We start from the raw sequence: 56,502 nt of genomic DNA on the forward strand, positions 1-56,502 counted from the left end.
GAACCGAGGCTCGACGCTGTCGGACCGCAGGTACTTGCGGACCGTGTTCCTCGAAAGCCCGGTGCGCCGGGAAATCTCTCGGATCGAGAAATGATCCCGATAGTGCCAGCGCCGGATGACGCTCAATAACTCCATGTCGATCACTCCGCTGTCCCCCGCACCAGTGGCGAGGGAGGAGGTTCAAACATGGGTCAATTCTCGATGGAAAAATCCCTGCCGCCTGGGTCAGTTCTCCGCGGAAATCAACAACAAGGGATTTGCGCGGCTGTCGTTGCCTCGCTGGTGAGTGTTAGCCCACGTCCCACAGCGACCATCGACAGCAAGACGTCCCGCCCGACATAATGCGCATGAACCGCTGGGTGGTGGCCGAGTCCGGCGAGCCTCTGCACAAGATAATCGTGGATCTCCGGGCCGGGTGCAGCGTCGCTGACGATGAAACTCTCGCCGGAAAGATCGTGCCAGCTAACCTCGTCTTTCGCGACGAGCCGATGAGCGCATGGCAAAACCACGAAGACTCGTTCCGACCAAAGATGTTCGGTCTCACAATCGTCCCACGTCGCCGTTCCCGTGATGAAGGCGACATCCAATCGAAGCTGACGCACAGCCAAGACGTGCTCTGCTGGATTGCCGTCGACCAGTTCGACGAGAACGCCCGAATGCTCTTTGTCGTATGCTCGCAGCAACTCGAACAGGAAGCCCGACGCCAGCGATGAGAAGATCCCGACCTTGATACCGCCTTCCTGGGCACGACCGATTGCGGCTACGTCTTTCGCACCATCGCTGATCTGTTGTAGGGCTACGCGCACCCTGCGCAGGAACCGTTGCCCTGCGAGAGTGAGGCAAACTCCGCCAGCATGGCGCTGGAACAAGGATGCGCCGAGTTGATCCTCAAGATCGCGAACTCGGCGGCTGACGGCCGACACTCGAACATTGAGCACACACGCAGCTTTTCGGAAACTGCCGTGTTCCGCTGCGGCGACAAAATAGCGGAGGTAGCGAATCTCAACCGTCACGTCGTTCGAGCCAAAACCAGTGAGATGCGGCAAAACGGCGTCTGCTTTTGTTGGCTTTGATCAGGCAAAAATGTTCTTCAAAAACTGATTTGACGAGGCTGGGTAAAAGCACCAAGCCGCTTGGTGCCGCATCCATTGTCCATAGGAGAAGTGTGGCTCCCGGCCGCATGTGACATGCCAATCCAGACACATAAGCCGTCTGATCCTCGCTGTTGAGGCAGTGGAAGCAGCCGATATCAAACGCGATATCGAAAGGCCTGTCTGGAAGGTCGAGCTTGGTGACATCCGCGACCAAATAGGAGGCCCGGAGCGGCTTTTGCGCGGTACGCGCTCGTGCCTTCATTATGGCCACGGGTGAAAAATCGACGCCAAGCGCGGTTAAGCCCTGTTCAGCCATATACTGCGAGAATCGACCGATTCCACATCCAAGTTCGAGTACTTTCGCAGCCGGGTGCTGTGCAGCGAAACCCTTTACTTCCTTCGGGACGCGAATATCCCCCCAAAAGGTCAAGGGGGCACGATATGCGGCATCGAATTTCAGGCTGTTATTAGGGGCTGTCATATTGAGGCGTCCTTCTCCGGCTCGCGAAAAGTGAGCCGCGAGGGCTCCGGTAAATCCAAAGATCAGAAGGGCAGAATCCCATCTTCTTGATCATAATTTTGTACGTTCATCGCCAATCGTTCAGCGAACTCATTGGTCATTCCGGCGCTGTTGCAAGTGTTCGAGGATCGCCCGAGGCGCGTCGCGGCCATACATCTCCAGAAATCCCTCTTGCGCTTCACGCGCATGAGCATTTGCTCGATCCTGCATCGCGGTCTCGAAAGCCTGGAGGTCTTGATCCCATTCCTCTCCGAACTTAAGCTTGGTCGCGAGTTCAGCGGCATCGAACATGGCCAGATTCACACCCAGACCGACGGGAGGCATGACATGTGCTGCATCGCCGATCAGAGTCAGGCCCGGCTTGTGCGTCCACCGGAAATCAGTCGGCAGGGCAACGATCGGGCGGACAAACGCAACATCGCGGGACTCGTCGATGAGCGCGGCCAACGAGGGGGCCAATTCAGGGAGCAGCGTCTTGAGGGACCGCTTAAGAAGATGCGGTTCGGAAGCATCGATTTGGCTGGCGGCCAGCCAGTCTTCCGCAGCATGAAGCACGGCATAAACACGCAAATGGCCATGGGCGTTACGCTGGGCGACGATGCCCTTACTCTCATGGATAGCCATGATCGTTCCATGCCCAACCAGTCGGGCCAGATCGGGATGTCGTTGATCCGCGTCGTCGATCCAAAATTCGATAAATGTGATTCCGGTATAAGCGGGCTTGACAGAGGACAAAGCGAGGCGAACCTTTGACCATGCCCCGTCAGCACCAATAACGAGGTCGAACGGGCCGATGGTTTGATCAGCAAAGCGCAGGAGGTGTCGCCCGCCGCTATCGCTTATGACGTCTTTGAGTTTTGTCGCCCACGTTACCGTGCCAGTTTCAAGCGAGGACAAAAGCAAGTCGCGCAAGGCCTTTCGATCAATTTCTGGTCTTCCGCCAGTTTGTTTGTCTGGCCTGTCGTCGATCAGCAGATTTGCTGTCTTATAGTCCAGGACCTTGAGTTCTTGGTCTTCATGACGGGCTTGAAGGCGAAAGACTCCGAGCAACCCAGCGCGATCGAGAGCAACTTGGCCGGAATCGGCATGAAGATCGAGCGTCCCTCCTTGATCGCGAGCATCCGTCGATACGTCCGCTTCGAACACGCGGACCGCTATTCCGTGCATCTGCAATATCCGCGCGGCGGTAAGCCCTGCGGGGCCAGCACCTATGATCGCCACCTCGGGGATCGCTTGAGTCGACATCGCCAAGCCTCTATATAGATATCAATGCAATATACATAGATATCTATGCGAAAGGATGCAAGGCCCTATGACGGCAAAATCGGCTTCCCCGATCGGCTATCTTGCCAACAAGGCTGCGCGCGCCTTCAACCGAACAATGGAGCGCCGGTTGCGGGAGTTAGGAGTACTTCCTGCTCAATTCCCGGTGCTGCTGGCGTTGGAGGACGGCTGCGCGCGCTCGCAAAAGTCTTTGGTGGAAATTGTAGGCACCGAGCAGCCAACGATGGTCGTGAATCTCGCGCGTATGGAACGGGATGGGCTGATCAGCCGTGAAACCGATCCCGCAGACCGCCGTAGCACTCTGATCCGGCTCACCCCCGACGCCATCGCAAAGGCCAAATCGGTCGCTGCGATACGCGATGAAATAAATGCTTCCGCATCCCAGGGGCTTTCAATAGACGAAGTCGCTTCTTTGCGGTTATTTCTTCTATATATTATCGATAACCTCAACAAATATCAGTAGAAGCGGTCCGCGAAGAGAATGGCGAACTGGCTCTTGGCCATGGCCCATTCTCTCGGGGCATCTTCCTCACCGATCAAGCGCCGAGGCGAGCGCCAGTTTCGCTGTCTTCGGGTCGTAGACGTAGCCGGTGATCGTGCCGTCCCTGATTCGGCTGACGGCCTCATCGACGGCGAACAGGGGAGCTAGAAACCATTCCTTGGGCACAATCGGTTGGCCGAAGCGATCCTTGATTTCAACATCGAGGCGCGCGGCGCCAAAGACCTTGTGGATCAAGGTTTCGAGCTTTGCCCGATTGACATTGTAGAGTTCATAAGTGGCGACGATCTCGACATCGGCCATGAGATAGGTGGGGTCTAGGCGGGCATTTGCGATGCGGCGCTCCACGCTTCCACCTGTCACGCCGATTTTGTGGAGAATTTCCCGGTTGGCGACCACCAACGGATGATCAGATTTGCTACGCAACACGTAGATCGTGCCGCTGGCCTGATCGCCGTCACCGGTCTGGTCGTCGAAAAGCGGCCCGGCGCTGGGCTCTGTGATCCGCCGACCGGCCTCATCCTTGTAAAGGGCACGCTGGAGCGACCGCAGCAGCAGATCGCTCTCGGTGCCATTGGAATAGATCACCCGGAGCCGCGCGTCGGTTTCCCCATTCGGCGCCTTTATGGGTTCGCCGACCTCGGCGACATAGGCAGTCTGGCCGCCAAGGATGAAAAACTGGCCGATTTGAATGTCGGCTTTGAGGAAGCCCGCATCTTTTACGAAACGCCTGGTCGTGCGCAGCCCATTTTCAAGGTCGCTTTGCACCTGTTGGAACAGGGGCTTAAACGTCTCGAAATCGAGGCATTTTTCCCGACTGGCGATTTCCTCGGCTTCGCGCTTTTCGGCGCTGGTGCGCACGTGGCGCAGTTGGGTGATGTCAGACGAACCCGCCGCACCTTCCAGTTCGGCGAGCAGTTCATCCTCGTCCATCGAGTCCGCAGGCGCGACGGACGCCGCAGGCGCGCCCGCCAGCAGTCCCTGGTGATCGAACGGCGTCAGAAGGGACTGGCAATCCCCCAGTGCGCGCAGTCGGTCAAGCCGCACAGCATACAGCCGTTCGAATATGTCGCCGTCCTCGCCGTGGCGCGGAGCGTGGCCGCTTTTCTCGACGAAGCGCTGAATTTCCTCGAAGCCCGCAATGATGCGTTCCTCGCGGGGCGAACGTCCGCCCTTCTTTCCCGGCTGCGCGAAATCCGCCAGTTCGTCGCGTAGTTGGTCAAGATCGAAGTCACTCATAGCGGCCCTCATCCTTGAAGCGGACGAATGCTGCGGCGCCCTCAGCCAAGTGCTTCTCCCAAGCGTCGGCCGAGCTGATCGACGGCAGACGCCCGCGTTCCCGCTTGAACTCAACGGCGCGCTTGGCAATCACCTTCGCCTCTTCCGGCGTCAAGCTGGTGCGCTTAGCGGCAATCGCCGCGGCGATCTGCTTCAGGCTCTCCTCACTCATCGTCTTGGCGAGAATGGCGTAGGCTTCGCCGAACGGATTCACCCGATCGATCAGGTCGATGTCCAACTCCCGCACATCCATCGCAAACTTGCGGACGCCATCGACAAAGGCGGTATTCGCGCTCTCCTCGCCGAGCGAGCTGGCGGATGCAACCTCCTTCGCCTTCTGGGTCAGATTCAGCGCCGCCACGGCGTGCTGCCGCACGGCTTCCTGATCCTCGGCGTCGAGCTGCGGGAACTTGTCCTTGATGATCTTGCCCATGCGCACCTGGGTCAGTTCCTCGGGAACCAGTTCCTCGTCGAACAGGCCCCGTTCGATCGTCGTCTTGTCCTGCACGAAGGCTGCGATCACCTCGTTCAGATCCTCCTGACAGATGCGCGTCGCTTCCTCGCTCTTGGGCGTGGCCAGGCCCTTGATCTCGATCTGGAACTTGCCGGATTCCTCGTTGAAGCCGACGTTGCACTTATTCGGATCGTAGCCGCCCTCGCCATAGTCAAAGCCCGGCGTCGGCTCGTTTTGCGGTTTCTTCGGCTTGAACTCGAAGCGAGGGGCCAACACCTGCTCCATCAGCAGGCTCGCCGCGATCGCTTTCAGCGTGTCGTTCACTGCTTCGGTCACGATGTCGTCGGCGGCGGCAGGCTCGGCAATCAGGTTTGAGAAGCGGGCGCGGGTCTTACCCGGAGCATCACGGGTGGCGCGACCGATGATCTGCACGATCTCGGTCAGGCTGGAGCGGTAGCCAACCGTCAGGGCGTGTTCGCACCAGATCCAGTCGAAGCCTTCCTTTGCCATGCCCAGCGCGATGATGATGTCGACGTGATCGCGATTGTTCTTCTGCGTAGGGTCTTTCAGCGCGGCGGACACGCGATCCCGCTTGGTTGGATCGTCATCGACCAGATCGGCAATACGCAGGATCTGGCCTTCCGGCGTCTTGACCAGTTGGAACCCGGTGGCCGGATCGGTCCCCTGCCAGGCGCCCAGCTCCTCGATGATGTGCTCCACCTCCTTGATCTTGTCCTTCGTGCTCTCGCGCGAATTGACGTTCGGGATGTGGATGATCGTCTTCTCGGCTGGGTTTAGCACCTTCAGAATGTCGTCGGCATACGAGTCCGAATAGAAGAAATAGCCGATGTCGAGCTGCTTCAGATATTGATAGCCGTTGAGCTGCTCATAATAGGTGTAGGTGACACTCTCGAACTTGCCTTCGTCCTGCGGCGCCAGCACTGCCTCGGCGTCGCCCCGGAAATAGGATCCGGTCATCGCCACGATATGCACGCGGTCGCGCGTGATGAAATCGCCCAGATGGATACCGAGTTTGTTGTCGGGATTGGCCGAGACGTGATGGAATTCGTCCACCGCGATCAGTCGGTCATCGAAAGCCGCGACCCCGAATTTGTCTATGGCAAAGCGGAACGTCGCATGGGTGCAGACCAGCACCTTGTCGCCGCTTTCGAGGAACGCGCCGAGCGAATTGACCTTCCCGCCATTGTCATTGCCGGGAGCATCGCAGAGATTCCATTTCGGCTCGACGTGCCAGTCGGCCCAGAATCCGTGCTTGCTCAGCGGCTCGTCATGGAAGCTGGAGCCGATGGATTTCTCCGGTACGACGATGATGGCCTGCTTCACGCCCTGATTGGTCAGCTTATCGAGCGCGATGAACATCAGCGCGCGGCTTTTGCCCGAGGCTGGCGGCGATTTGATCAGCAAATATTGCTCGCCGCGCTTCTCGAACGCGCGCTCCTGCATTGGCCGCATGCCGAACTCGTTCGCCTTGGTCGAGCTGCCGTTGGAGGCGTACCGAACCGAAACGGAGGGCACTGACTTGATGGGATCGGTCATGCGCGTGCCTCCGCTTTCTTTTTGGTTGTCGCCTTCTTGGAGGATTCCGGGCTAGCGGACATTTTTGTATAGAGCTCGAACAACTTTTCGAGTCGTTCAGTGTCATTCTTGAAGCGGCGGCCTATGTAAATACGCTCAAGCACCTCATCATTGCGGTCATGCGCAGCGCGAAGATCGTCGGGCATGGTCTCAGGCTCATAAAGGTCTGCGACCGTCGCCGGAAAATGCGCCTCCCGGGCAAGAAGAATATCTTCCGCACAACGAGTAAGGTCTGCCTTGTTTTTCATCGTGAGCATTGGAAAGGGAAATGTGTTCCACCCCAAGGTATTTGAATACGAATAGTCGTTCCGCATCCGCACGCAGACAGTTGCTACCCACTGAGCATGCAGAGTGCTGGCCACAATAGCTAAAAGCCAGATATCAGCATTGTACACCACGGCGCACTTATTCGAAGCTATAGTGTCGTCCTCTACGAATCCGCATGGTAGATAATCTCTGTTCGAAGACGTGATTGACGGAACAATAAGCGCCCGTCCAGAAGTGTGAGGTGCGTAGACAAATCGGTGTGGTGATCCAGCGTTCCCGTTAGACTGCAACCCTTTGCTACTTGAGCGAACCGCAGCCACCGCCTCAAGACGTTGACGAATCGGTTCAATATTTCTCGCTTCTGCCAACCCGCTGTCTTCAATCCATAGACAATACCGAAATGTTGATTTGGTGAATTCTTGCGCACCAACATATTTACGAACAAATTGCGCAGATGCGGGATGGCTTTCAAGAAGTCTATCAACTTCCGCCTTATCCAATATCAGATGTCCGCCGTCGGATGGCTTGTTGCCGTAGTCCATAACGGGCAGGCCATTTTGAGGGCTAGATGATTTATGAATAATAACATTAGACATCGGAATCAAATATGGACCGATGTTTTTGGTCCTTATCTCAACGTCTCCGTCAAAGAGCCGTCTATCACTGCCAACTTCGCTAGAAATTCCTACGATCACGCAAGTTACGCCCGCGTTTGACTTTGCGAGATTTTGCCACTGAAACGGTCTGTACGCGAAAAATATATGCATCCCGCGTGAAAATACTAGCGGCCATAGCATCGCCACCTGTATTCCTTGGCAGACAGACTTTGTAGCGACGAAAGCTGCTTTTGAATTCACGGTTTGGTTATACTGTGCAGCCTTCATGAACCAGCAGGCAACATAGTCGAGGTCCCTGTAGGATTTTGTCAGAGGACTGAAAATGCGATCCATGTCCTCTTGCTGCTCACTATTGCGCCACTGGCTTCCCAAATAAGGCGGGTTGCCACAGATGTAGGTCTCGCCGCCCTCATTCTCAAAATCGATCTCCGCCTGGTTGAGCGGCGCATGAAACAGGTCATCGGCCTGGTGCTTCACGCCAGTTCCCGTGGGCGGGCAGATGCTCAGCCAATCAAGGCGCAGAGCATTCTCGCAGGTGATCCAGTTGTGCGCGTCGAGCGGCAGGAAATCGCGCAGGGCCTCCTTCTGGCCGCGATAGAGCACATCACACTGGTATTCCGCGATGATGAGCGCCAGACGCGCAATCTCGGCCGGGAAGTCCCGCAGCTCGATCCCGCGAAAGTTCGTCAACGGGATTTCCGAGCGCCGGTCGGGTTGGTCCCGGCGGCGATTAATCTCCGCCTCAATGGCCCGCATTTCCTTGTAGGCGATGACGAGGAAATTGCCCGAGCCGCAGGCCGGATCGAACACGCGGATCTTCGACATGCGCTTGCGCAGGTTGAGCAACATGCGCGCATTATCGCCAGCCTCGTCCAGCTTCTCGCGCAGATCGTCGAGGAAGAGCGGGTTCAGCACCTTCAGGATGTTCGGCACGCTGGTGTAATGCATTCCGAGCGCGCCGCGTTCGTCATCATCGGCCACCGCCTGGATCATCGACCCGAAGATGTCCGGGTTGATCTTCTTCCAATCGAGGCTGCCAATATGCAGCAGATAGGATCGGGCAATGCGGCTGAACCGGGGCACATCCGTGCTGCCGGAAAACAGCCCGCCGTTCACATAGGGAAGGCCCTCGGCCCAGCGCGGAACGCCAGCGGCGCGCTCTTCGGACTTGGTGTTCATCGCGCGAAATAGCGTGCTGATCACCTCGTGCGTGTTGGCCGAATCCTTCGTGCTCATCGTCTCGACGGCCGATGTGAAGGCACGCGTGCCGTTGAAGATATCGGTATCCTCCGCGAAGAAGCAGAAGATCAGCCGCGCCATGAAGTGGTTCATGGCATGTCGGCGCTGCGCGGTGCCCCACTCCGGATTGTCCTTCAGCAGCTCGACGTAGAGCCGGTTCAGACGGCTCGTCGCACGAATGTCGAACGAACTTTCGCGGACCTGCTTGACCGTGGTTATCCCGGCCAGAGGCAGGAAGAAACCGAAGTGGTTCGGGAAATCGGCATAGGTGCAGGAAATCAGCGCGTCGTCAGTCGTGAGGTCTTCGGCCTCGAACAGGTCGCCGTCCGTCGCCAGCACAAAGCGTGCCTTCGCCCGGGCCGTGGCCGGGCTCGCCTTCAACGCCTCAAGCGTGCGCGTCACATCACCCAGTCTGCAGGTGGCGATGTGGATGTTGTTCGTCTGAAGCACGCCGCCGAGATCCGACTTGTTGGACTCGCCTTTGCGCAAGCGTTTGAGGGTCGTCTCCTTGTTCCCGAAGGCCTCGAGAAACGCGTAGGGGAACTCGTCGGCGTCGAAAGGCTGCTCCGCCAGCGCCGATATGGCCTCTTCGATTTCGACCGCGTTCATTCGCTTCCACCACTTTCCGTTGTCGACGCACGGAAAGGCTCGACCTTGATTTTGTTGGCTCGCCGCATGACTTCGGCCAACTCATAATCGAGCTGCCGGAGCAGCCATTCGCGCGCTGAAGTGCCGAACGCCTTCTCCAGCCGAACAGCCATCTCAGGCGAAATGCCCGACCGGGCGTTCAGCAGATTGCTGAGCGTCTGTCGATCAACGCCAAGGATTCGCGCCGCGTCGGTGACGCTTAGCCCGTTCCTTTCAACGCAGTCCTGGCGGACGGTCGTTCCTGGGTGCATCGTCCATCGATTCCTCGTGGCTTCGTCACCTCAAGCGTAGAGTGACAATCGACGCTCGACAAGTGAAACGTCATGTTCCTTCTGCCACCTGTCAGCCGCATGGGAGCTTGTGACGGTAGGGAGCGAGCGCCGGAAGGGACGGCGGGCTACTGACGAAAATGCCGGGGCTGTATGAGTGGGACGGGCGCGCAACTGGTTTGCTAAACGCTCCAGACCTTCTGGGATGCAGGTCGAGCAGGGCAGAAACCGAGTGCCGCTATAAGTCTTGGAAGAAGTGGCGCACCCGACACGATTCGAACGTGTGGCCTCCACCTTCGGAGGGTGGCGCTCTATCCAGCTGAGCTACGGGTGCATCTTGGAACTCGATAGTGCCTGAGCCTGAACGGGGTCAACCTCAAACACAAAACTCTCAACGTCGATTCGACTGACACAAGGGCATGGCTTTCACCCCAGCTTTTTGTCGCCGACAGCTCTCCACAACCTCCTTCCAATTTGCTTCCGCAGTGCTTCCGCAGCCACGGATCAGAGAAACTCACATTTTGAAGCGTCATCAAAACATTGATTTTGCTTCGTTTATCAAACTCATCACCCGGTAGGCTTGACTTACCTCTGCCTTCGGAGGGCAGCACTCTATCCAGCTGAGCTACGGGTGCTCTCCTGGCGCGGCCGGAGCCGTGACCGTCAGGCGTTCGTTCCCGGCCGAAGCCGACCCGGTGCGAACCGGGTCTACATAGCCGATCACCGCAGCACGGGCAACGGGAATTCCGGTCGATCCCCGGTCCGGTGGACGCGCGTCGCGCGGGCCGGCGGGCGGCACGCGCGCGGCATCTCGATCGGCGAGGCCGAGCGGCAGACGCGCATCGCGCCGCGGGACACGTGCGCCGCCGATCGGCCCGGGGGGCGTGGGGCGAGGTCGGTCGGCGGGCGGGGGCCGCGGCACTCCAGCGCGCCGGCAGCCGGCGGGGCGGGGGCGGCGGATGGGCCGGCCTACCCCCGACGCTCGTCGGGTGGCGGCAGGTGCGCGGCCCCCGGACGTGTCGCTGGGCGCTCTGCGGCGATATTTCTGCGGGGCGAGACGAGAAAATTTCGATGTTCCGCCAAAAAAGTCGCCGAGGGCGTCCGGAGGGGCTCCGTGAGGCGAGTCGAGGCGTCGGCCAAGCCTCTGATCGGACTTGAAAAATTCGAGTTGGAAAAATGGTGCGGCGGGATCGCTTGACAAACAGGATTATGATGGTAATCCTGTTTGTGGATGACGACGGTAATCTCCGTCGCCGCCGCCACCGAGACCAGAGATAGGGACTCGGACCCTTCGGGAAAACCCCATCGTCGAAGAATTTTCGATGATCGCGCCGTGCGCCGCCGGAAACCCCGGTTTCGCCGACAGGGGAGGTGTGTGCCGCGGCCCCTCGGGGCGCGGCGGCGCCGTTCCGAAGGATCCGCAACCGAACCAGCGGTCGGCCCGGCTCCACCCCAGGGTGGCCGTCCCGCTCGCCCGACCAGAGGAGTGAAGTCCATGAAGATCCAATCCCCGGCCATCGTCGCGATCGGCTTCGTCGCTTCGCTCGGGACGGCGCTCGCCGGCCCGCTGGCTCCGGCGGTTGCCCTGATGCCGATCGCCCAGACGACCCGTATCGCCCCGCCGATCGTCGAGAGCCGCCCGACGGTGACCCTCGTCCCGGCCGCGAGCCCGACCGACGCGGCGCGTGCGGTCGTCGAACGCACTCTCTTCCGCTGATCCCCCGGGGCCGGCCGCGGCGGAACCGCGGCGCCCCTCCAGACAAGGACCATTCCCCATGAAGACCCTCTCCACCGTACTCGCCGTCGCCGTCCTCGGTGCCTCGCTCGGTTCGGCTCTCGCCGACACCGTCAACCCGAACAGCGCCCTGGTGTCGATCACGGAAGCGACCCGCGTGTCGCAGCCGATCGTCGAAGGCCGTCAGGCCGCCACCGTCGCCCCGTCGGTCGGTCTCACCGACGCCGAGCGTGCCGTCGTCGAGCGCAATTTCCCGCGCTGATCCGCGGCCGCACCGCGGCCTCGACCCAACATCCCGCCGCACCGCGGCCTGATCGAAACATCGCGCCGCGCTGCGGCGATCTCAGCCAAGGACCATTCCCCATGAAGACCCTCTCCACCGTTCTCGCCGTCGCCGTCCTCGGTGCCTCGCTCGGTTCGGCCTTCGCCGACACCCCGAACGCCAATTCGGCCCTGGTGTCGATCACGGAAGCGACCCGCGTGTCGCAGCCGATCGTCGAAGGCCGTCAGGCCGCCACCGTCGCCCCGTCGGTCGGTCTCACCGACGCCGAGCGCGCCGTCGTCGAGCGCAATTTCCCGCGCTGAACTCCGGGCCGCCCCGCGGCCTGAACAAAATATCGGCCGCCCCGCGGCCGGAATCGAACATCGCGCCGCGCAGCCGCGAACCCAGACAAGGACATTCCCCATGAAGACCCTCTCCACCGTACTCGCCGTCGCCGTCCTCGGTGCCTCGCTCGGTTCGGCTCTCGCCGACACCCCGAACGCCAACTCGGCCCTGGTGTCGATCACGGAAGCGACCCGCGTGTCGCAGCCGATCGTCGAAGGCCGTCAGGCCGCCACCGTCGCCCCGTCGGCCGGTCTCTCCGATGCCGAGCGTGCCGTGGTCGAGCGCAACTTCCCGCGCTGAACTCCGGGCCGCACCGCGGCCCGATCAAAAGTCGGCCGCCCAGCGGCCGGAACCGAACATCGCGCCGCGCTGCGGCGATCTCAGACAAGGACCATTCCCCATGAAGACCCTCTCCACCGTTCTCGCCGTCGCCGTCCTCGGTGCCTCGCTCGGTTCGGCTCTCGCCGACACCGTCAACCCGAACAGCGCCGTGGTGTCGATCACGGAAGCGACCCGGGTGTCGCAGCCGATCGTCGAAGGCCGCCAGGCCGCGACCGTCGCCCCCTCGGTCGGTCTCACCGACGCCGAGCGCGCCGTCGTCGAGCGCAACTTCCCGCGCTGATCCCCCGGTCCGCATCCGTCGATCTCCCGCCCCCCCGGACGGTCGGCGGATGGCTCCCCCCGATCTCCGCGGTGCCTGAACCGGCGCGGAGATCCGACTTCGGGTGCGGCGACGGCTTCGGCCGCCGCCGCACCCTTTCCGTCAACCGCCGGCTCCGCCGCCCGCCGATCGAGGACATCGCCATGACCCCATCGCCCGCGTCCCTGTCTCCGCCAAATCCGCCCGCCGCTCGCCGGTCTCGTACCCGCTGGTTCCTCGGGGCCGGGGTGGCGATCGTCGCCGCCCTCGGCGGCGCCGTGCCCCTGTTCGATCTCTCCGCTTCGGGGGCGACGCCCAAGCCGGCGGCGCCGGTCGCCGCCGCCCTCCCGCCGGCGGTGCCGGTCTCGGTCGCGGTGGTCGAACGCCGCGACGCGGCGATCTGGAGCGACTTCTCCGGCCGACTCGAAGCGGTCGAGCGGGTCGAAGTGCGGCCGCGGGTCGCCGGGGCGATCGTACGGGCGAATTTCCGCGAGGGCGCGCTGGTCAAGGCCGGCGATCCCTTGTTCGCGATCGACCGGGCGCCCTATGTCGCGGCGGTCGAGGGCGCCGAGGCCCAGGTCGCGGCGGCCCGCTCGCGGCTCGATCTCGCGACCAAGGAGCAGCAGCGCAGCCGCATCCTGGTCGGCAGCAACGCCGTGTCGCAGCGCGAGCTCGACCAGCGGGTCGCCGAATTCCAGGCGGCCGAAGCCAATCTCCGGGTCGCCACGGCGGCGCTCGACACCGCCCGGCTCGATCTCGACTGGACGGAAGTGCGCGCGCCGATCGGCGGGCGGGTCGGCCGGATCGAAGTGAGCGCCGGCAATCTGGTCGGGGCCGGTGCCGCGGCGCCGGTACTCGCCACCCTGGTGTCGGTCGATCCGATCCGCGCGGTGTTCGACGCCGACGAAGGCGCGCTCGCCGCGGCGTTGGCCGGTCTGCCGGCCGGCGTCGACTTCTCGACCGAGATCGGTCGCATCCCGGTCGAGATGACCACCCAGGCGGCCGGCGCGCCGGTGCGGCGCGGCCGGCTGCAACTGGTCGACAACGTCGTCGATCTGCGCTCCGGCACGGTGCGGCTGCGGGCGGTGTTCGACAATCCCGACGGGCGCCTGATGCCCGGTCAGTTCGCCCGTCTGCGCCTCGGCCGGGCGGCGCCCGAACCGGTGATCGCCATCGACGAGAAGGCGGTCGGCACCGATCAGGACCGCCGCTTCGTGATGGTGGTCGGCGACGACGACACCGTCGCCTATCGCCGCGTGCGCCTCGGCGCCACCGTCGAGGGCCGCACGCTGGTCACCGACGGGCTGACGCCCGGCGAGCGGATCGTCGTCGACGGGCTGCAGCGCATTCGACCGGGCGCCAAGGTCGCACCGCGGGCGGTGGCGGTCGCCACCTCCGACACCACCACCCGCTGAACCCGACCCGGGAGGGACGCCATGAACATCTCGAGATTCTTCATCGATCGCCCGGTGTTCGCCGGTGTCCTGTCCGTGCTGATCTTCGTCTTCGGGCTGATCGCCCTGACGCAGCTGCCGGTGTCGGAATATCCCGAAGTGGTGCCGCCGCAGATCATCGTGCGGGCGGTCTATCCCGGTGCCAATCCCAAGGTGATCGCCGCCACGGTGGCGACGCCGATCGAGGAGCAGATCAACGGTATCGACGGCATGATCTATATGGCGAGCCAGGCGACCACCGACGGGTCGATGACCCTGACCGTCACCTTCAAGCTCGGCACCGATCCCGACAAGGCGCAGCAACTGGTGCAGAACCGGGTGTCGCAGGCCGAGCCGCGTCTGCCCGACGCGGTGCGGGCGCTGGGCGTGACCACGGTCAAGAGCTCGCCCAACCTGATGATGGTGGTGCATCTGGTCTCGCCGGACGATCGCTACGATTCCACCTATCTGCGCAACTGGGCGGTGCTCAACGTCAAGGACCGGCTGGCCCGCGTTCCCGGCATCGGCGACGTGCAGCTGTTCGGCGCCGGCGACTACGCCATGCGGGTGTGGCTCGATCCGCAGAAGATGGCGGCGCACGGATTGTCGGCGAGCGCCGTGGTCACGGCGATCCGCGGCCAGAACGTCCAGGCGGCGGCCGGCGTGGTCGGCGCCTCGCCGAGCGTGCCCGGGCTCGGATTGCAGCTGTCGGTCAACGCCCGCGGTCGGCTCGAGAGCCCCGAAGACTTCGCCGGAATCGTCGTGGCGACCGGGGCCGACGGGGCGATCACCCGGCTCGGCGACGTGGCGCGGATCGAACTCGGGGCCTCCGACTACGCCCTGCGGTCGCTGCTCGACAGCCGCGCGGCGGTGGCCACGGCGATCTTCCAGGCGCCGGGGTCCAACGCCATCAGCGTCTCCGATCAGGTCCACAAGACCATGGCCGAGATCAAGGAGACCATGCCCGACGGCATCGACTACCGCATCGTCTACGACACCACCGACTTCGTCCGCGCCTCGATCGAGGCGGTGGTCCACACCCTGATCGAGGCGATCGCCCTGGTCGTGGTGGTGGTGGTGCTGTTCCTGCAGACCTGGCGGGCGTCGATCATCCCGCTGGTGGCGGTGCCGGTGTCGGTGGTCGGCACCTTCGCGGTGATGCATCTGTTCGGCTTCTCGATCAACGCCCTGAGCCTGTTCGGCTTGGTGCTGGCGATCGGCATCGTCGTCGACGACGCGATCGTCGTGGTCGAGAATGTCGAGCGCAACATCGAGCGGGGACACGCACCGCTCGCCGCGGCCCATCATGCGATGGCCGAGGTTTCGGGACCGATCGTCGCCATCGCTCTGGTGCTGGTGGCGGTGTTCGTGCCGCTGGCCTTCATCAGCGGCCTGACCGGCCAGTTCTACCGCCAGTTCGCCCTGACCATCGCCATCTCGACGGTGATCTCGGCGATCAATTCCCTGACCCTGTCGCCGGCGCTGGCCGCACTCCTGCTGCGCGGTCACGATGCGCCCAAGGACCGGCTGACGCGGATCCTCGACGCCGGCCTCGGCTGGCTGTTCCGCGGCTTCAACTTCGTGTTCAACGGCGGCGCGCGGGCCTATGGCGGCGGCGTCGGCCGGGTGATCGGCCGCAAGTCGGCGATGATGGTGGTCTATCTCGGTCTGGCCGGGGCGGCGGTCGCCCTGTTCCAGATCGTGCCCGGCGGCTTCGTGCCGCTCCAGGACAAGCAGTATCTGGTCGGCTTCGCGCAGTTGCCCGACGGCGCCAGCCTCGATCGCTCGGATGCGGTGGTGCGGAAGATGGGCGAGGTGGCGCAGACCACGCCCGGGGTGGATCACACCCTGGCCTTCCCCGGCCTGTCGATCAACGGCTTCACCAACAGTTCCAACGCCGGCATCGTGTTCGTGCCGCTGAAGCCCTTCGAGGAGCGCACCACCCCCGATCTGTCGGGAGGGGCGATCGCCGGGCGGCTCAACGGGGCCTTCGCCGGCATCGAAGGCGCCTTCACCGCGGTGTTCCCGCCGCCGCCGGTGCAGGGGCTCGGGACGATCGGCGGCTTCAAGCTGCAGATCGAGGACCGCGCCGGTCTCGGCTACGAGGCGCTCGACACCGTCACCAAGGCCTTCCTCGCCGAGGCCGCCAAGGCGCCGGAACTCGGGCGGCTGTTCTCGGGCTACCAGATCGACGTGCCGCAGCTCTTCGCCGACGTCGACCGGGTGCGGGCGCAGCAGCTCGGGGTCTCGGTGACCGACGTGTTCGAGACGCTGCAGATCTATCTCGGCTCGCTCTACGTCAACGACTTCAACGCCTTCGGCCGTACCTATTCGGTGCGCGTCCAGGCCGATGCGCCGTGGCGGGCTCATGCCGAGGACATCGGCAAGCTCGAGGTCAAGTCCAACGCCGGCGTGATGGTGCCGCTCGACGCGGTGCTGCGGATCACGCCGAGCGCCGGGCCGGAACGGGCGATGCGCTACAACGGCTTCCTCTCGGCCGACGTCAACGGCGGCCCGGCGCCCGGCTATTCGTCGACCCAGGCGCAGGACGCGGTCACCCGGATCGCGGCGAAGGTGCTGCCCAAGGGCTTCGCCTTCGAATGGACCGATCTGACCTATCAGCAGATCCTCGCCGGCAATTCGTCGGTGGTGGTGTTCCCGCTGGCGCTGCTCCTGGTGTTCCTGGTGCTCGCCGCGCAATACGAGAGCCTGACCCTGCCGATCGCCATCATCCTGATCGTGCCGATGGGGCTGTTGGCGGCGATGACCGGGGTGTGGTTGACCGGGGGCGACAACAACGTCTTCACCCAGATCGGCCTCGTCGTGCTGGTCGGATTGTCGGCGAAGAACGCCATCCTGATCGTCGAGTTCGCCCGCGAACTGGAGTTCTCGGGGCGGACGCCGATCGCCGCGGCGATCGAGTCGAGCCGGCTGCGGCTCCGGCCGATCCTGATGACCTCGATGGCCTTCGTGATGGGCGTGGTGCCGCTGGTGACCTCGACCGGGGCGGGCGCCGAGATGCGCCATGCGATGGGCGTGGCGGTGTTCTTCGGGATGATCGGGGTGACCGCCTTCGGATTGTTCCTGACGCCGGTGTTCTACGTCGTGCTGCGGCGGCTGACCGGCAACCGGCCGCTGATCAAGCACCCCGGTCAGGTCGACATCGACGAGGCGCCGGTCCACGAGGCCCCGGTCGCGGCGGAGTGAACGCCGCGCCGGAGACGATGGAAAACGAAGACGGCGGCGACGGGGAAAATCCCGTCGCCGCCGTCGGCGCATGTGGGGGAGGGGGGCGGCATCTCAGAGTGCACCCGACGAATGGGGCTCGCTACGAACCGGTGGAGCCGCCGTTGCCGGCGATCAGGCCGGTCAGTTGCTCGGCGACGGCGGCCAGGACCTCGTCCGACAGGGCGGGGTCGCAGACGGCGCGCGACAGGCCGAGGGCGCCGAGACAGGCGGAGAGCAGCAGCAGCGCGCGGCTGCGCTGATGGGTACCGCCTTCGCCGCCGAGCAGTTTCTCGAAGAAGGCGACGTTCATCTTGACCCGCTCGGTATAGACCTCGCGGGCGGCCGGCGCGGCGCGGCCGACGTCGGCGACCAGCGCCCCCATCGGGCAGCCGCAGCCGGGCTCGTCGCGATGGGCGGCGGTCAGGTAGGAATTGACGAAATGGGCGGCGCACTCCGGCTTGATCTCGGCGGCGTCGTATTCCTTGAACGCCTCGGTCAAGGCCTCGATGACCAGATCGTCGCGGGAGCCGAAGTGTTTGTAGAAGCCACCGACCGTCAGGCCGGCTTCCTTCATGACATCGGCGACGCCGATCCCGTCCAGACCGACCTCGCGAAATCGCTTGGCGGCGACCTCGACGATCTTCTGGTGGGTGGTCGCCTTTTCGGCGCGCGAATGGCCCATGGCCGCAACGTCCTTTCGTCGGTCGGGTGTGAAGTCCTGTTGTTCAGGAGTTCAGATATAATCCTGTTGGGGCGGAACACAAGATCCGACCTTCGGACCTACGAACACGAAACCGCGAAGGTTCCTGCCGAGTTCCAGCCGAATGTTCGCGCAGGCCGAAGGGATCGGCGACGCGAGACATCAGACGCGGAGATTGGCGAGCAGGGTCGCCAGGCTCGGCTCGTCGACCATCAGGGCGGCATCGGCGAGGGAGAACCAGGCGACCTGGCGTTCGGCCTGTTCCTTCCAGGTCGGCAGGGTCGCGGCGACCGGCAGCAGGTAGACCGCCACCGAGACCAGATCGAACCGACTCTCGCGGCGCTTCCAATAGAGGAAGGAGCCGGCCGGGGTCTTCTTCGGCTTGCCGATCAGCCCGGCTTCCTGCTCGGCCTCGATGCGGGCGACGTCGCGGCTCTTGCGGCCCTTCATCGGCCAGCCCTTGGGCAGGGTCCAACGGCGCGTCTCGCGGGTGGTGATCAGGCAGACTTCGATCACGCCGTCGCGTTTACGCAGCGGCAATGCGGCGACCTGGCGAAGGGTGGGCGGGGTCTCGGCAATGCGCGGCATCGTGTTCGACGGCTCTCCGGGCGAGGACTCGATGGCAAGTCTATCGCGTTCTTGCCGTAGGTCGTGCGAATTCTTCGTCCATCCGTAGTCTTCGTGGGGAGCGACGTCGAATCCTCCCCCGCGCGTTCAGGTCTGCGTTTCGTCGCCAGCCGCGCCGGCATCGGGCGATGCGGGGAGGGGATCGCCGTGTAGTGCCTCGGCGATCGACCGCGACAGGTCGCCCAGGGAATAGGGTTTGCGCAGCACGCGGAATTCGAGCGCGGCGGCGCGATGGTCGCCGCGGGCGATCTCCTCGGCGAAGCCGGTGGTCAGCAGGATCCGGCGGTGCGGGGCGGTTTTGCGGATGCGGCGGGCGAGATCGATCCCGGAGAGGCCGCCGGGCATCATGATGTCGGAGAAGATCAGGTCGATCGTTCCGCCAGCCGCGAGGGCGGTCAATGCGGAGGGGCCGTCGACCGCTTCGATCACGTGGTAGCCGAGCGCGATCAGGCGCTCGCGGGTGACCCGGCCGACACCGGCATTGTCCTCGACCACCAGGATGGTCTCGCCGTCGCCGCGGATCGGCGCGCCGCCCCGGAGCGTGGCGGTGGTCGCGTCGTCGAGATCGGCGCAGGGCAGGTGGATGTGGACCGTGGTGCCGTGGCCGGGCTCGCTGTAGAGCGTGACGAAGCCGCCCGACTGGCGCACGAAACCGTGCAGGGTGGCGAGGCCGAGGCCGGTGCCCTGGCCGAAGTCCTTGGTGGTGAAGAAGGGCTCGAAGGCGCGCGCCTTGACCTCGTCGGACATGCCGGCGCCGGTGTCGGACACCGAGAGACGGACGTAGGGACCGGCATGGGCGCCCTGATCGGCGCGGATCGGCGTCTCGTCGACGACGACGTTGCGCGTCTCGATCACGATGCGGCCGCCGTGGGGCATGGCGTCGCGGGCGTTGAAGGCGAGATTGAGGACGGCGTTCTCGATCTCCGACGGATCGACCCGGACCTTGGCGAGATCGGGGGCGAGATAGGCCGACACCACGATGTCGCTGCCGACGGTGCGGTTGAGCAGGTCGATCATCGCGCCGATCCGGTCGTTGAGGTCGGTGGTGACCGGCTCCAGGCGGCGCTGACGGGCGAAGGTGGTCAGGCGGTTGTTGAGCTGGGCGCCGGTCTCGGTGGCGCGCAGCGCCTCGGCGACGTAGCGCGCCGCCGCCTCCTTCTCCGGCGCCATGTCGAGCAGTTGCAGATTGCCGGAGATGACGGTGAGAAGGTTGTTGAAGTCGTGGGCGATGCCGCCGGTCATCCGCCCCAGCGCCTCGAGGCGGCGGGAGCTCTCGAATTGTTTGAGCGCCTGTTCGGCGGTGCGCCGCTCGGTGACGTCGCGGACCGTGCCCCAGATTTCGACGCCGCCGTGATCGGCGGTGCGCAGCCGGGCGGTCAGCGACAGCCAGGCGTTCGTGCCGTCGAGGTTGTGGGCCTTGAGTTCGAGACCGTTGCGCAGGACGGGATCGATGGTGCCGGCCATCAACTCGATGAAGGCGGTGCGGTCGGCGCCTTCGAACCGTTCGGCGACCTGGCCGAGCGGCAGCACCTCGGCGGCGGCGAACAGCACCCGGCTGCGCGAATCGCAATGGAGCAGGCCGCTCGCGACGTCGACCCACCACACGCCGAGGCCGGCGGCGTCGAGGGTCTGGCGCAGCTCGCGCTCGCGTTCGCGCAGCAGGCGTTCGTTGCGCTTGCGCTCGCCGATGTCGCTCATCACCGCGGCGGCACCCACCACCCGACCGGCGGGATCGAGGATCGGCGCGACCGAGATCCAGACCTCGACGACGCTGCCGTCGGCGTGGCGGCGCACGGTCTCGGCCTTGAACATTTCGCCGGCGAGGACGCGCTGGAAGATCGTGCGGACCTCGGTGGCGTCGTCGCTGACGGCGAGCATGGTGACCGGCCGCCCGATCGCCTCGTCCGCGCCGTAGCCGAACAGGGCGGTGGCGGCGTCGTTCCAGGTCTCGATGATGCCGTCCGCGGATGTGGCGATGATCGCCGCCGGCGACGAGCGGACCAGGGCGGCGAGGCGGGCGTCGGTGCGCTCCGCGGCGAGGCGGGCGGTGATGTCGCGGTGGATCACCGTGAACAGCGGACGGCCGCCGACGTCGACTCGCGAAATCGAAGCCTCGATCGGAAATTCCGTGCCGTCGAGGCGGCGGGCCATGACGGTCATGTTGCGGCGCATGTCGCGCACGGAAGCGGGCATCTTCGCGAAGGCGCGGAAATGGGCGCCGTGGCGCTCGCGGTCGCGGATCGGCACGAAGGTTTCGAGCGGCCGGCCGCGGATCTCTTCGGCGGTGCAGCCGAACATGCGCTCGGCGGCGGCGTTGAACAGGAGGATGCGCTGGTCCTCGTCGACCGAGATGATCGCGTCCATGGCGCTCGACACGATCGATTCGATGCGGGCGCGGCTCTCGGCCAGTTCGTTCTCGCGTCTGCGGCGATTGGTGATGTCGGTGAAGGAGGCGACCGCGGCGCGGACCTCGCCGGTCTGTGCATCGACGATCGGCTCGGCGTTGACCAGCACCCAGATGATGCCGGCGACGTCGACGATGCCGGCGATCACGTCGCGCTGGGGCAGGCCGGTGCGCAGGGCGCGACGGATCGGCCGTTCGTCGACCGGGAAGGGCGACCCGTCCTCGCGCACCGTGGCGCGGCCCAGCGCCAGGAAGGCGGTGCCGCGGGTCAGCTCCGCCGCCGACCGGCGCAGGATCTTCTCCGCCGAGGGATTGCAGGACAGCACTTCGCCGCCCGGGCCGAACACCACGACGCCCTCGTGGATCGCCTGGAATATCGAGGCGAGATCGGCGCGGCTGTCGGCGAGGGCGCGCTCGACGCGCCGGCGCTCGGTGATGTCCTCGAAGCTGAGGACCACGGCGTCGATCGCGCCGGTCTGCGGGTCGAACACCGGGACGGAGTTGGTGCGCATCCAGGCGATGCGGTCGTCGAGAGGCATTCCGAGCACCGCGTCCCGGACGATCTCGCCGGTGCGCAGGGTGCGTCGGGCCGGAAAGTCTTCGGGCGCCAGCCGGGATCCGTCCTCGAGCAGCAGGCCGCGCCGGGCGATCTCGTCGCGCCGCTCCGGCACGCCGATGACGCCGGCGTCCATCAGGCGTGCGAGCGCCGGATTCCAATGGGTGATCTCGCCGGACGCCGACAACACCAGCACACCCTGGGTCAGGGCGTCGATGATCGCGGCGAAGCGCGCGCGCTCGGCGGCGAGCCGGTGCTCGGAGCGGCGCTGGGCGGTGATGTCGGCGAAGGACGCGATGACGCCGGTGATCGCGCCGGTGGTCGGATCGATCTGGGGTTCGGCGTTGTTGAGCACCCAGACGATCTCGTCACCGAAACGCAGGCCGATCACCTCCTGGTGGCGAGCGACGCCGGTGGCGAGCACGCGCAGCGCCGGATGCTCGTCGATCGCCAGTTTGCTGCCGTCCTCGCGCAACAGGTCCCAGGTGGTGCAGCCGGACTCGTCGGCGCGGAGCTCGGCCTCGGACCGGCGCAGCATGCGGGCGGCGGAGGCGTTGCAGGTGACCACCCGTCCGTCGGACGAGAAGACCATCACGCCCTCGTTGAGAGTGGCGACGATCGTCCGGTGATGGGCTTCGCTCTCGGCGAGGGCCCGCGCCGCGCGTCGGCGGCCGCGATCGACGGCGATCCGATCGACACCGGCCAGAAGGGAGGTGGTGAGGCCGGTGGTGACGAACAGCGCGATCGCCAGGCGATCGATCGGGCGGGCGACGGCAAAGCTGCCATAGGGTTCGACGAACAGCCACACGGCCGTCAGGGTGCCGACGGCGGTCGCCAGCAGACCGGCGCGCAGGCCGCAGAACAGCGCGACGAAGACCATCGCCGGATAGAGAGTGATGAAGGGCGGGGCCGGGTTGCCCATCCAGAAGCGGCCGGCGATCGCCATGCCGGTGATGCCGGCGGCCAGAGGATAGGCGATCGCCGGCGGGGCGCAGACCCATCGCGCGGCGGCGAGCGCCTCGGCCAACCACGCCCAGCGGCCGGAAAAAGGCCTTTCATCCCGAAGATCGGCGTTTGCGGGGTCGGTCTTCACGGGAAATGGCCTCGATCGGGAGATCGGAAACGTTGTGGAGCGTCGGGCAAGGGGCCTTCGATCGCAAGTGTAAAAATGGGCGAGACGAGGTCGCGCACCCGTAATCCTCGCTGCGCCGACCGCCGCGAGGGGCGGATCCGCCGCCTCGGAACGTCCCTGCCGTAGAGTCCCGCTTGGATGCGACCGCCGGGGCTGCTACCTTTCACCCCGGAGGTGCACGTCGTGGGCACGGTGATCCGTCTGGTCCTGGTGATGCTGTTGGTGCTCGGCGGTTGGCTGCCGAACGCCGCGGCTGCGTCGTCGCCGAGGCCGGCCGCGGTGCATTGCCACGACCGCGCGATGCCGTCCGTGACCGCCGCCGTGGCCGATCCCTGTCGGGGCGCCGCGGATCTGCCGGGGCACTGCGTGGTGCCGGCGGGGATCTGCTGCACGATCGTCCTGCCGATGGCCGCCGATCTGACTGCGACGATCCGTCCGACCGTCGCCGCCTGGGGCGCGACCGGCGAAGACCTGCGCTCCGGCCGTGCCGCACCGCCGGTGACCCCCCCTCCTCGAACCTGACGACGCGTTTCGACGCCGCGAATCGGACCGCCCGCGGGCGCGTCCGATCGCCGTTCCGTCTTGTTCGAGAGGATCTTCATGTCGCACGATCGACACTTCACCACCCGACGCGGTTTCGTCGGGGCGATGGGCTTCGGTGCCCTCGGTCTCTACGTCACCTGGGCGGCCTATGGCGCCTCGCCCTTGCCCTTCGCCTCCGGCGGCGATGCCGCCGCCGATCCCCACGGCGGCCACGCCGTCGATCCCCATGCCGGCCACGGCGCAGCGGCGCCGGCCGATCCGGCGATCGCCGACACCCACGGTGGCAGCGCGGTCACGCCGGAAACCTTCGAGCGGCGTCACGCCGACTTCATGAAACGCTTCCGGCAGGCCGACGGCTCGGTGCGTCCGGCGATCGCCGCCGCTGCGGAGCACGATCATGGGGCGGTGGCTGCCCCCGCGACGATGCCGGCGGGCCACGATCACGGCGCGGCGGCCGAAGCACCGGCGGCGATGCCCGGTCACGACCACGGCGCGGCGGTGTCCGCGCCGCCCGCGACGGAAACCGGCGGTCACGCCGGACACGGCATGGCGATGCCGATGCCGGCCGCGCCCGATGCCCACGCCGGCCACGGGGCCGGCCCGGCGGTCGCGCTCCCGCCGCTCGCGCCGCTCGCGGTGTCGACGCCGGCCGCCGCCGCGCACGCGGACGGCGAGCCGATCGAGGTGTTCCTCGCCGCCGGGCGTTTCGCCTTCGAGCCCGACGACCTCAGGCTCGAGGTCGGGCGGGCCTATCGCTTCCACATGATGGCCAGCGACGTCGCCCATGGCGCGTCGATCGCCTTCGGACGGGCGAGCCGCATCGTCCGCCTGCGCCCCGACACGGTGACGACCCTCGATCTGACCTTCCGCGAGGCCGGTCGGCATCTCGTCTACTGCACCGTCTATTGCGGGCCCGGCCACGACGGCATGCACGCTTCGATCACCGTCGCCTGAGGAGGGACATCATGACCGACATCGCCTTCTCGTTCGACGAAGCCGACTCGACCGCCGCCGTCCGGCCGTCGCTCCGCCTCGCCGGCCTGCCGTGGATCGATCGGCGCCTGACGCTGGTGTTCGTCGCCCTGTCGCTGGTGCCGCTGGCGCTCGGGCTGGGCTTCGGCCTCGCCGTCGTGCTGGCGCGCGGCGGTTTTCTCGGCTTCGAGCCGGAGACCGCCTATCGCCTGCTGACCCTGCACGGCACCTCGGCGTTCTTCTGGTGGCTCTATCTGGCGCAGGTCGCGCTGATGATCGCACTCGCCGCCGGCGAGCGCCGCGAAGGTCTCGCCGCGCGGCCGCTGGTGGTCGCCGCGGCGGTGGTGCTGGTCGCCGGGCTCGCCCTCTCCGAGGGCACCGCGGTGATGCTGACGCCGCTGCTCTACGACGCCAACCCCGATCTCGGCCGCGACGATCCGGCGGCGGTGGCGGGGATGGCCGGCGGCCACTTGCTGCTGGCGCTGGGTCTCGCGCTGGCGAGCGTCGCGGCGATCGTCACGGTGCTGCGGGCGCGCGAGCGGGAGACCGGCGCGATGACCGCGATGGGCTTCGGAGTGCTGGCCTGGGCGGGTTTCCTGATCGTCTCGGGGATCGCCTCGATCAACGCCTTCCTGCCCAATCTCCTGTGGGCGATCGGGCGCGGCGGCTTTCCCGCCCACGCCGCGACCGAGTGGCACATCCTGTTCCACAATCTGCACTACCTGCCGCTGATGGCGATGGTGCTGACCTGGTACGCGCTGACCCTCGAGACCACCGGCACGCGCTCGGCCTTCGGGGCGAGCTTCTCCAAGGTGGTGTTCGCGTCCTATCTGGTGTTCGTGCCGCCGACCTCGCTCTACCACATGTTCCTGGAGCCGGGTCTCTCCGAGGGCGTGCGGGTGGCCGGCACGCTGCTGTCGCTGTTCGTGTCGGTGCCGACCCTGATCGCCTTCCTGGTGATCGTCTCCTCGCTCGAACTGTCGACCCGGGCGCGCGGTGCACCGGCCGGGCTGTTCGGCTGGATCGGCCGCCTACCGTGGCGCTCGCCGGCCTTCGCGGGGATGGGCGTGGCGGTGGTGGCGACGCTGCTCGGCCTGGTCTTCGCCTTCGTGCTGATCCAGGAGAAGTTCGCGCCGCTGATCTCCGACACGTTCTTCGTGCCCGGCTATTTCCACTTCTTCGCGGTCGGGGCGGTCAGCGAGACCTTCCTCGCCGGGTTCCTGGTGCTGATCCCGGCGCTCGGCGGCGGGCGGGTGTGGCGGCCCGGCCTGATGGCGGCGCTGCCTTGGGGTGTGCTCGGCGGCCTCTTGATCTTCGGGGCCTTCGGCATCGCCGCCGGGCTCGAAGGGGTGCCGCGGCGGACCTTCGACGTCGCCTATGACGGCGCGGCGCCGGTCGCCTGGGCCGGGCTGATGCGCGGCGTGGCGATCGGCGGGGCGATCTTCGGGTCTGCGCTCGTCCTGCAGGTGTTCGGCGTGGTGGCGACCCTGTGCGGGGTGGGCCGGGGGACGGTCGCGCCGCGGCGGGCCGATCCGGCGCCGTCCGAAGCCGACGTCGTCGGTCCGGCGGTGGCCTGGACCGGGCCGCTCGCCGTCATCGTGCTGGTGGTGGCGATGAGCGGCGCCACGATCGGCGCCTTCGAGTTGATGCGCTCGCTGCCGATCGTGGCGGTCGGCGGCCATTCCGGCCATTGAGGAGAGAGCGATGAACAGTCGACGTCTGCCGATCGAGGGCGTGCTCGTCCTCGCCGTCGCCGGGGTGTGGGCGATCCTCGCCGCGGTCTATCAGCTGTCGCCGTCGCTCGGCATGCCGGGATACGTCCGGGTGTGGGGCGCCGGCGCGGTGGTGTTCCTGGTGCTCGGGGGGCTGCTGCTGCGCCGCCGCCGTTCCGGGGACTGAAGATCCTCGCGGGCGGCGGCCGAGCGGCTCGCCGCCCGCGGTCGCATCGGGCGGGGAGGGGGCTCGGTGCGGCCCCCCTTTCGGTGCCGAAGGGTCTGCATCGGGCGCCGCCGTCGCCCGGATGCGGCGTCCGGCGGTCCCCGGCGCCGCCGCCCGCCACAACCGGCCGCGACCGTCGCATCCGGCCGGGTGGCCGGTCTTGCTCGGCAGCGCAGCACCGCCTCCCGCGGTGCGGCGCCGATTTCCGCCGGATCCGGGTTCTCACGGAGCCGGTTTTCGCCCGTCCTCCCTTGTCCGAATCCTCTGTTAGCGCTAACATTCGTGCCTCTGTGAGCGCTAACAATCCGCGCGATGAGCCAACATCAGCGACCGCGATCGGGCCGAGGCGCCGGGATCGCATCCGAGGGAGAAACACGATGTCCACTCTGCAACCGACGGCGGAAACGCGCACGGCGACGGCCCGGCCCGGCGCCGCGAAGACCAACTTCCGTTGGTGGATCGTGGTGATGTTGTTCCTCGTCACCTCGATCAACTACGCCGATCGGGCGGTTCTGGGGACCGCGGCTCCGGCTCTGATCAAAGACCTCCACATCGACAACGTCCAGTTGGGCTTCATCTTTTCCGCCTTCGGATGGGCCTACGTCCTGGCTCAGCTGCCGGGCGGCTGGTTGCTCGACCGATTCGGCTCGCGGGTCGTCTATGCCCTGGCGATCTTCGTCTGGTCGCTGGTGACGATCATGCAGGGCTTCGTCGGATTCTTCGCCGGCGCCACCGCGGTCACCCTGCTGTTCGTCCTGCGCTTCGCGGTCGGCGTCGCCGAGGCGCCGTCCTTCCCCGGCAACAGCCGGGTCGTCGCCGCCTGGTTCCCGCGCCAGGAGCGCGCCACCGCGGCGGCGATCTTCAATTCCGCCCAATATTTCGCGACGGTGATCTTCGCGCCGATCATGGGCTACATCACCCAGACCTTCGGCTGGCCCTGGGCCTTCGGTTTCATGGGCGGCCTCGGCATCATCGTGTCGGCGATCTGGCTCAAGGTGGTGCATGCGCCGGCGGTGCATCCGGCGGTGAACGACGCCGAGCGCGCCCACATCGTCGAAGGCGGCGGTCTGGTCAACATGGACAGCCCCACCGCCGGCAAGTCGGAAGGCGCCAAGTGGGACTACATCCGCCAGATGTTCGCCTCGCGCATGATGGTCGGCATCTTCATCGGCCAGTTCTGCATCAACGCCCTGACCTATTTCTTCATCTCGTGGTTCCCGATCTATCTGGTCAAGGAACGCGGCCTGTCGATCCTCAACGCCGGCATCACCGCGGCGATCCCCGCGATCTGCGGCTTCGTCGGCGGCCTGCTCGGCGGCGTCCTGTCCGATTGGATGCTGCGCCGCGGCTTCTCGCTGTCGACCGCCCGCAAGACTCCGATCGTCGGCGGCATGCTCCTGTCGATGGCGATGGTGTTCTGCAACTACACCGACAGCGTGCCGCTCGTCGTGTTCTTCATGGCGCTCGCCTTCTTCGGCAAGGGCATCGGCGCGCTCGGTTGGGCGGTGATGTCCGACTGCGCGCCCAAGGAGATCACCGGCCTCGCCGGCGGCGTGTTCAACATGTGCGGCAACATCTCGACGATCACCACGCCGATCATCATCGGCTACATCGTCCACATCACCGGCTCGTTCAACGGCGCCCTGGTGTTCGTCGCCGCCAACGGTCTGGTCGCGGCGGTGAGCTATCTCGTCGTGGTCGGCGAGATCAAGCGCATGGAACTGAAGAAGTGAGCGTTCGGGCGGGGCTCGCGTCGAGCCCCGCCCTCCGCCGCCCCCGGCCTTCCGCGGTCCGAACTCGAGAGATCCCTTCATGTACATCGGCGAGCAGCTCATCAATCCGACCGACGACCGCCTGCGGCTGTCCGCGCAGCTCGGCTGCAAGGGCATCGTCATCGATAGTCGCCCGAACCGCGACATCTGCAACGACGACGGCACCTGGGACACGGCGCGGATCGTCGCGCTGCGCGAGCGCATCGAAGGCTTCGGCATGAAGCTCGAGGGCCTCGCCCTCGACGTCGGCTCGATCCTGCTCGACAGCTTGCGCGATCGCCCCAAGGCGGAAGCCGCGGCCGATCGGCTGCGCCAGAACATCCGTGCCGCCGGGCAAGCCGGCGTGCCGATGCTCAAATACACCGTGGCGATGGTCGGCATCACCCGCACCGGGGTGGTCGACGGACGCGGCGGCATGAAGTGCTCGACCTTCAAGGCCGAGGAATATGCCCCCGACAGCGACGCCCGCTTCTCCTATTGGGGCACCGTGCTGCCGGAGGACGGCATCGGCGGCAGCCATTCGCCGGTCGCGGCGATGAAGACGCCGGAAGCCGGCGGCCAGGTGATGGCGGCGGAAGTCGGCGGCATCTCGGAGGCCGAAGGCTGGACGGCGATCGAATACGTCGTCGGCTCGTTGCTGCCGACCGCCACCGAATACGGGGTCCGGCTCGCCTGCCACCCGCACGACCCGGCCTATCCGCCGGGCGGCCTCAACGGCGTCCACCACGTCCTCGGCTCGCTCGACGGGCTGCGCCGCTTCGTCGCTCTGGCGCCGGACAATCCGTTCCACGGCTTCAACTTCTGCCAGGGCACGATCGCCGAGATGTCGCGCGATCCGACGGCTTGCGTGCTCGAGGCGATCCGCGAATTCGGCCCGCAGAAGCGGATCTACATGGTCCACTTCCGCAACATTTCGGGCGGCTATCTCGACTTCCGCGAGGCGATGCCCGACGACGGATCGGTCGACATGGCCGCCTGCATCCGCGCCTATCGCGAGGTCGGTTACGACGGCGTGCTGTGCCCGGACCACGTGCCGCTGTCCGACGTCGATCCCGGGCGCGAGCGCTTCTTCGCCTTCTGCCTCGGCTATACCCGCGGCCTGCTGCAGACCGCCTGACGACCGCAGATCGCCTGACGACGCCTTCGGGCCGCCCCTCGCGGGCGGCCTTCGCGTCAGGTGGTGGCGCGTTCGACGATCTCGAAGCCGACGTCGATGACGCGCTCGGCCACGGTGCCGCCGCCGAGCCGGGTGAGCAGGGCTTCGGCGGCGAGGCGGCCGACCGCGAAACGGTCGACGAACACCGACGACAGGGGCGGCGACGTGTTGGCGGCGTAGTCGAGATCGCCGAAGCCGATCACCGCGACTTGCGACGGCACCGCCAATCCGCGGGCCTGGGCCTCCAGGACGACGCCGTGGGCGAGCGCGTCGGAACTGGTGAAGATCGCCCCGCCGAGCGGGAAGCCGCCGTCGAGCAGTTGCGCCAGCCCCGCCCGGCCCATCTGCAACGTGCTCGGCGACGCCGTGACGACCGGTGCCACCACGTCGGCGCCGTGGTCGCGCGACGTCGCGGCGAAGGCATTGCAGCGCAGCATGGCGCGCTCGTCGCCGGCGCTGATCGCCGCGACCCGGCGGTAGCCCTTGGCGTGGAAATAGTCGGCGACCCGCACCCCGACCGCGGTGTGGGAGAAGCCCACCGCCATGTCGAGCGGCTTGCGCGACAGATCCCAGGTCTCGACGATCGGAATCTTGGCGGCGCGCAGTTGCTTGCGGCTCTGCGGCGAATGGCTGGTGCCGGTCAGGTAGAGCGCTTCCGGGCGGCGGCTGAGGATGGCGAGAATCAGCTCCTCCTCGCGCACCGTCTCGGGATAGCCGGAGAGCCCGAGCAGGACCTGATAGCCTTCGGCGGCCAGCCGGTCGGTGAGGTACTGGACCGAGGCCGAGAACATCACGTGGGCGACGGTCGGGACGATCGCCGCGACCAGCCGGGTGCGGCTCGAGGCGAGGCCGCCGGCCAAGAGGTCGGGCACGTAGCCGAGCCGGGCGATCGCCTCGCGCACCGCCTTCTGCACTTCGGCCGATACGCTGTCGGGCTGATTGATCACCCGCGACACGGTCATCGACGAGACCCCGGCCAATTTAGCGACGTCGCCGAGGGTGACGCGACCGCTCGACGGGCGTGCGCCACGGCGGCCGGCGCGCCGACGCGAGGGGGCGCCGGCTTCGGCGGGCGGGGTGCGGGGCGGGGCGGGCGGCGTCGAAGGCAAGGTCGGGTTCCGATGCGCGGGGACGAAGATCACGACGGTGCGGGGGGCGGTCGTGGCGATGCGTGCGCCCGCTCGCCGGCGACGCACGATCGTCGCCGACAGTAGCGCGAACGCGGCGCGATCGGTACCCGGCTTCGCGGTCGCAGGACCGCTCTGCGTCGGGCGGGCGGGGAGCCGGTGCGCTCCCGCGTCCCGGCGCGCCGGGGCGGTTTCGGCGACGACGGCGGCGGCTTCGAGCCCCGTCTACGTGGTGATCCGATGGCGCTCTGCGATGATTCATGTTAGCGCTAACAAACGGCGGGCGATCCGTTCCCGCGCCCTCGCGAGAGGGCAGGGGGCCGCGTTCGACTGCGCCGAGCGCGTCTGCCGCGCTCGCGCCGCCAGCGCCCGCCCGATCGACCCCGCCCCTGCCGTCCATCACGCCGTCCAGGAAAATCCGGAGTTCTGCGATGTCCCTTGCTTCCGCCGTCACCGCCGCGTCCTGCCCCAAGATCACCGCGATGCGGGTCGTGCCCGTCGCCGGTCACGACGACATGCTGCTCAACCTGTCCGGCGCCCACGCCCCGTTCTTCACCCGCAACATCGTGATCCTCACCGATCAGACCGGGCGCACCGGGGTCGGCGAAGTGCCCGGCGGCGAGAAGATCCGCCAGACCCTCGAGGACGCGCGCGAACTGGTGATCGGCCGTTCCATCGGTGCCTGGAACGCCATCCTCAACGACGCCCGCCGGCAGTTCGCCGATCGCGATTCGGGCGGCCGCGGTCTGCAGACCTTCGATCTGCGCATCGCCATCCACGCGGTGACGGCGATCGAAGCGGCGCTGCTCGATCTGGTCGGCCAGTTCCTCGACGTGCCGGTGGCGGCCCTGCTCGGCGAAGGCCAGCAACGCAGCCGGGTCGAGGTGCTCGGCTATCTGTTCTACGTCGGCGATCGCACCAAGACCGATCTGCCCTATCGCTCCGAGCCCGACGCCAAGGTCGACTGGTTCCGCCTGCGCCACGACGAGGCGCTGACGCCGGAGCAGATCGTCCGGCTCGCCGAGGCGACCCACGACCATTACGGCTTCCAGGACTTCAAGCTGAAGGGCGGCGTGCTCTCCGGCGATGCCGAGATCGAGGCGGTGACGGCGCTGCACGAGCGCTTCCCCCAGGCGCGCATCACCCTCGACCCGAACGGCGCGTGGTCGCTCGCCGAGGCGATCCGGCTGTGCAAGGGCAAGGGCGACGTCCTGGCCTATGCCGAAGATCCCTGCGGCGCCGAGGGCGGCTTCTCGGGCCGCGAGGTGATGGCCGAGTTCCGGCGCGCCACCGGCCTGCCGACCGCCACCAACATGATCGCCACCGACTGGCGCCAGATGGGCCATTCGGTGATGTTGCAGTCGGTGTCGATCCCGCTCGCCGATCCGCATTTCTGGACCATGGCCGGTTCGGTCCGGGTCGCCCAGATGTGCGCCGAATGGGGCCTGACCTGGGGCTCGCATTCCAACAATCACTTCGACATTTCGCTCGCCATGTTCACCCACGTCGCCGCCGCGGCGCCGGGCAAGATCACGGCGATCGACACCCATTGGATCTGGCAGGACGGCCAGCGGCTGACCCGTGAGCCGTTCCGGATCGAGGGCGGCCTGCTGACCGTGCCCGAGCGGCCCGGTCTCGGCGTGGAGATCGACCTCGACCAGCTCGAGGCGGCGCATCAACTCTACCTCCGCCACGGTCTCGGCGCCCGCGACGACGCCATGGCGATGCAGTACCTGATCCCCGGCTGGACCTTCGACAACAAGCGCCCCTGCCTGGTGCGCTGACCGCAAGCCGCGAGATCCCTCGCCCGTGCGTCGCTCGTCCGCAGTCCTTCGGGATGCGCGCGGGCGACGGGCGGGCTAATCTCTCCGACGGGACGCGCGACCGGCCGTCGCCGGTGCCGCCCGCGGAGAGCGGACCATGGACTCCTCGGATTCGATTGCGAAGATCGCCCTGGTGACCGGCGCCGGTCGCGGCATCGGCCGCGCCACGGCGATCGCCCTGGCCGGGGCCGGCTACACCGTGGTGCTCGCCGGACGGCGGCGGGCGGCGCTCGACGAGGTCGCCGCGACCATCGCCGCGGCCGGTGGGCGGGCTCGAGCCGTGCCGACCGACGTCGGCGATGCGGCGGCGGTCGACGCGCTGTTCGCCGAGATCGCTGCGACTCACGGGCGGCTCGATCTGTTGTTCAACAACGCCGGCATGGGCACCGGCAGCGTGCCGATCGACGAGTTGACGGTCGAGCAGTGGAACGCGGTGGTGGCGGTCAATCTGACCGGCGCCTTCCTGTGTACCCGCGCCGCCTTCGCCCTGATGAAGCGCCAGAGCCCGCGCGGCGGGCGGATCATCAACAACGGCTCGATCTCGGCCCATGTGCCGCGGCCGAACACCGTGCCCTACACCATGACCAAACACGCGATCACCGGGTTGACCCGATCGATCGCGCTGGACGGGCGGGCCTACGACATCGTCTGCGGTCAGATCGACATCGGCAACGCCGCCACCGAGATGACCGAGCCGATGGCCCGCGGCATCGTCCAGCCCAACGGCTCGATGATGGTCGAGCCGCGGATGGACGTCGAGATCGTCGCCCGCGCCGTGGTCCACATGGCGAGCCTGCCGCTCGAGGCCAACATCCTGTTCATGACGGTGATGGCCTCCGCCATGCCCTTCGTCGGGCGCGGCTGACGCGACGCGACGCGGCGCGCCGACAAACGTTCGGGCGACGGAGCGGCCGAGGGCGCTGTGCCCCGGCCGATCCGTCGCCCGATGTCATCCGCCGTCCGCGATCAGCGGGCGACGACGCCGTCGGGGATCTCCATGTCGAGGAGAGCCGAGGCGAGGCACTTGCCGTGGGCGTCGAGGGCGAGCGAACGGGTGACGCCGCCGCCGAGGGCTTCCTGCATCACGAAATTCAGTGCCGACAGGCTGGGAATCTCGTAGCGCACCACCGCGCCGTGGACGATGCCGGAGAAGTGCTGCTTGACCCGATCGGCGGTGATCCAGGTGCGCAGGGCCTCGTAGGTCTTCGGGTCGTAGGCGACGACCGAGATGTTGGAGATGTCGCCCTTGTCGCCGGTGCGCGAATGCGCGATGTCGCGGAGTTTCATGTCACACCTCGATGAGTTCGACCGACGCGACGACCGCGTCGCGGGGCAGCAGAGCGGAGAGCATGGCGACCACCGGTCGCGCGACCTTCCAGGCCCCGCCACCGCCGGCCGGGCCGTTGGTGTAGAGGGTCTCGACTTCGTTGCCGATGCGCACCGCTTCGGCCAGCGTGTCGGTGCGGCCGGTGACGCGGATGCGCACCTCGTGCGGGGCGGCGGCGCGCTCGGTGATCACCGGGCCGTGGATCGAATCGACGCCGATCAGGTCGAACCGCAACTCGGTGGTCTTCACGCCGGTGAGCTTCAGCCGCTCCTCGACGATGCGCAGCGCCAGACGGCCGCGCTCGACCGCGCCGGTGCCGGCGTAGGACATCTGCCCTTCGCCGATGAACCCGTCCTTGTAACCGACGGAGACCTTGAGGGTATCGGGCCGCGGCCGGCCGGTCGCGGCGGCGACGCGGACGCGGTCGAAGCCGTCCTCGACCAGGGTGATGGCCGAGAAGTCGGCGATCACGTCGGGGGTCAGATAGGTGGTCGGATCGTGGATCTCGTAGAGGATCTGTTCCGAACAGGTCGCCGGGGTCACCCGGCCGCCGGAGCCGGCGACCTTGGTGATCACGAAGGATCCGTCCTCGGCGACGTCGGCGATCGGGAAGCCGAGACGGGCGAGATCGGCGACGTCCTTGACGCCGGGATCGGCGAAGTAGCCGCCGGTGACCTGACCGGCGCATTCGAGCAGGTGACCGACCGCGGTGCCCTTGCCGAGGCGGTCCCAATCGTCGAGCGCCCAGCCGAATTCGTGGATCAAGGGCGCCAGGAACAGCGCCGGATCGGCGACGCGGCCGGTGATCACCACGTCGGCGCCGGCGGCCAGCGCCTCGACGATCGGGGCGACGCCGAGATAGGCGTTGGCCGAGACCACGGCGCCCTTCATCGTCGAGATCGGCGCGCCGGTCTCGGTGATGGTGACGTCGCGGGCGAGCAGCGCGGCGAGAACGTCGTCGCCGGCGACCGCGGCGATCTTCAGGCCGGTGATGCCGAGGTCACGGGCGACCTCGGCGATCTTGGCGGCGCCGGCCTGCGGATTGGCGGCGCCCATGTTGGTGATGATCTTGATGCCGCGGGCCTTGGCCTGGGGCAGGACCGCACGCATGCGGGCCTCGAGCAGGGCGTCGTAACCGGCCGCGGGGTTCACCAGCTTGGCCTGCTGGCCGATGGCGATGGTGCGTTCGGCGAGGCACTCGAAGCAGAGATAGGCGATGTCACCCTTCTCGACGAGTTCGACCGCGGGTTCGATCCGGTCGCCGGAATAGCCGGCGCCCGATCCGATTCGGATGGTCTTCATGGGGATGTTCCTTCGATGGCGCTTCGGGTCACAGCGGGATGACGCCGGAGGCGACCGCGGCCAGGGTCATGACGACCGAAGACGCGAAGAGGTATTTGAAGGCGAACCTCTGGTGGTCGCGCAGTTCGATCTGCGACAGGCCGACGACCAGGAAGGTGGCGGGGGTCAGGGGACTGACCGGGAAACCGGTGGTCATCTGGCCGAGCACGGCGGCCTGACCCATCGCCAGATGGGGGACGCCGAAGGTGTGGCCGACTTCGGCCAGGACCGGCAGGACGCCGAAATAGAAGCTGTCGGGATCGAACAGCATCGACAGCGGCATCGACACGAGGCCGAGGGCGAAGGGCAGGTGCTGGCCCATCTCCGGCGGGACGAAGGCGACCGCGGCGGTGGCCAGCGCCTTGAGCATGCCGGTCCCCGACATGATGCCGGTGAAGCAGCCGGCGGCGAGCAGGATCGAGGCCATCATCAGCGCCGCCTTGGCATGGGCGTCGATGCGCTTCTTCTGGTCGTTGACGACCGGGTAGTTGAGCATCAGGGCGAAGACGGTGCCGAGCATGAACATCACGACCGGATCGACCCAACCGCCGATCATCACCGCCATGATGACGATGGTCAGCGCCAGATTGGGCAGGAACAGGTGGGGCCGGCGCAGTTCCATCTCCGCCGGGGCGAGCTTGCGCTCGAGGGCCGGGGCATCCTTCAGATCGGCGAGGCCGAGGCGCTTCTCTTCGCGCTTGCCGAGCCACCAGGCGACGCCGAAGGCGAAGACCCAGCCGGTGAGCTGCGCCGGGATCAGCGGATTGAAGATGTCGGTGGTCGAGACGTGCAGGGCGGCGGCTGCGCGGATCACCGGGCCGGTCCAGGGCAGGAAGTTGACGCCGGCGGCCATCGAGGCGCACAGCGCCAGGATGCGGCGGTCCATGCCGAGGCGGTCGAACAGCGGCAGCATCGCCGGGATGGTGACCAGGAAGGTCACGGCGCCCGAGCCGTCGAGATGGATCAGGCCGGCGAGCAGCACGGTGCCGCAGGTGATGCGGGCGGGCTTGAGGCCGACGCGCTTCAGGATGGCGTTGATGATCGGGTCGAGCATCCCGGCGTCGGTCATGATGCCGAAGAACAGGATGGCGAAGACGAACATGCCGGCGGTCGGGGCGATCGCCGAAATGCCCTTGATGATGAAGGCGGCGGTGCCGAGGCCGAAGCCACCGAGCAGAGCCCCGACGATCGGAATGAGGATCAGCGCGACGAGCGGCGAGATCCAGTTGCGCAGGATGGCGATCAACATCGTGATGATCACCAGGAGACCGAGTATCGCGAGCATTCGACGGACCTCCCTGTCGGTCGTTTTCATTGGCGTTCGGCAGGGACGATCGTCTTCTTTCACTCATGCGTCAAAGACATTTGAATGATATGTTGATAACTCAAACGCATATATAGGATCGTACCGGCGTAGAAGTGCTTATGAATTGGGCGATCTGCGGCACCTCGAGGGGATTGGCGGCCGATCCGCCTGAGTTTGATTGCTGGTTCGTCTCAAATCGTCTATTTCATGCATCATGCGTATCAATGTCACTCCCCAGCAGCTCGCCGCCTTCCTCGAGGTCGCCGAAACCGCCAGTTTCAGCGAGGCCGCCTCGCGGCTGTCGCTGTCGCAACCGGCGCTCAGCCGGACCATAAGGGTGATCGAGGAGACGCTCGGAGCGCGGCTGTTCGACCGCGACACCCGCAACGTCGCGCTGACCCCGGCGGGGCACGAATTGGCGCCGATCGCCGCGCGGATCGTGCGCGAATTCGACTCGAGCTTCAGCGAGTTGGCGCGTTTCGTCACCGGGCGCAGCGGCCGGGTGGTGATCGCCACCTTGCCGTCGATGGCGGCGGTGCTGTTGCCCGGCGCGATCGCCCGTTTCCGCGAGACCCGGCCGGACGTCGACTTCCAGATCCTCGACGCCCATTCCGGGGCGGTGCAGGACGCGGTCGCCGACGGGCGCGCCGAGATCGGGTTGACCGCCCGGCCGAGTCCCGACCGGCAGCTCGCCTATCATCCGCTCATGACCGACGAGTTCGGGCTGGTGTGCCGGCGCGACGATCCGCTGGCGGCGGAGGCCGAAGTGTCGTGGCGGGTGTTCGCGGATCGGCCGTTCATCGCCATGTCGCCGGGCTCGAGCGTGCGGGCGATCACCGATTCCGCCTTCCTGCAGCACGCCGTGCCGGTGGCGACGCTGTTCGAATGCGGCTTCCTGGCGACCGCCCGGGCGCTGGTCGACGCGCGGCTCGGGATCACCGCGCTGCCCGGCCTGACCGTGCCTTTGATGGCCGAGACCGGGCTGGTGTGGCGGCCGCTGGTCGATCCGGTCTATCGGCGCTCGCTCGGGGTGGTGCGACGGATCGGTGCCACGCTGGCGCCGGCGACCCTCGACTTCATCGCCGACCTGCGCGGCGAGGTCCATCGCCGGTCGATCGACGTCCGGCTCGCCGGAGCGATCCGCAGCGAGGGCGAGGCGGTCGTCGCGTGAGGCGAGGGGCGGCGCACCACCGCCCCCACGCGGATCACTCGCGCAGGCCGGGCGCCTCGTGGCCGGTGCGGGCGACATATTCGGTATAGCCGCCGCCGTAGGCGTGGACGCCCTCGGGGGTCAGTTCCAGCACCCGGTTCGACAGGGCCGCCAGGAAGTGGCGGTCATGGGAGACGAACAGCATGGTGCCTTCGTAATTGGCCAGCGCGCCGATCAGCATCTCCTTGGTGGCGATGTCGAGATGGTTGGTCGGCTCGTCGAGCACCAGGAAGTTCGGCGGATCGTAGAGCATCCGGGCCATCACCAGCCGGGCCTTCTCGCCGCCCGACAGCACCCGGCACTTCTTCTCGACGTCGTCGCCGGAAAAGCCGAAGGCGCCGGCCAGCGCCCTGAGCGACCCCTGTCCGGCCTGGGGGAAGGTGTCCTCGAGCGACTGGAACACCGTGCGATCGCCCTCCAGCACCTCCATGGCGTGCTGGGCGAAATAGCCGAGCCGGACGCTGCCGCCGAGCGTGACGATGCCCTGGTCGGGCTCGGTGGTGCCGGTCACCAGCTTCAGCAGCGTCGACTTGCCGGCGCCGTTGACGCCCATCACGCACCAGCGTTCGCGCCGGCGGATCGAGAAGTCGAGATCCTCGTAGATCACCCGGGCGCCGTAGCGCTTGTGGACCGCCTTGAGCCCGACCACGTCCTCGCCGGAGCGCGGCGCCGGGGGGAAGTCGAAGGACACCGTCTGGCGTCGGCGCGGCGGCTCGACCCGCTCGATCTTGTCGAGCTTCTTGACCCGGCTCTGCACCTGGGCGGCGTGCGAGGCGCGGGCCTTGAAACGCTCGATGAACTTGATCTCCTTGGCCAGCATCGCCTGCTGGCGCTCGAACTGGGCCTGCTGCTGCTTCTCGCTCTGGGCGCGCTGGGCCTCGTAGAATTCGTAATCGCCGGAATAGGTGGTGAGCTGACCGCCGTCGATCTCGACGATCTTGGTGACGATGCGGTTCATGAAGGCGCGATCGTGGGAGGTCATCAGCAGGGCGCCGTCGTAGCCCTGGAGGAAGGCCTCGAGCCAGATCAGGCTCTCGAGGTCGAGATGGTTGCTCGGCTCGTCGAGCAGCATGGCGTCGGGGCGCATCAGCAGGATGCGGGCGAGCGCCACGCGCATCTTCCAGCCACCCGACAAGGCGCCGACGTCGCCGTCCATCATCTCCTGGGTGAAGCTGAGGCCGGCCAGGACCTCGCGGGCGCGGCCCTCGAGGGCGTAGCCGTCGAGTTCCTCGAAGCGGTGCTGGACCTCGCCATAGCGGTGGATGATCGCGTCCATCTCGTCGGCGCGGTCGGGATCGGCCATGGCGTGTTCGAGGTCGTGCAACTCGGCGGCGACCTCGCTGACCGGGCCGGCGCCGTTCATCACTTCGGCGAGCGCGCTGTGGCCGGCCATGTCGCCGACGTCCTGGTCGAAATAGCCGATGGTGATGCCGCGATCGACCGAGACCTGGCCCTCGTCGGGGGCCTCTTCGCCGGTGATCATCCGGAACAGCGTGGTCTTGCCGGCGCCGTTGGGGCCGACCAGCCCGATCTTCTCGCCGCGCAGGAGCGCCGCCGAGGCCTCGATGAACAGGATGCGATGGCTGTTCTGCTTGCTGATGTTCTCGAGGCGGATCATGGGCGCGCGGGGTCCGTGGCAACGGCGGCGGGCCCGTCGAGGCCGGCCGCCGGAAGGAGAAGCGAGGGGTACGGATACCGGTTTCCGGCGCCGATCGGATGACGGCGCGCGACGTCGCCGCCGCGCGGGGTCCGGGACAGGGAGTTTCGAAAGTCGTGGCACGCCCTACGGGAGGAGCCCGAATCCTCGAAGACCGCAGAAATGGCGATGATCCATCTCGTCGACGGCCGCATGTTAGGCACTGTGCGATGCGGGAACAAGAGGGCGCGACGCAACACGGACGCGCGCCGCCGCGGCCGCGGTCCGGCGAGGCCGGTGCGGGGCGGAGGCGCGGGGAGGTCGCCGGTCGGCGGGCGTCAGCGGATCAGGCCGAGCCCCAGTATGCCGGAGACGATCAGGAAGACCGCGACGATGTAGTTGAGCAGCCGCGGCATGACCAGAATGAGGACGCCGGCGATCAGGGAGACGATCGGCTGGAGATGGGTGAGGGACACGTTCATGGGCGCGGTCTTTCGGTGAGAACGTACGGTTCGAAACGGTGCGGACGGGCGGCGTGACCCGGCCGGGGAGACAAAAGGGCGTCGGATGATCACGGGGCGGCGATCATCCGACGCCGGAAGCCCGAGCGGGGGGCGAGGGCTCCGTCTCTTCGTTTCCGTCCGGCGGTCCGGGGGGAAACCGGAGGTACACGAAGAGAGCGAACCACCTTGCGCCCCCGAGCGCGGTTGCGGCAGGTTCGGAAACTACTCGAGCGGGCGAATGGTTCCCGACCGCCGTCGCGCGACTGCGGGCCGGGCCGGTCGCGGCTCCCGCGTCGGAGGCGTCAGGCGAAGACGGCGGCGAGGAAGCTCGCCGCGGCGACCGCGCCCTCGGGCGAGATGCCGTGACCGAGGCCGGCATAGACCCGCCGCTCGACGGTCATGCCCAAGGCGGTCAGGGTCGCGGCGGCATCGGCCGACAGCGCCGCCGGGATCACCGGATCGGCGTCGCCGTGGAGCAGCAGCAATCGGGTGGCGAGCGACGGGGTAAGCGGCTCGGGCGAGGCCAGCCGGCCGGCGAAGCCGACCGCGGCGGCGATCGGCCAGCGCCCGGAGGCGACGGCGTCGAGGGTCATGATGGTGCCCTGGGAGAAGCCGACGAAGGCGACGCGGTCGAGGCGATCGGTCAGACCCGCGGCGGCGATCGCCGTGGCGATCGTGCGATCGAAGGCTTCGCGCGCCGCGGCGATCCGGGCGGCGCGATTGGCCTCGGTGACGCCGGCGATCGAGAACCACTGCCGGCCGGCGCCGCCGCCGTCGAAGGCGAAGGGCGCGTCGGGGGCGACCGCCGTGGCCCCGGGCAGGCGCGAGCGGATCAGCTCGGCGATCGGGAACAGGTCGCGGCCGGAGGCGCCGACGCCGTGCAGCAGGACGACCAGGGGGGCGGGATTGGCGGGCATGGTCGGGATCCTCGATGGCATGGGTCGGCGCCGGCCGATCGGGGCGACGCGGGTCGGAGACGCGAGCCTAGGCGCCCGCGCCGCCGAACGCCACCGCCGATCCGGCGCGGCCGATCCCACGCTCCGGCGCGCCTCGGGCGAGGCCGCCGGCTGCGGTGCAACGCGGGCCGGGCTCGCGCGGCCCGCGGCGTTCGCGCTAGGATCGGGCGTGTTCCCCACGGACCGAGGATCGGGCGATGGACGAGACGGCGGCGCTGCGCTTCGCGATCAATGTCGGCAACCCGGTGTTGGCCCGGCGCGATCCGGGGAGCGGTGCGCTCTCGGGCGTCGTCGTCGATCTCGCCCGGGCCTACGCCCGCGAAGTCGGGCGCCCGGCCGACCTCGTCGCATTCGCTTCCGCCGCGGAGATCGTCGCGGCGCGGGGCGACGATCGCTGGGACGTCGCGTTTCTCGCGGCCGATCCGGCGCGGGCCGGCGAGATCGCCTTCACTGCCCCCTATCTGCTGATCGAGGGCGTCCTGGTGGTCGACCGTGCCGCCACCGCGACGGCGCTCGCCGAGCTCGACCGGCCGGGCGTGCGGATCGCCGTCGGGCGCGGCGCGGCCTATGATCTCTTTCTGACGCGCAGCCTGAAGGCCGCGACGCTGGTCCGCTTCGACTCGTCGGAGGCGGCGCTCGCCGGCTTCCGCGACGAGCGACTGGATGCGGCGGCGGGGGTGCGGGCGTCGGTCGCCGCCTTCGCGGCCGCCCACCCCGATCTGCGGTTGGTCGAGACGCCGTTCATGCGCATCGCCCAGGCCGCCGCCGTGCCGGCCGGGCGGACCGAAGACCTCGCGCGGCTCGAGCGGTTCCTGGCGCACGCCAAGCGCTCGGGCGCAGTGGCGCGGTCGCTCGCGGCGTCGGGGCATGGGGACGTCGAAGTCGCACCCTGACGGCGTCGCGCTCACACCACCTTCGCGAGCGTCGTCGCGGCCAGCGCCAGACCGAAGCCGACCAGCACCACCGAGGCGAGGCGCGGCACCAGGCGCGCGACGAGGGTCCCGGCGTCGCGGCCGGCGCGGCGGCCGAGGAGCAGCCAGCCGCCGCCGCACAGGGCGACGGCGAGGGCGAAGCCGGCGACCCACAGGGCGATCTGCGGTCGCTCCACCGAATCGGGGAAGAGCGCGAAGGCGAAGACCGCGGCCTTGGGATTGAACAGGGTGGCGACGAACAGGCGACGGGGGGTGATCGGTCCGGGGTCCGTCGAGCCGGCGTCGTGGCGCCACAGGGCGGCGCCGAGGGCGGCGAGATAGGCGGCCAGCGCCAGTTTGACGGTCGGAACCGCGAAGGGGATCGCCGCGGCGAGCGGCGCGCCGAGGGTCCTGAGAAGAGCGATCGAGACGAGATAGCCGGCGAGCTCGGCCCCGACCAGCCGCCACGGCGGCGCGCCGGCCGAGGTGGCGCCGGCGGCGGCGAGCAAGGTGTTGGTCGGGCCGGGGGTCGCCAGGATGGCGACCACGCCGAGGAGCGAGACGAGGACTTGCGGCATCGGCGGCGGCGCTCCGGGTCGTCGACGCGCGCTCAGATCGCGTAGTCGAGGGCTTCGGACGAGCGGGCGACCATCTGGGCGAGGGTGGTGTTGTCGAGCACCGCGGCCATGGCGTCGCGGACCTCGAGCATGGTCAGGCGCACGGCGCAGCCCTGGAGATCGGTGCAGTCGTCACAGGGCTGGAAGGCGGTGCGGCTGGCGCAGGCGATCGGCGCCAGCGGCCCGTCGAGGGCGCGCACCACCGCGCCGATGACGATCTCCTCCGGCGGACGGGCGAGGGCATAGCCGCCGCCGGGGCCCTTCTTGGAGCGCACGAAACCGGCGTTGCGCAAGTCCAGCAGGATCGCGTCGAGGAATTTCTTGGGCAGCGCCGCGGTCGCGGCGATCTCGGCGACCATGGTGGTGCGGCCGGGTTCGACGCCGGCGAGAAACACCAGGGCCTTGAGCCCGTACTTGCCCTTGTTGGTCAACATGTCGATGTCCTCGAGCCACCCCATCGGACATAGCGAGCAATCGCCGCCGGGTCAAATCGCCGACGGTGGGAATCGTCACGGTCCGACACTATGGGGCCGGGCGAGTGCGCGGGGACGCTTCAGGGGGCGACGGCGAGCGGTGCGAGCCGCTCGGCATAGCGGGCGCGATGATCGCAGAGGGTGTCGAACACGTCGTCCGGCATCGGCGACTGGAACATCAGTTCGTCCAGGAGGGCGAGGATGACATCGTGGTCGATTCGAAACAGCGAAACCGGCAGCCTGAGGAGCAGCACACCTTCGCCTTCGTCACACGTCGTGTCCATGGCTTCGAGTCCTCGTGGGGCGCCCCCGGCCGATCGTCGTCGAATCGGAGAGGGGCGTGGAAGGGCACGTCTCGGCTCCGAGGCGCCGACGTGACTTCCGGAACGGGTCGCACTCCGCTACGGGCCGAGCGGACCCTGGAGGCGAAGATACCGAACAAATTCCGAGGGGTACATACCTGCGGGGGTCAGGAATGTCCCGAAGGTATCACCACTGATTGCACGGACTCGCCAGCGGTGCGCCGACTGCGGGCGGTCCCGGCACCCGGGGCATCCCGCGACCGGCGGCGACCATGATAGCGTGCGTCGATGACCGTAGACCGCTCCCACACCCACCTCTGGCCGGGCGTTCCGCTCGCGCTGACCTCGGCCGTCCTGTTCGGGGCGGCACCGCCGCTCGCCAAACTGCTGACCGGGGCGATCGGGTCGTTGATGCTGGCCGGTCTGCTCTATCTCGGCGCCGGGATCGGCCTCGCGGTCTGGCTGGTGGTGCGCGGGCGGACGACCGCCGAGCGCGGCGAGGCGGCGCTCGGGTGGGCCGATCTGCCGTGGCTGGCCGGAGCGGTGGCGATGGGCGGGATGGTCGCGCCGGTGCTGCTGATGGCCGGTCTGGCGCGCACCTCGGCGTCGAGCAGCGCGCTGCTCCTGAACCTCGAGGGTCTGGCGACCATGGCGATCGCCTGGGTGGTGGTCGGCGAGGCCGTCGATCGTCGCCTGCTCGCCGGGGCGGCGGCGATCCTCGGCGGAGCGCTGTTGCTCGCCTGGGACGGGAGCGGGCCAACCGTCGACGTCGGGGCGCTGCTGGTGGTCGGCGCCTGTATCGCCTGGGGCATCGACAACAACCTGACCCGCAAGGTTTCGGCCGCCGATCCGGTGGTGATCACGCTGATCAAGGGCTGTGTCGCCGGGTCGGTCAACGTCGGGCTGGCGCTGGCGATGGGCGCACCGGTGCCGCCGCCGGCCTGGGTGGCGGGCGCGGCGATCGTCGGTTTCTTCGGGGTCGGGGTCAGTCTGGTGCTGTTCATCCGGGCGCTGCGCCATCTCGGCACGGCCCGGACCGGGGCCTATTTCTCACTGGCGCCGTTCATCGGCGCGATCCTGGCGATCGCCCTGCTCGACGAGCCGATCACGCTCCGGCTGCTGCTGTCGGGGCTGCTGATGGGCTTCGGCCTGTGGCTGCATCTCGCCGAGCGGCACGAGCACGATCATCGGCACGAGGACCTCGCGCACGACCACGCCCATGTCCACGACGACCATCATCGTCACGACCACGAACCCGCCGACGCGGCGACCGGCGAGCCCCATGCCCACCGCCATCGCCACCTGCCGCTCGACCATTCCCACCCGCACTATCCCGATCTCCATCACCGGCACGACCATCGGCGCGCGGAGGACGAGCCCCCTCGCGCCGAGGATCGATGAGGTCGGAGAACCGGCTCAGGCGGCCTTGCGGGCGAGGTCGCCGGTGCGGTAGCGCGCGGCCATCGCGGGGAGCGGGATCGGCTTGATCTTCGAGGCGCGGCCGGCGGCGCCGAACTCCTCGAAGCGCGCCTTGCACAGCGCCTGCATCGCCTCCATGGCGGGCTTCATGTACTTGCGCAGGTCGAACTCGCCCGGCTTCTCGGCGAAGATCTTGCGGATCTGGCCGGTCATCGCCATGCGGCAGTCGGTGTCGATGTTGACCTTGCGCACGCCGAAGCGGATCGCTTCGACGATCTCTTCGATCGGCACGCCGAAGGTCTGGGGAATCTCGCCGCCATAGGCGTTGAGGATGTCCTGCAGGTCCTGCGGCACCGACGACGAGCCGTGCATCACCAGATGGATGCCGGAATCGCGGGCGTTGATCTCGCGGATCACGTTCAGCGCCAGGATGTCGCCGGTCGGTTTGCGCGAGAACTTGTAGGCGCCGTGCGAGGTGCCCATGGCCACGGCGAGGGCGTCGACGCCGGTCGCCCGGACGAAGGCCACCGCCTGATCCGGGTCGGTGAGGAGCTGGGAATGATCGAGGACGCCTTCGGCGCCGTGGCCGTCCTCCTTCTCGCCCATGCCGGTCTCGAGGCTGCCGAGCACCCCGAGTTCGCCCTCGACCGAGGCGCCGACCATGTGGGCGGAGCGCACCACGTCGGCGGTGACCGCGACGTTGGCGTCCCAGTCGGCCGGGGTCTTGCCGTCGGGGAGCAGCGAGCCGTCCATCATCACCGAGGTGAAGCCGGCGACGATCGCCGACAGGCAGGTCTCCGGGCCGTTGCCATGGTCCTGGTGCAGGCACACCGGAATGTCGGGGTGGATTTCGACGGCGGCCTGGACCAGATGGCGCAGCACGGCGTCGCCGGCGAAGCTGCGGGCGCCGCGGCTGGCCTGGAGAATGACCGGGGCGTCGACCGCCGCCGCCGCACCCATCACGGCGAGAACCTGTTCCATGTCGTTGATGTTGAAGGCGGGCAGGCCGTAGCCGAATTCGCCGGCGTGATCGAGGAGTTGCCGCATCGAGACGAGAGCCATGAGAAGAGATCCTGGAGACGGGGATGGACCGGCGCGGGGTGCGCGCGCCGCGGGCGAGCGGCCGTCCCGAGACCGGCGGGGATCTCGGGACGGCGGGGGGCGGCTCAGGCGACCTTCAGGCTCGGCTTCAGGACGCGCAGCAGGATCGCGGTGACCACCGTGCCGGCGACGAGTGCCACGAGGTAGCCGACCAGATGCGACACCGCGTTGGGGATCGGCAGGACGAAGATGCCGCCGTGGGGGACGTGCAACTCGGCACCGACCACCATCGAGATCACCCCGGCCACCGCCGAACCGGCCATCAGCGACGGGATCACCCGGAAGGGATCGCGGGCGGCGAAGGGGATCGCGCCTTCGGTGATGAAGGAGATGCCCAGCACCGCGGCGGCATTGCCGGCTTCGTGCTCGTCGGCGGTGAAGCGGTCGGCGAACAGCTTGGTGGCCAGCGCCAGACCGAGCGGCGGGGTCATGCCGGCGACCATGGCGGCGGCCATCGGGGTGTAGATGCCGGAGGCGAGCAGGCCGGTGGCGAAGGTATAGGCCGCCTTGTTGACCGGGCCGCCCATGTCGAAGGCCATCATCGCGCCGATGATCACGCCGAGCAGCACCGCGTTGGCGCCTTCCATGCCCTTCAGGAAGGCGGTCATCGCCGCGAGGATCTGGGCGACCGGGGTGCCGATCACGTAGATCATCAACAGGCCGACGATCGCCGTGCCGAGCAGCGGCAGGATCAGCACCGGCTTCAGGCCTTCCAGCGTACGCGGCAGCTGGATCGACTTGTTGAGGAAGGACACGACGTAGCCGGCGAGGAAGCCCGCGGCGATGCCGCCGAGGAAGCCGGCGCCGATCGATCCGGCGAGCATGCCGCCGATGGCACCGGGCGCGATGCCGGGACGATCGGCGATCGAATAGGCGATGAAGCCGGCGAGCATCGGCACCATCAGCGCGAAGCCGTTCTTGGCGCCGATCAGGAACAGGGCCTGGCCGAGGGTGTCCTTGTGGGCGTCGTCGTAGACGTAGATGCCGCCGAGCGCGAAGGCGATGGCGATCAGCAGGCCGCCGGCGACCACGAAGGGCAGCATGTAGGAGACGCCGGTCATCAGATGCTTGTAGGGGCCGGAGCGCTGGGCGGCGCGGGCGGCCTTGTCGGCGGCGACTTCCGCGGCGAGATCGCGCGGGCCGGACGCGGCGCCGCCGCCCTGGCGGACGGCCTCGGCGAAGGCCTTGGCGACCAGCGCCTTGCCGTCGTTGATCGCGCCCTTGGTGCCGGTCGAATAGACCAGCTTGCCGGCGAAGCGCGACATGTCGACGTTGGTGTCGGCGGCGATCAGCACCAGATCGGCGGCGGCGATATCCTCCGCGCTCAGGGTGTTCTGGGCGCCGACCGAGCCCTGGGTCTCGACCTTGACCTGATGGCCGAGCGCCTTGCCGCCCTGCTCGATGCCTTCGGCGGCCATGAAGGTATGGGCGATGCCGGTCGGGCAGGAGGTGATGGCGACGATCTTCTTGGCGCCGGCGAAGGCGGCGACCGCCTTGGCGAGGCTGCCGGCGGGATCGGCGAGCACCGCGTCGAGGGTCAGAGCGAGGGTCTTGGCGGCCGGGAAGCGGTCGGTGGTGGTGGCGCTGCCGACCAGCAGCGCGCCGGCGGAGGCCGCGACCGCCTCGTCGGAGAGCGGCGACAGGACGCCGTCGGCGGTGCGGGTCTCGATGTCGAGGGCATGGCCGGCGGAGGCCGCAGCCTTGCGCAGGGCTTCGGCGGCGAGCAGCACCTGGGTGCTGCGGTCCTTGGTGGCGATGACGGCGGACAGTCTCGTCATGTTTCTCTCCTGGCGGGATGTCCCGCTTCTTCGATGGATCCGGTGTCGTCGGATTTCAGACGTCGAGAACGGTCACGGTGGCCGCCCGGGCGAGGTGTTCGACCTCGGCGCGCGACGGCAGATGGGGACCGACCCGACCGAGCTTGGCCGAGGCGAAGGCGACGGCGCGGCGGGCGGTGCCGCCGAGATCGAGGTCGTCGGCGAGCGCCGAGACCAGGCCGGCGACCATGGCGTCGCCGGCGCCGACGGTGCTCAGCGCCTGGAGCGGCGGCAGACGGGCGGCGAGCGCGGCGTGGGCGTCGACGAACAGCGCCCCCTCCGGGCCGAGCGACACCACCACCAGGGCGATGCCGCGTTCGACCAGTTGCCGTGCGGTGGCGACGAGGTCGGCGGTGGTCGGCAGCAGGCGGCCGGCCCAGGCCTCGAGCTCCTCGCGGTTGGGCTTGACCGCGAAGGGCAACTGCCCGGCGGGCGCGTCGAGGGCGGCGGCGAGCGCCGGGCCCGAGGTGTCGAGCACGACGCGGGCCTGCATTTCGCCGAGCAGGCCGATCAGGTCGGTGGTGGCGCGGTCGGGGAGCCCCGCCGGCACCGAGCCGGCGAGGACGACGAGGGTGCCGGGGCGGACCTCTTCGTCGAGGGTGTCGACGACGGAATCGTAAGTTGCGTGATCGACCGGCGGGCCGGGCAGATTGACGTCGGTGGTGTCGCCGGTGGCGACGTCGGCGATCTTGATGTTGGTGCGGGTCTCGCCGTCGATGCGGACGAAGCGATCGCCGATGCCCTTGGCGGCGAAGAACTCGGCGAAGGCGGCGACGTTGATGCGCCCGAGGATGCCGGTGGCGAGCACCGGCGTGCCCCAGTCGGCGAGGCAGCCGGCGACGTTGATTCCCTTGCCGCCGACGTTGGTCTGGGAGGCGCGGGCCCGCTGGACGGTGCCGAGCGTCAGGTTCTCGACCGTGACGGTCAGGTCGATCGCCGGATTGAGGGTGACGGTGATGACGGTGGGGGCGCTCATGACCGACCTCCGTCGAGGGCGCGGACCGCATCGGCGGTCTCGCAGGCCAGCGCCCGGGCGGCGAGCGCGGTCAGTTCGGCGAAGTCGGAGGCGCGCAGCCGGGCCTTGACCGCGGGGATGTCGCGCGGGGTCATCGACAGTTCGGCGATGCCGAGGCCGGTGAGCAGAGCGGCGCCGAAGGGATCGCCGGCGATGCCGCCGCAGACCCCGACCCAGCGCCCGTGGGCGGCGGCGCCTTCGACGGTCTTGCGGATCAGCCGCAGCACGGCGGGGTGCAGGCTGTCGGCTTCGGCCGCCAGTTCCGGATGCTGGCGGTCGATCGCCAGCGCATATTGGGTGAGGTCGTTGGTGCCGATCGAGAAGAAGTCGACGTGGGGGGCGAAGACGTCGGCCATCATCGCCGCCGAGGGCACCTCGACCATGATCCCGAGCGGCACCGCCGGCGCGTCGACCTCGGCGCGGATGCGCTCGCAGACGGCGCGCAGAGCGGTCACTTCCTGGAGCGAGGTGATCATCGGGAACATGATCGACAGGCGCCGGCCGCTCTTGGCGGCGCGGTAGAGGGCGCGCAGCTGCGGGTCGAGCAGATCGGGGCGGCGCAGCAGCAGGCGGGCGCCGCGCACGCCGAGGAAGGGGTTCTCCTCGCGCGGCAGATCGAGATGGGCGACCTGTTTGTCGCCGCCGATGTCGAGCGCCCGGACGATCAGCGGGCGATCACCCAGCGCATCGAGCATCGACTCGTAGACCGCGAACTGCTCGTCCTCGCTCGGCGTGGCGCCGCGCTCGAGGAACAGGAACTCGGTGCGCATCAACCCGACGCCTTCGGCGCCCTGGGCCACCGCGGTCTCGACCTGGGCGGGATTGTTGACGTTGGCGCCGATCTCGACGCGGTGGCCGTCGCGGGTGGTCGCCGGCAGGGCCCGCTCTTCGGCCTCACGGGCCCGCTTGGCGGCGGCGGCGGCGATGAAGGCGCGGGCGGAGACGAGGTCGGCTTCGGTCGGGGCGAGATGGAGGCGGCCGGTGCTGCCGTCGAGGACCGCGAGGGTGCCCTCGGCGATGTCGAGCAGCGCATCGGTGCCGGCGACCATCGCCGGCAGGCCGAGGGTGCGGGCGAGGATGGCGGTGTGCGAGGTGGGGCCGCCCTGGGCCGTGGCGAGGCCGGCGATGCGCTCCATGTCGAGCGAGGCGGTGACCGAGGGCGACAGGTCGGCGGCGACCAGGATGCAGGGCTCGGCCGGCAGATCGGTCAGCGAGCCGAGCGCCAGGGTCGGGGCGAGGCGTCCGAGGACGCGCTGGCCGACGTCGCGCAGATCGGCGGCGCGGGCGGCGAGCAGGGGATTGCCGAGGGCCTCGAGCTTGCGGGCCATGCGCTCGGCCGCCTCGTGCCACGACCAGGCGGGGCCGTGGCCTTCGACCATCAGTTGGCAGGCGAGGGTGACGAGGTCGGTGTCGGAGAGGAATTCGGCCTGGGCCTTGAAGATCGCCGCTTCGGAGGGGCCGAGCCGGCGGGCGGTATCGTCGGCGAGGGCGGCGAGCTGTTCGCGGGTGGTGGTCAGCGCCTCGTGGAGGGCGTTGCCGCCGTCGGACAGCGACACCGGATCGTCGGGGATGACGATCGCGGCGGTGCGCAGGACATGGACCGGGCCGATCGCGAGGCCGGGACCGGCGCCGATGCCGACCACCACCGGCAGGGCGGTCTCGGGCTTCCAGCCGATCGCCGGGGTCTCGGCGCGGATCGCCGCGCGGGCGGCGTCGGCCTTCTCCTGGAGGGTCAGGCCGAGGATCGCCGCCTTCAGCTGGGCGAGGCCGACCGTGGCGTCGGCGCCTTCGGCCGAGACCACCACGGCGTCACCGGCGCGCAGGCCGAGCTGCAGCAGCGACACCAGATTCTTCGGATCGCCGGTCTCGGCGCCGCTGCGGATCTGGAAGCGCGCCGAGGAACGGCGGGCGACGTCGACCCAATGGGAGGCGGGGCGGGCGTGCAGGCCGGCGGGATAGTCCACCACCCAGTCGAAACGCTCGGCGAGGTCGGCGGCCGGGGCGCTCGGGGCGGCCGGCGCGACGTCGTCGACCAGCGCGGCGATCACCGCGCGCGGGTCGGTGGTGGTGACCAGGGCAGCGAGGCGCTCCTCGTCCTGGAGCAGGCGGGTCAGGCGGCGCAGCACGGTGATGTGGGCGTCGGACTGGGCGGCGATGGCGACCACGAAGCGGGTGGTCTGGCCGGGGTTCCATTCGACGCCGTCCGGCACCTGGAGGATCGCCAGGCCGTTCTCGCAGATCAGGCCGCGATCCTCGATCATGCCGTGGGGGATGGCGACGCCGTGGCCGAGGAAGGTGTTGGCGACCCCCTCCCGCCGCAGCATGCTCTCGGCATAGGCGGCATCGATGTAGCCGGCGGCCGTCAGCATCTGACAGGCCTCGCGGATCGCCGCCTCCTTGGTCGCCGGACGAGCGGCGAGGCGGACCAGTTCAGGCGACAGGAGCGGCTTGACGGCGGCGGACATGCGGGACCCCTTCTTTCGGGTTTGGCTGACGAGATATGAAAAGGTTTTCATCGTCGCAGTCAACAGAGAACGCATTGAAATTTGAGCTTTTCTCTGCGAAAATGCTTGCTGCAGCGCACAATGGCTGATCGCTCATGGGCTGCATCCTGATATCGTTTTCTGCAAAAATGTGAGATCGTTTTCAGAAATGTCCATCGGCATCAAGGACGTGGCCAAGGCCGCCGGGGTCTCCGCGGCGACCGTCTCGCGAGTCCTCGGCAGCGGCTCGGTCAGCCCCGATCTGCGCGACAAGGTCGAGGCGGCGGTGCGCGCCACCGGCTATCGCCCCAATCTCTCGGCGCGGCGGCTGCGATCGCAGCATTCGCGGACGATCGGCCTGATCGTTTCCGACATCGCCAACCCGTTCTTCACCGAATTGAGTCGGGCGGTCGAGATGGCGGCCCATCAGGCCGACCTCCGGGTGATGCTCTGCAACACCGACGAGAATCCCGAGCGCGAGGCGCTCTATCTCGAGATGATGCAGGAGGAGCGGATCACCGGCCTGATCCTTGCCCCGACCAGCGTCGGCGCGGCGCGCATCGCGACGATGGACTTCGACTTCCCGGTGATTCTGATCGATCGCGCCGGGCCGCTCGGGGCACACGACGAGGTGACCATCGACAACGCCGAGTCGGCGCGCCTGCTGGTCGAGCACCTGGTGGCGCGCGGCCATCGCCACATCGCCGGGATCTTCGGCAACACCAGTTCGACCGCGGCGGCGCGCCACGAGGGCTATGTCGCGGCGATGGCGGCGCACGGCCTGCCGCCGCACGCCCAGTTCGTGGCCCCGACGGCGGAAGCGGCCGGCGCGGCCTTCATGCGGATGGTCGAACGGTCGCTGCGCCTCGACGCGGTGCTGGCCTCCAACGGGCTGATCCTGCTCGGGGTGGTCAAGGCGTCGAAGGCGATGGGCCTGGAGATGCCGCGGGACCTGTCGGTGGTCGGCTTCGACAACGAGACCTGGACCGATCTGGTCGGCGCCGGGATCACGGTGATCGAACAGCCGGTGGCCGAGATCGGCCGCACGGCGATGGCGCTGCTGTTCGAGCGGCTCGCCTGTCCCCATCTGCCGCCGCGCCGGGTGGTGCTGTCCGGACGCCTGGTCGAGCGCGGAATGCCGCGGCCGGCGTGATCGGCGCGGGGAGGGTGTACTGCGGATGAGGGGACTTCGCGCGGGCGCCCCCCGAACGGACGTCGATCTGCCGTAGCGGCAGCCTGCGGATCGGGATAAAGATACTTCCAGAAACAAATACCCCTCCCGCCGGCGGCGCCCGACGCCCGATTTCCGAGGTGGCCTTCATGCATGCGGCGACCGCCTGTCGGGACTACGGGGAGACGAACTTCGTCACCGGCCTGCGGGCCTTCGCGGCGCTCGGGGTGGTGCTGATCCATACCGGCGGCGGCGGCTTGCGCGAATTCGGGCCGATCGGCGCGGCGCTCGCCGATCTCGGCCGCTCCGGCGTCCAGGTGTTCTTCGTGGTGTCGGGGTTCAGCGTCGCGGCTTCCTACGTCGGCTCGGGCGGCTACGGCGCCTATCTCAACAAGCGGCTGTGGCGGATCGCGCCGCTCTATTGGTTCTGGCTGACGGCGGCGATCCTCCTCGACGTCACCGCGGTCTATTGGCAGGAGCGTTTCGGGGTGGTGGTCGACACCCGCAACGTCGTCCTGCATTTCACCTTTCTGTCGGTCTTCGACTATCGGGTGACCAACAGCATCCTCGGGGTGGAGTGGTCGATCCCGATCGAAGTGGCGTGGTATCTGGCGATCCCCGCGGTTCTGGCGGTGACCACCACCCGGGCGCGGACGCTGGCCATGGTGGGGGTGGCGGTGGCGATCGGCTACACGCTGATCAAGAATCCGCGCCTGTTGCCGGTCGATCCGGCCGACGCCTCGGCGGCGATGGGCTGGTCGCCCTTGCCCTATGTCTTGCCCTACGGGCTCGGAATCGCGGCCTTCCGGCTGCGTCCGTGGTGCGTGCGATCGGTGCTGGCCGGCGATCGGATGGTCTGGGCGGTCGCCGCGCTGATCGGGCCGCACGTCGCGCTGATCGGCCTCCTCGGCCGCTCGCCGTTCAACGAGTTCGTCCTGGTCTCGGGCGCGACCGCCGCATTGCTGCTGTTCGGCCGCAACGACGGGGCGGTGATGCGGCGCAGCTTCGGCCTGCGCGCCGCGCGCTTCGTCGGGACGGTGAGCTACGGCCTCTACCTCTGCCATCTGCCGATGATGGCGCTGCTCACCCGCGCCGGCATCCCGCTCGGCGACAGTCCGCTCCTCGCGTTCCTCGGCGTCGCCGGCGTCTCGGTGGCGGTCTCGACCGTAACCCACGTGGTGATGGAACGGCCGCTGATGGACTTCGGGGCGCGGGTCGGCGAACGCTTCGGCGGAGGCCTCGGCGCGCTGAAGTCCTGAAGCCGGATCGGCTCAGGTCGTGGCGGCGCGCCGTTCGGCCATGAAGGCGTCGAGGGCGGCGACCATCGCCGGTGTGGCGGTCAGGCCGAGTTTCGAGCGCCGCCACAGCACGTCCTCGGCGTCGATCGCCCATTCCCGCTCCATCAGGTGGCGGACCTCCGCTTCGCTGAGGCCCTCGCCGAAATCGATGCCGAGGTCCTCGCGCCGGGTCGCCGATCCGAGGATCGTGCGCGCGGTGGTGCCGTAGGCGGTGGCGAGGCGCATCGCGCCGGCCGCATCGAGGAACGGATGGGCCGACCGCAGTTCGGCGGCGAGGGGAGCCACCCCGTCGACGGGAAAATCGCCGCCGGGCAAGGGCGCCGACGCCGTCCATGGGGCGCCGGTCGTGGGAACATGGCCGGCGAGCTTGGCGAGCGCGGCCTCGGCGAGGCGGCGATAGGTGGTGATCTTGCCGCCGAAGATCGACAGCAGCGGCGCCCCGGCGACCGCGTCGTCGAGCTCGAAGACATAGTCGCGGGTCGCCGACTTGGCTTCGCCGGCGCCGTCGTCGTAGAGCGGGCGGACGCCCGAATAGGCCCAGACGACGTCGTCGCGACCGATCCGGCGATCGAAATAGTCGTTCACTGCGGCGCAGAGATAGTCGATCTCTTCGTCGGTGGCGTGGACCAACGCCGGATCGCCCTTGTAGTCGCGATCGGTGGTGCCGATCAGGGTGAAATCGCCGCCCTGGTAGGGGATGGCGAAGACGATGCGGCCGTCGGTGTTCTGGAAGATGTAGCTGCGGTCGTGGTCGTAGAGGCGACGGACGACGATGTGCGAGCCCTGGACGAGGCGGACCTTGGCCTTGGAGCGCGTGCCCAGCGTCTCGCCGAGCAACGAACTCACCCAGGGGCCGGCGGCGTTGACCAGAGCACGGGCGCGGATCTCGCGGCGCGTCCCGGTGGTGCGGTTCTCGGTGGTCAGGCGCCAGCCGTCGGCGGCGCGGGATGCGGCGACCGCCTTGGTGCGCGTCTCGATCACCGCGCCGCGGTCGGCGGCGTCGCGGGCGTTGAGGACGACCAGCCGGGTGTCGTCGACCCGACAATCCGAATATTCGAAACCGCGCACGAAGCGGCCCGGCGAGAGCGGCGCGCCGACCGGATCATGGGCCAGATCGACGGCGGTGGTGGGCGGCAGGAGCTTGCGCCCGCCGATGTGGTCGTAGAGGAACAGGCCCAGTCGGATCAGCCAAGCCGGACGCAGACCGGGGTGATGCGGCAGGACGAAGCGCATCGGCGCGACGATGTGCGGGGCCATCCGCCACAACACTTCGCGCTCGACCAGGGCTTCGTGCACCAGGCGGAATTCGTAATACTCGAGATAACGCAGGCCGCCATGGACGAGCTTGGTCGAAGCACTCGATGTCGCGCCGGCGAGATCGTTCATCTCGCAGAGATAGACCTTCAGGCCGCGTCCCACCGCATCGCGCGCGATGCCGCAACCGTTCACGCCACCCCCGACGATGGCCAGGTCGAAGACTTCGTCCATTGTTCGTCCTCCCGCGGCGCCGGCCGCACTCCAGCGGAGTGCGGGGCGACAACCTTCGGAAGACGATAATGAACGTTCGTTTCTACCGCAAACGAAAACGAATGTGAAAACGAAAGTGTTATCGGCCGATTCGTCGGCCGGTCCACCCCGGTTGGCGGGGCGGACTCAGTCGGTGGCCTCGATCTCGTTGGCGCGTTCCGGCATGGTTTCGATCAGCAGAACGCCCTTCTCTCGACAGAGGTCGCGCAGTTTCGCCGAGGGCATGTAGTCGGTCACGAAGACGTCGATGTGGTCGATGTGGGTGATGCGGACCGGAGCGGTGCGGTCGAGCTTGGTACAATCCGAGACCAGGACGACGCGGCGGGCGTTCTCGATGATCGCCCGGGCCACCCTGACTTCGCGGAAGTCGTAGTCGAACAGCCAGCCGTCTTCGTCGATCGCCGAGGTGCCGATCACCGCGGTGTCGACCTTGAACTGCTGGATCAGGTCGGCGGCGGAGGCCCCCACCACCGCCCCGTCGCCGGGCCGCACCGGGCCGCCGGCGACGATCACCTCGAAGCCGGTGCGCCGGCTCAACTGCATGGCGACATTGAGGTTATTGGTGATGACCAGCATCTGCTCGTGGTCGCACAGGGCATCGGCGACCTCTTCGGTGGTGGTGCCGATGTTGATGAACAACGAGGTGCCGCTGGGAATCAGCGCCGCGGCAGCTCGACCGATGGCGCGTTTCTCTTCGGCGGCGACGAAGCGGCGGGCGTCGTAGGACAGATTGCGGACGCCGGAGGTGACCACCGCGCCGCCGTGGATGCGCGACAACAGTTGGCGATCGCACAGATCGTTCAGGTCCTTGCGGATCGTCTGGGGCGTCACCTCGAACTGCCGGGCCAGTTCCTCGACCGTGACCCGACCGGAATCGCGGGCCGATTTCAAGATTTCGACCTGCCGGTCGGTGAGGCCTTCCATGCGGACTGCTCCATTCCTTCGTGTTTCCGCATGGATATACGGATCGCGACCGACGGCAACCGAAAACGCGGTGGGGGCCCCTCCGGTGCACGGGGTGACACGGTGTCGCCCCTGCGGACAGGGTGAAGAGAGGTCTCGGTGGCGGCTGGCTTTCGGAAAATAGTTTCGAAGATACAAAAATGCGAACTACGACTATTTTCGGGTATCCGCCGAAGCGGATCGCAGTACCTCGGGCTATCCCTTGGTGGAATGAAAGTGGGGAACTTAACTAAATGTCCTAAACTACGGCGAAGACGGCGCGAACATCCATGGCTTCGCAGGCGCAATAGACGGTGATCTATTGGTAAAATGTCAAATCGTGACGAAGCAAATCTAAGTTTTCTGCATGGCGGTAACTGGCTGGCTGCTTGGTTAGTTTTACCATCTATACTTTCTGCGTAGGTGTGATAAGTAAATTGACTTATTGGATGTTCGGGCTGCCTACGATAGCAGTCGACGGCAATAGAAGATCGATCCGCGCACTCTCCGATATCGGATGTGAGGTGCTCCGCCAGAGACGGTGGGGCCTCGAGGGTGGTTTGCGGCCGTCAGACGGAAGGTTCGGAGGATGTCGGTATGGGAGAGATGAGAGGGCTGGAGCCGATCTCGTCGAAAGCGGACGTGGTGGTGATCGGCGGCGGCGTCGTCGGTTGTGCCATCGCCCGGGAACTGTCGCGCTACCGGCTCGACGTGGTGCTGCTCGAACAGGCGCCCGACGTGGCGACCGGAACGTCCAAGGCCAACAGCGGCATTCTCCACGCCGGCTTCGACTGCGAGCCGGGCACCTGGAAGGCGCGGCTGAACGTCCGTGGTGCCGCGCTCTATGCCGAAATCGCCGAAGGTCTGGGCATTCCGCGCCGGGAAATCGGTTCCCTGGTGGTGGCGCACAGCGACGCCGACCTCGCGACCTGCGAATCGCTCTTGGCGCGTGGCCGTGAGAACGGCGTCGCCGGGCTCGAAATCTGGGG

Annotated in this window: 49 protein-coding genes and 1 tRNA gene (1 of these 50 only partly in view); 22 read left to right on the forward strand and 28 right to left on the reverse strand. The window is 67.8% G+C overall.

Translation table 11 applies throughout. From position 1 onward, the window contains the following. The 4 genes from EYW49_RS17170 to EYW49_RS17185 form a co-directional block, all read right to left on the reverse strand. On the reverse strand, window positions 1-135 hold a 135-nt coding region (locus EYW49_RS17170), incomplete at its 3' end, for a sigma factor-like helix-turn-helix DNA-binding protein (protein ID WP_131310907.1). A gap of 107 nt (window positions 136-242) precedes the next feature. Then, complete coding sequence (locus tag EYW49_RS17175) at window positions 243-1,046, reverse strand: LysR family transcriptional regulator (RefSeq protein ID WP_131310858.1); 804 nt, start codon at window positions 1,044-1,046, stop codon at window positions 243-245. Further along, window positions 1,003-1,575 (reverse strand): class I SAM-dependent methyltransferase, encoded by a 573-nt coding sequence (locus EYW49_RS17180; RefSeq protein WP_131310859.1) that lies wholly within the window; start codon window positions 1,573-1,575, stop codon window positions 1,003-1,005. The genes EYW49_RS17175 and EYW49_RS17180 overlap by 44 nt, the downstream gene beginning before the upstream one ends. 129 nt (window positions 1,576-1,704) lie before the next feature. Beyond that, window positions 1,705-2,859: an FAD-dependent oxidoreductase gene (locus EYW49_RS17185; protein ID WP_131310860.1), complete on the reverse strand. Its 1,155-nt coding sequence runs from the start codon at window positions 2,857-2,859 to the stop codon at window positions 1,705-1,707. Window positions 2,860-2,926: 67 nt separating this feature from the next. Between EYW49_RS17185 and EYW49_RS17190 the strand changes: the two genes are divergently transcribed. Further along, window positions 2,927-3,361, forward strand: a complete 435-nt coding sequence (locus EYW49_RS17190) for a MarR family winged helix-turn-helix transcriptional regulator (protein ID WP_165498310.1) — start codon at window positions 2,927-2,929, stop codon at window positions 3,359-3,361. 66 nt (window positions 3,362-3,427) lie between these two features. Here EYW49_RS17190 and EYW49_RS17195 read toward each other — a convergent pair whose 3' ends face one another. The 5 genes from EYW49_RS17195 to EYW49_RS17215 form a co-directional block, all read right to left on the reverse strand. Next, window positions 3,428-4,636, reverse strand: coding sequence for a GIY-YIG nuclease family protein (locus tag EYW49_RS17195; RefSeq protein ID WP_131310862.1), 1,209 nt, complete (start codon window positions 4,634-4,636; stop codon window positions 3,428-3,430). Then, a complete protein-coding gene (locus tag EYW49_RS17200) occupies window positions 4,629-6,686 on the reverse strand; it encodes a DEAD/DEAH box helicase (protein ID WP_131310863.1) in 2,058 nt (685 codons plus the stop codon). The genes EYW49_RS17195 and EYW49_RS17200 overlap by 8 nt, the downstream gene beginning before the upstream one ends. After that, window positions 6,683-9,457 carry a class I SAM-dependent DNA methyltransferase gene (locus EYW49_RS17205; RefSeq protein ID WP_131310864.1) on the reverse strand — a complete coding sequence of 925 codons (2,775 nt, stop codon included), beginning with the start codon at window positions 9,455-9,457 and terminating at the stop codon, window positions 6,683-6,685. Before EYW49_RS17205 ends, EYW49_RS17200 begins: the two co-directional genes overlap by 4 nt. Beyond that, on the reverse strand, window positions 9,454-9,747 hold the full coding sequence (locus EYW49_RS17210) for a HigA family addiction module antitoxin (protein ID WP_131310865.1): 294 nt from the start codon (window positions 9,745-9,747) through the stop codon (window positions 9,454-9,456). Before EYW49_RS17210 ends, EYW49_RS17205 begins: the two co-directional genes overlap by 4 nt. Window positions 9,748-10,022: 275 nt before the next feature. Beyond that, window positions 10,023-10,099, reverse strand: a tRNA-Arg gene (locus EYW49_RS17215). 1,161 nt (window positions 10,100-11,260) lie between these two features. On the opposite strand from EYW49_RS17215, the gene EYW49_RS17225 reads away from it, so the two are divergent. The 7 genes from EYW49_RS17225 to EYW49_RS17255 all read left to right on the forward strand — a co-directional run bounded on the left by EYW49_RS17225 (window position 11,261) and on the right by EYW49_RS17255 (window position 17,387). Continuing rightward, a complete protein-coding gene (locus EYW49_RS17225) occupies window positions 11,261-11,482 on the forward strand; it encodes a hypothetical protein (RefSeq protein WP_131310866.1) in 222 nt (73 codons plus the stop codon). A gap of 58 nt (window positions 11,483-11,540) precedes the next feature. Continuing rightward, window positions 11,541-11,762 carry a hypothetical protein gene (locus EYW49_RS17230; protein WP_131310867.1) on the forward strand — a complete coding sequence of 74 codons (222 nt, stop codon included), beginning with the start codon at window positions 11,541-11,543 and terminating at the stop codon, window positions 11,760-11,762. A 101-nt stretch (window positions 11,763-11,863) separates the two neighbouring features. After that, window positions 11,864-12,085 (forward strand): hypothetical protein, encoded by a 222-nt coding sequence (locus EYW49_RS17235; protein ID WP_131310868.1) that lies wholly within the window; start codon window positions 11,864-11,866, stop codon window positions 12,083-12,085. 100 nt (window positions 12,086-12,185) lie between these two features. Next, window positions 12,186-12,407, forward strand: a complete 222-nt coding sequence (locus tag EYW49_RS17240; RefSeq protein ID WP_131310869.1) for a hypothetical protein — start codon at window positions 12,186-12,188, stop codon at window positions 12,405-12,407. Between the two features lie 100 nt (window positions 12,408-12,507). Then, the gene (locus EYW49_RS17245; RefSeq protein WP_131310870.1) at window positions 12,508-12,729 is read left to right on the forward strand and encodes a hypothetical protein; all 222 of its coding nucleotides are present in this window, start codon (window positions 12,508-12,510) and stop codon (window positions 12,727-12,729) included. Between the two features lie 182 nt (window positions 12,730-12,911). Continuing rightward, on the forward strand, window positions 12,912-14,162 hold the full coding sequence (locus tag EYW49_RS17250) for an efflux RND transporter periplasmic adaptor subunit (RefSeq protein WP_131310871.1): 1,251 nt from the start codon (window positions 12,912-12,914) through the stop codon (window positions 14,160-14,162). Between the two features lie 21 nt (window positions 14,163-14,183). Next, a complete protein-coding gene (locus tag EYW49_RS17255; protein ID WP_131310872.1) occupies window positions 14,184-17,387 on the forward strand; it encodes an efflux RND transporter permease subunit in 3,204 nt (1,067 codons plus the stop codon). Between the two features lie 121 nt (window positions 17,388-17,508). Here the strand turns inward: EYW49_RS17255 and EYW49_RS17260 are convergent, their stop codons facing one another. The 3 genes from EYW49_RS17260 to EYW49_RS17270 form a co-directional block, all read right to left on the reverse strand. After that, window positions 17,509-18,090: a TetR/AcrR family transcriptional regulator gene (locus EYW49_RS17260; protein WP_131310873.1), complete on the reverse strand. Its 582-nt coding sequence runs from the start codon at window positions 18,088-18,090 to the stop codon at window positions 17,509-17,511. 180 nt (window positions 18,091-18,270) lie between these two features. Further along, complete coding sequence (locus EYW49_RS17265) at window positions 18,271-18,696, reverse strand: NUDIX hydrolase (protein ID WP_131310874.1); 426 nt, start codon at window positions 18,694-18,696, stop codon at window positions 18,271-18,273. Window positions 18,697-18,822: 126 nt separating this feature from the next. Beyond that, window positions 18,823-22,788 carry a PAS domain S-box protein gene (locus EYW49_RS17270; RefSeq protein ID WP_131310875.1) on the reverse strand — a complete coding sequence of 1,322 codons (3,966 nt, stop codon included), beginning with the start codon at window positions 22,786-22,788 and terminating at the stop codon, window positions 18,823-18,825. A gap of 222 nt (window positions 22,789-23,010) precedes the next feature. Between EYW49_RS17270 and EYW49_RS17275 the strand changes: the two genes are divergently transcribed. The 6 genes from EYW49_RS17275 (at window position 23,011) to EYW49_RS17300 (ending at window position 29,169) form a co-directional block, all read left to right on the forward strand. Next, window positions 23,011-23,349 carry a hypothetical protein gene (locus EYW49_RS17275; RefSeq protein WP_131310876.1) on the forward strand — a complete coding sequence of 113 codons (339 nt, stop codon included), beginning with the start codon at window positions 23,011-23,013 and terminating at the stop codon, window positions 23,347-23,349. A 78-nt stretch (window positions 23,350-23,427) separates the two neighbouring features. Next, a complete protein-coding gene (locus EYW49_RS17280) occupies window positions 23,428-24,324 on the forward strand; it encodes a cupredoxin domain-containing protein (RefSeq protein ID WP_131310877.1) in 897 nt (298 codons plus the stop codon). An 11-nt stretch (window positions 24,325-24,335) separates the two neighbouring features. Beyond that, entirely contained in the window at window positions 24,336-26,036 is a 1,701-nt protein-coding gene (locus tag EYW49_RS17285; RefSeq protein ID WP_131310878.1) for a cbb3-type cytochrome c oxidase subunit I, read from the forward strand. Between the two features lie 10 nt (window positions 26,037-26,046). Continuing rightward, window positions 26,047-26,241: a hypothetical protein gene (locus EYW49_RS17290; protein ID WP_131310879.1), complete on the forward strand. Its 195-nt coding sequence runs from the start codon at window positions 26,047-26,049 to the stop codon at window positions 26,239-26,241. A 416-nt stretch (window positions 26,242-26,657) separates the two neighbouring features. Beyond that, window positions 26,658-28,013 carry an MFS transporter gene (locus EYW49_RS17295; RefSeq protein ID WP_131310880.1) on the forward strand — a complete coding sequence of 452 codons (1,356 nt, stop codon included), beginning with the start codon at window positions 26,658-26,660 and terminating at the stop codon, window positions 28,011-28,013. A 79-nt stretch (window positions 28,014-28,092) separates the two neighbouring features. Further along, on the forward strand, window positions 28,093-29,169 hold the full coding sequence (locus EYW49_RS17300) for a mannonate dehydratase (protein WP_131310881.1): 1,077 nt from the start codon (window positions 28,093-28,095) through the stop codon (window positions 29,167-29,169). A gap of 56 nt (window positions 29,170-29,225) precedes the next feature. Here EYW49_RS17300 and EYW49_RS17305 read toward each other — a convergent pair whose 3' ends face one another. Beyond that, entirely contained in the window at window positions 29,226-30,317 is a 1,092-nt protein-coding gene (locus EYW49_RS17305; RefSeq protein ID WP_131310882.1) for a LacI family DNA-binding transcriptional regulator, read from the reverse strand. A gap of 449 nt (window positions 30,318-30,766) precedes the next feature. Between EYW49_RS17305 and gudD the strand changes: the two genes are divergently transcribed. After that, a complete protein-coding gene (gene gudD / locus EYW49_RS17310) occupies window positions 30,767-32,119 on the forward strand; it encodes a glucarate dehydratase (RefSeq protein WP_131310883.1) in 1,353 nt (450 codons plus the stop codon). A gap of 136 nt (window positions 32,120-32,255) precedes the next feature. Next, a complete protein-coding gene (locus EYW49_RS17315; RefSeq protein WP_131310884.1) occupies window positions 32,256-33,023 on the forward strand; it encodes an SDR family oxidoreductase in 768 nt (255 codons plus the stop codon). Window positions 33,024-33,124: 101 nt separating this feature from the next. Here EYW49_RS17315 and EYW49_RS17320 read toward each other — a convergent pair whose 3' ends face one another. Genes EYW49_RS17320 through EYW49_RS17330 form a run of 3 tightly spaced genes read right to left on the reverse strand, consistent with a single transcriptional unit; the run spans window position 33,125 to window position 36,111 of the window. Next, window positions 33,125-33,445 carry an AtuA-related protein gene (locus EYW49_RS17320; protein ID WP_131310885.1) on the reverse strand — a complete coding sequence of 107 codons (321 nt, stop codon included), beginning with the start codon at window positions 33,443-33,445 and terminating at the stop codon, window positions 33,125-33,127. 1 nt (window position 33,446) lies between these two features. Further along, on the reverse strand, window positions 33,447-34,787 hold the full coding sequence (locus EYW49_RS17325) for an acyclic terpene utilization AtuA family protein (protein WP_131310886.1): 1,341 nt from the start codon (window positions 34,785-34,787) through the stop codon (window positions 33,447-33,449). Window positions 34,788-34,815: 28 nt separating this feature from the next. After that, window positions 34,816-36,111, reverse strand: a complete 1,296-nt coding sequence (locus EYW49_RS17330; RefSeq protein ID WP_131310887.1) for a CitMHS family transporter — start codon at window positions 36,109-36,111, stop codon at window positions 34,816-34,818. A gap of 235 nt (window positions 36,112-36,346) precedes the next feature. Here EYW49_RS17330 and EYW49_RS17335 point away from each other — a divergent pair, with 235 nt between their 5' ends. Continuing rightward, a complete protein-coding gene (locus EYW49_RS17335; RefSeq protein ID WP_131310888.1) occupies window positions 36,347-37,303 on the forward strand; it encodes a LysR family transcriptional regulator in 957 nt (318 codons plus the stop codon). Window positions 37,304-37,337: 34 nt separating this feature from the next. Here the strand turns inward: EYW49_RS17335 and EYW49_RS17340 are convergent, their stop codons facing one another. The 3 genes from EYW49_RS17340 to EYW49_RS17350 all read right to left on the reverse strand — a co-directional run bounded on the left by EYW49_RS17340 (window position 37,338) and on the right by EYW49_RS17350 (window position 40,398). After that, window positions 37,338-38,960: an ABC-F family ATP-binding cassette domain-containing protein gene (locus EYW49_RS17340; protein WP_131310889.1), complete on the reverse strand. Its 1,623-nt coding sequence runs from the start codon at window positions 38,958-38,960 to the stop codon at window positions 37,338-37,340. 356 nt (window positions 38,961-39,316) lie between these two features. Then, the gene (locus tag EYW49_RS17345) at window positions 39,317-39,460 is read right to left on the reverse strand and encodes a DUF3096 domain-containing protein (protein ID WP_131310890.1); all 144 of its coding nucleotides are present in this window, start codon (window positions 39,458-39,460) and stop codon (window positions 39,317-39,319) included. Window positions 39,461-39,783: 323 nt separating this feature from the next. Then, on the reverse strand, window positions 39,784-40,398 hold the full coding sequence (locus EYW49_RS17350) for an alpha/beta hydrolase (protein WP_131310891.1): 615 nt from the start codon (window positions 40,396-40,398) through the stop codon (window positions 39,784-39,786). Between the two features lie 236 nt (window positions 40,399-40,634). Between EYW49_RS17350 and EYW49_RS17355 the strand changes: the two genes are divergently transcribed. Next, window positions 40,635-41,330, forward strand: a complete 696-nt coding sequence (locus EYW49_RS17355) for a transporter substrate-binding domain-containing protein (protein ID WP_131310892.1) — start codon at window positions 40,635-40,637, stop codon at window positions 41,328-41,330. An 11-nt stretch (window positions 41,331-41,341) separates the two neighbouring features. On the opposite strand, the gene EYW49_RS17360 is transcribed toward EYW49_RS17355, so the two are convergent. The 3 genes from EYW49_RS17360 to EYW49_RS17370 all read right to left on the reverse strand — a co-directional run bounded on the left by EYW49_RS17360 (window position 41,342) and on the right by EYW49_RS17370 (window position 42,722). Continuing rightward, complete coding sequence (locus EYW49_RS17360) at window positions 41,342-41,926, reverse strand: hypothetical protein (RefSeq protein WP_131310893.1); 585 nt, start codon at window positions 41,924-41,926, stop codon at window positions 41,342-41,344. Window positions 41,927-41,958: 32 nt separating this feature from the next. Next, entirely contained in the window at window positions 41,959-42,399 is a 441-nt protein-coding gene (locus tag EYW49_RS17365) for an RrF2 family transcriptional regulator (RefSeq protein ID WP_131310894.1), read from the reverse strand. Between the two features lie 119 nt (window positions 42,400-42,518). After that, on the reverse strand, window positions 42,519-42,722 hold the full coding sequence (locus EYW49_RS17370; protein WP_131310895.1) for a hypothetical protein: 204 nt from the start codon (window positions 42,720-42,722) through the stop codon (window positions 42,519-42,521). Between the two features lie 306 nt (window positions 42,723-43,028). On the opposite strand from EYW49_RS17370, the gene EYW49_RS17375 reads away from it, so the two are divergent. After that, window positions 43,029-44,141 (forward strand): DMT family transporter, encoded by a 1,113-nt coding sequence (locus tag EYW49_RS17375; RefSeq protein WP_131310896.1) that lies wholly within the window; start codon window positions 43,029-43,031, stop codon window positions 44,139-44,141. A 15-nt stretch (window positions 44,142-44,156) separates the two neighbouring features. Here the strand turns inward: EYW49_RS17375 and fba are convergent, their stop codons facing one another. The 4 genes from fba to ptsP form a co-directional block, all read right to left on the reverse strand. Then, on the reverse strand, window positions 44,157-45,221 hold the full coding sequence (fba, locus tag EYW49_RS17380; RefSeq protein WP_131310897.1) for a class II fructose-bisphosphate aldolase: 1,065 nt from the start codon (window positions 45,219-45,221) through the stop codon (window positions 44,157-44,159). 104 nt (window positions 45,222-45,325) lie between these two features. Beyond that, window positions 45,326-47,038, reverse strand: a complete 1,713-nt coding sequence (locus EYW49_RS17385) for a PTS fructose transporter subunit IIC (RefSeq protein WP_131310898.1) — start codon at window positions 47,036-47,038, stop codon at window positions 45,326-45,328. A gap of 55 nt (window positions 47,039-47,093) precedes the next feature. Then, window positions 47,094-48,053 carry a 1-phosphofructokinase gene (gene pfkB, locus EYW49_RS17390; RefSeq protein ID WP_131310899.1) on the reverse strand — a complete coding sequence of 320 codons (960 nt, stop codon included), beginning with the start codon at window positions 48,051-48,053 and terminating at the stop codon, window positions 47,094-47,096. After that, complete coding sequence (gene ptsP / locus EYW49_RS17395) at window positions 48,050-50,557, reverse strand: phosphoenolpyruvate--protein phosphotransferase (protein WP_131310900.1); 2,508 nt, start codon at window positions 50,555-50,557, stop codon at window positions 48,050-48,052. Before ptsP ends, pfkB begins: the two co-directional genes overlap by 4 nt. A gap of 187 nt (window positions 50,558-50,744) precedes the next feature. On the opposite strand from ptsP, the gene EYW49_RS17400 reads away from it, so the two are divergent. Beyond that, window positions 50,745-51,728, forward strand: a complete 984-nt coding sequence (locus tag EYW49_RS17400) for a LacI family DNA-binding transcriptional regulator (RefSeq protein ID WP_131310901.1) — start codon at window positions 50,745-50,747, stop codon at window positions 51,726-51,728. Between the two features lie 167 nt (window positions 51,729-51,895). Next, window positions 51,896-53,005: an acyltransferase family protein gene (locus tag EYW49_RS17405; protein WP_131310902.1), complete on the forward strand. Its 1,110-nt coding sequence runs from the start codon at window positions 51,896-51,898 to the stop codon at window positions 53,003-53,005. 12 nt (window positions 53,006-53,017) lie between these two features. Here the strand turns inward: EYW49_RS17405 and glpD are convergent, their stop codons facing one another. Together glpD and EYW49_RS17415 are read right to left on the reverse strand one after the other, a co-directional pair. Beyond that, window positions 53,018-54,532 (reverse strand): glycerol-3-phosphate dehydrogenase, encoded by a 1,515-nt coding sequence (glpD, locus tag EYW49_RS17410; RefSeq protein ID WP_131310903.1) that lies wholly within the window; start codon window positions 54,530-54,532, stop codon window positions 53,018-53,020. Between the two features lie 165 nt (window positions 54,533-54,697). Then, the gene (locus tag EYW49_RS17415) at window positions 54,698-55,495 is read right to left on the reverse strand and encodes a DeoR/GlpR family DNA-binding transcription regulator (protein WP_131310904.1); all 798 of its coding nucleotides are present in this window, start codon (window positions 55,493-55,495) and stop codon (window positions 54,698-54,700) included. A gap of 615 nt (window positions 55,496-56,110) precedes the next feature. On the opposite strand from EYW49_RS17415, the gene EYW49_RS17420 reads away from it, so the two are divergent. Continuing rightward, window positions 56,111-56,502: the start of an NAD(P)/FAD-dependent oxidoreductase gene (locus EYW49_RS17420; RefSeq protein ID WP_206365501.1), read on the forward strand. 1,102 nt of this gene lie beyond the right edge of the window; only the first 392 of its 1,494 coding nucleotides appear in the window; its start codon is at window positions 56,111-56,113; its stop codon lies beyond the right edge, outside the window.

It is taken from the genome of Siculibacillus lacustris, assembly GCF_004328075.1.
GTDB lineage: Bacteria > Pseudomonadota > Alphaproteobacteria > Rhizobiales > Ancalomicrobiaceae > Siculibacillus > Siculibacillus lacustris.

What these genes read in the sequence shown, in the direction of transcription:
- EYW49_RS17180 (WP_131310859.1), bottom strand. Translation starts at nt 1,575, where the DNA reads ATGACAGCCCCTAATAACAGCCTGAAATTCGATGCCGCATATCGTGCC.
- EYW49_RS17185 (WP_131310860.1), bottom strand. Translation starts at nt 2,859, where the DNA reads ATGTCGACTCAAGCGATCCCCGAGGTGGCGATCATAGGTGCTGGCCCC.
- EYW49_RS17190 (WP_165498310.1), top strand. Translation starts at nt 2,927, where the DNA reads ATGACGGCAAAATCGGCTTCCCCGATCGGCTATCTTGCCAACAAGGCT.
- EYW49_RS17195 (WP_131310862.1), bottom strand. Translation starts at nt 4,636, where the DNA reads ATGAGTGACTTCGATCTTGACCAACTACGCGACGAACTGGCGGATTTC.
- EYW49_RS17200 (WP_131310863.1), bottom strand. Translation starts at nt 6,686, where the DNA reads ATGACCGATCCCATCAAGTCAGTGCCCTCCGTTTCGGTTCGGTACGCC.
- EYW49_RS17205 (WP_131310864.1), bottom strand. Translation starts at nt 9,457, where the DNA reads ATGAACGCGGTCGAAATCGAAGAGGCCATATCGGCGCTGGCGGAGCAG.
- EYW49_RS17210 (WP_131310865.1), bottom strand. Translation starts at nt 9,747, where the DNA reads ATGCACCCAGGAACGACCGTCCGCCAGGACTGCGTTGAAAGGAACGGG.
- EYW49_RS17225 (WP_131310866.1), top strand. Translation starts at nt 11,261, where the DNA reads ATGAAGATCCAATCCCCGGCCATCGTCGCGATCGGCTTCGTCGCTTCG.
- EYW49_RS17230 (WP_131310867.1), top strand. Translation starts at nt 11,541, where the DNA reads ATGAAGACCCTCTCCACCGTACTCGCCGTCGCCGTCCTCGGTGCCTCG.
- EYW49_RS17235 (WP_131310868.1), top strand. Translation starts at nt 11,864, where the DNA reads ATGAAGACCCTCTCCACCGTTCTCGCCGTCGCCGTCCTCGGTGCCTCG.
- EYW49_RS17240 (WP_131310869.1), top strand. Translation starts at nt 12,186, where the DNA reads ATGAAGACCCTCTCCACCGTACTCGCCGTCGCCGTCCTCGGTGCCTCG.
- EYW49_RS17245 (WP_131310870.1), top strand. Translation starts at nt 12,508, where the DNA reads ATGAAGACCCTCTCCACCGTTCTCGCCGTCGCCGTCCTCGGTGCCTCG.
- EYW49_RS17250 (WP_131310871.1), top strand. Translation starts at nt 12,912, where the DNA reads ATGACCCCATCGCCCGCGTCCCTGTCTCCGCCAAATCCGCCCGCCGCT.
- EYW49_RS17255 (WP_131310872.1), top strand. Translation starts at nt 14,184, where the DNA reads ATGAACATCTCGAGATTCTTCATCGATCGCCCGGTGTTCGCCGGTGTC.
- EYW49_RS17260 (WP_131310873.1), bottom strand. Translation starts at nt 18,090, where the DNA reads ATGGGCCATTCGCGCGCCGAAAAGGCGACCACCCACCAGAAGATCGTC.
- EYW49_RS17265 (WP_131310874.1), bottom strand. Translation starts at nt 18,696, where the DNA reads ATGCCGCGCATTGCCGAGACCCCGCCCACCCTTCGCCAGGTCGCCGCA.
- EYW49_RS17280 (WP_131310877.1), top strand. Translation starts at nt 23,428, where the DNA reads ATGTCGCACGATCGACACTTCACCACCCGACGCGGTTTCGTCGGGGCG.
- EYW49_RS17285 (WP_131310878.1), top strand. Translation starts at nt 24,336, where the DNA reads ATGACCGACATCGCCTTCTCGTTCGACGAAGCCGACTCGACCGCCGCC.
- EYW49_RS17290 (WP_131310879.1), top strand. Translation starts at nt 26,047, where the DNA reads ATGAACAGTCGACGTCTGCCGATCGAGGGCGTGCTCGTCCTCGCCGTC.
- EYW49_RS17295 (WP_131310880.1), top strand. Translation starts at nt 26,658, where the DNA reads ATGTCCACTCTGCAACCGACGGCGGAAACGCGCACGGCGACGGCCCGG.
- EYW49_RS17300 (WP_131310881.1), top strand. Translation starts at nt 28,093, where the DNA reads ATGTACATCGGCGAGCAGCTCATCAATCCGACCGACGACCGCCTGCGG.
- gudD (WP_131310883.1), top strand. Translation starts at nt 30,767, where the DNA reads ATGTCCCTTGCTTCCGCCGTCACCGCCGCGTCCTGCCCCAAGATCACC.
- EYW49_RS17315 (WP_131310884.1), top strand. Translation starts at nt 32,256, where the DNA reads ATGGACTCCTCGGATTCGATTGCGAAGATCGCCCTGGTGACCGGCGCC.
- EYW49_RS17320 (WP_131310885.1), bottom strand. Translation starts at nt 33,445, where the DNA reads ATGAAACTCCGCGACATCGCGCATTCGCGCACCGGCGACAAGGGCGAC.
- EYW49_RS17325 (WP_131310886.1), bottom strand. Translation starts at nt 34,787, where the DNA reads ATGAAGACCATCCGAATCGGATCGGGCGCCGGCTATTCCGGCGACCGG.
- EYW49_RS17330 (WP_131310887.1), bottom strand. Translation starts at nt 36,111, where the DNA reads ATGCTCGCGATACTCGGTCTCCTGGTGATCATCACGATGTTGATCGCC.
- EYW49_RS17335 (WP_131310888.1), top strand. Translation starts at nt 36,347, where the DNA reads ATGCGTATCAATGTCACTCCCCAGCAGCTCGCCGCCTTCCTCGAGGTC.
- EYW49_RS17340 (WP_131310889.1), bottom strand. Translation starts at nt 38,960, where the DNA reads ATGATCCGCCTCGAGAACATCAGCAAGCAGAACAGCCATCGCATCCTG.
- EYW49_RS17345 (WP_131310890.1), bottom strand. Translation starts at nt 39,460, where the DNA reads ATGAACGTGTCCCTCACCCATCTCCAGCCGATCGTCTCCCTGATCGCC.
- EYW49_RS17350 (WP_131310891.1), bottom strand. Translation starts at nt 40,398, where the DNA reads ATGCCCGCCAATCCCGCCCCCCTGGTCGTCCTGCTGCACGGCGTCGGC.
- EYW49_RS17355 (WP_131310892.1), top strand. Translation starts at nt 40,635, where the DNA reads ATGGACGAGACGGCGGCGCTGCGCTTCGCGATCAATGTCGGCAACCCG.
- EYW49_RS17360 (WP_131310893.1), bottom strand. Translation starts at nt 41,926, where the DNA reads ATGCCGCAAGTCCTCGTCTCGCTCCTCGGCGTGGTCGCCATCCTGGCG.
- EYW49_RS17365 (WP_131310894.1), bottom strand. Translation starts at nt 42,399, where the DNA reads ATGTTGACCAACAAGGGCAAGTACGGGCTCAAGGCCCTGGTGTTTCTC.
- EYW49_RS17370 (WP_131310895.1), bottom strand. Translation starts at nt 42,722, where the DNA reads ATGGACACGACGTGTGACGAAGGCGAAGGTGTGCTGCTCCTCAGGCTG.
- EYW49_RS17375 (WP_131310896.1), top strand. Translation starts at nt 43,029, where the DNA reads ATGACCGTAGACCGCTCCCACACCCACCTCTGGCCGGGCGTTCCGCTC.
- fba (WP_131310897.1), bottom strand. Translation starts at nt 45,221, where the DNA reads ATGGCTCTCGTCTCGATGCGGCAACTCCTCGATCACGCCGGCGAATTC.
- EYW49_RS17385 (WP_131310898.1), bottom strand. Translation starts at nt 47,038, where the DNA reads ATGACGAGACTGTCCGCCGTCATCGCCACCAAGGACCGCAGCACCCAG.
- pfkB (WP_131310899.1), bottom strand. Translation starts at nt 48,053, where the DNA reads ATGAGCGCCCCCACCGTCATCACCGTCACCCTCAATCCGGCGATCGAC.
- ptsP (WP_131310900.1), bottom strand. Translation starts at nt 50,557, where the DNA reads ATGTCCGCCGCCGTCAAGCCGCTCCTGTCGCCTGAACTGGTCCGCCTC.
- EYW49_RS17400 (WP_131310901.1), top strand. Translation starts at nt 50,745, where the DNA reads ATGTCCATCGGCATCAAGGACGTGGCCAAGGCCGCCGGGGTCTCCGCG.
- EYW49_RS17405 (WP_131310902.1), top strand. Translation starts at nt 51,896, where the DNA reads ATGCATGCGGCGACCGCCTGTCGGGACTACGGGGAGACGAACTTCGTC.
- glpD (WP_131310903.1), bottom strand. Translation starts at nt 54,532, where the DNA reads ATGGACGAAGTCTTCGACCTGGCCATCGTCGGGGGTGGCGTGAACGGT.
- EYW49_RS17415 (WP_131310904.1), bottom strand. Translation starts at nt 55,495, where the DNA reads ATGGAAGGCCTCACCGACCGGCAGGTCGAAATCTTGAAATCGGCCCGC.